Origin of the sequence: Streptomyces rapamycinicus NRRL 5491 (assembly GCF_024298965.1) — a bacterium.
GTDB lineage: Bacteria > Actinomycetota > Actinomycetes > Streptomycetales > Streptomycetaceae > Streptomyces > Streptomyces rapamycinicus.
Genome location: NZ_CP085193.1, coordinates 10400663 through 10456149 on the forward strand (window position 1 = coordinate 10400663; position 55487 = coordinate 10456149).

The following is a 55487-nucleotide window of genomic DNA, read 5'->3' on the forward strand; positions in this document are numbered from 1 at the left end:
CGGCTCGTCTGAGGCGGGTCCGCCCCAAGGCGCCGGAGGTCTCAGGCGAGATGCCGGGCGAAGAACCTCAGCGTGCTGTCCAGCTCGAAGGCCGGGCTCTCCGCGTGTGCGCCGGGGTTGGCGTGCAGTGTCTTCTCGGCCGAGGCCAGGGCGTCGAAGAGCGCCAGGCTCTGGTCACGCGGCACCCGCTCATCGTCCCACTGCACCAGGAACTCCACCGGGACGGTGATCCGGGCGGCGGCCTCGGCCGAGGCCGCCGCCCCGCCCAGGCCCAGCACCGCGGCGCGGACCCGGGGTTCGGCGGCGACGAACGGAACGCCGAGGCCGCAGCCCAGCGAGATCCCCCAGTAGCCCACCGGACCGGTGCCGACGTGATCGAGTCGCCGCACCGCGTCCAGGACCGCCTGCCATTCCGGAACGGTCCGGCGGGCCACGAGCGCCTGGAACTCGGCGATGAGCGGGGCCAGTTCCGCTCCGGCCTCCACACGCGCCTGGTTCTCGGCGGCGATCCGGCTGTACTCCTCATGCGGTGGCCGGTCACCGTGTCCGGGCACGTCGACCGCCACCGCCGTGAAACCGCACTCGGCCACGAAGCGGTGTGCAAGGGCGAGGATGTCCGGGGCCTTCTTGTGCTGACCGCCGCCGTGCCCCAGCAGGATCAGGGGACGGGCACCGGTGGCGCCTTCCGGCGTCCACAGCACGCCGGGTATCTCACCGAGGGTGAAGAGCTGTTCGCGGACACCGTCGGACGACGTTTCAGAGATGAAGCGCATTGCGTCGCAAGCCTTTCGGGATGCCTGATACGGGCACTCCCTAGGCCATGCGGGAGAAGGAGGCCCGACCTGTCACAGTGTTGATCGGTCCCACCTCCTCGGTTCGCGGCAGCGCACGGCGGCCCTGAAAATACCACGAAGGCGAGAGCGCAACGGCGCCTCGCGCCCGGCTGTCAGCGGTCCCGGACAGGGGGCTGGTTCCGCTGGTTCGGGGCGGACAGGCGGTCCGGGGCGGACAGGGCCGGGATCTCGGGGTGGTCGCGCAGGGCCGCCACGACCGCGTTCACCGCGGCGCGCTGCGTCGTGCCGCGCCGCACCGCGATGGTGATGTTGCGGTGCACCGGTGTGCTGAGCTCGCGGGTGGCGACCGCGTGGTCCGGGGTGATGGCGAGCGCGGGCAGCAGGGTGATCGACCGGCCCGACTCGACGTGTCGCAGCAGCATCAGATAGTTGCTGAACCGGCAGGCCACCCGGGGTTCGAACCCCGACTCCCGGCACAGCCGTACGGTCAGGTCAGCCATGTACGACTGCGGTCGGTCACACGCCCAGGTCTCCTCCGCGCACGCCGCGAGGTTCACCGTCGTACGGCTGGTGAGCGGGTGGTCGCGCGGCAGCACCAGCACGATCGGGTCGGTTCCCAGCGGGATGACCTCGAGGTCCGCGCCCCAGGAGAGGCCGACGTAGTCGGTGGTGGTGACGATGACGTCCGCCTCGCCCGAGCGGAGGGCCGGTCCGCCCTCGTGCGGCTCCAGCTCGATCAGTTCGAGGTGCAGCCGCGGGTGGGTGGTGGCCAGGCGGGTCGCCGCCGGGACCGCGAAGGTGTAGATCGCGCTCTGGAACGCCCCGAGCCGTACGGTGCCGATGGGCTCGTCGTTCAGGGCGTGCAGCTCGGCCTCGGCCTCCGCCATCTGGTCCAGGATCTCCCGGCCCCGGCGGGCCAGCAGCAGTCCGGCCGGGGTCAGCCGCACCCGCCGCCCGGTCCGCTCGATCAGCCGGCACCGGGTCTCGGTCTCCAGGACCGCAAGTTGCTGGGACACCGTCGACGCGCTCAGGTGCAGCGTCTCCGCGACCGCGCGGACGGTGCCCAGGGTTTCCAGCAGGCTGAGCAGCCGTAGCCGACCCGAGTTGAGCATGGGGGCGATTCTACGGGCCCATTGTCCGGTTCTGGCGAACAGAACGGTCGGATCTGTGCGATGGACGCGCGCAGTGGCGCATCCCTAACGTCGTTCGTATGGATCCCGAGACAGCCGGTGGCGCCATGGAGCGCCACCTCATCCGCTATTCCGGCCGAGCCGCGTTCACCCCCGAGGTCATCGCCCGCGCCGCGGGCACCTCGGTATTCACCGAGAGCGGCCGCGAGCTGCTCGACTTCACCTCCGGCCAGATGAGCGCGATCCTCGGCCACTCACATCCGGAGATCGTCGCCACGGTGCGCGAACAGGTCGCCCACCTCGATCATCTGCACAGCGGCATGCTCAGCCGCCCGGTCATCGACCTCACCCGGCGGCTCGCCGAGACGCTGCCCGACCCCCTCGAGAAGGCGTTGCTCCTCACGACCGGGGCGGAGGCGAACGAGGCCGCGGTGCGGATGGCGAAACTCGTCACCGGCCGCCACGAGATCGTCTCGTTCGCCCGGTCCTGGCACGGCATGACCCAGGCCGCCGCGAACGCCACCTACAGCGCCGGGCGCAAGGGCTACGGACCCGCCGCGCCGGGCAACTTCGCGCTGCCGGTACCGGACCGCTTCCACCCCGACATCGTCGACGCCGAGGGCGTACTCGACTGGCGCCGCCAGCTCGACCTGGGCTTCGACCTCATCGACGCCCAGTCGGTCGGCAGCCTCGCCGCCTGCCTGGTCGAGCCGATCCTCAGCTCCGGCGGCGTCATCGAACTCCCGCCGGGCTATCTCGCCGCCCTGGCCCGGAAGTGCCGGGAGCGGGACATGCTGCTGATCCTCGACGAGGCGCAGACCGGGCTGTGCCGCACCGGCGACTGGTACGCCTTCGAGCACGAGGGCGTCGTGCCGGACATCCTCACGCTGTCCAAGACGCTCGGCGCCGGGCTGCCGCTGGCCGCCGTGCTGACCAGCCCGGAGATCGAGCAGCAGGCGTACGACCGGGGGTTCCTGTTCTTCACCACCCATGCGAGCGACCCGCTGCCGGCCGCCGTCGGCAACACCGTCCTCGACGTCCTGGTCCGCGACCACCTCGACAAGCGTGCGCGCGAACTGGGCACGGCCCTGCGCGGTCAGCTCCATGAGCTCGCCACCCGCCACGACGTCGTCGGGGACGTCCGCGGCCGCGGGCTGCTGCTGGGGATGGAGCTGGTCGGCGACCAGGTGCTGGGCGCCGGCGGCGCCGACCGGCTGGGCGCGGCCGTCACCCGGCGCTGCTTCGAGCTCGGGCTGCACATGAACATCGTCCAGTTGCCCGGCATGGGCGGCACCTTCCGGATCGCGCCCCCGCTGACCGCGAGCGACGACGAGATCGCCCGCGGCGTCGCCATCCTCGACCAGGCGCTCACCGACGCCGTCCGCGGCCTCTGACGCCATGTCATGAGTCCGCCTGACGTCATCTCGTGAGTCCGCATGACATCTGTCATGCGGACTCATGACATGCCGCACTCCTCACGGCCCCGCCGTGCCGGAAACCTGGAAGGCATGGACACCGTCATCGAAACCGCCGACTTGCGGCGGCACTACAAGGGATTCGAGGCCGTGCGCGGCATCGATCTCACGGTCGCCCGTGGCGAGCTCTTCGCGCTCCTGGGGACCAACGGGGCCGGTAAGACCTCCACTCTCGAGGTCCTGGAGGGGCAGGCCACCCCCACCTCCGGGACCGTTCGGGTGCTGGGCGGCGACCCGTACCGCGACCGCGCCGCCGTCCGTCCCCGGATCGGGGTGATGCTCCAGGAGGGCGGCTTCCCGACCGAACTCACGGTCACCGAGACCGCGCGCATGTGGGCGGGGTGCACCAGCGGCGCCCGCCCCGTGCCCGAGGCCCTGGAGCTGACCCGGCTGACCCAGCGGCGGGCGGTGCGGGTCAAGCAGCTCTCCGGTGGCGAGCGCCGCCGCCTCGATCTCGCCCTGGCCCTGCTGGGGCGGCCCGAGGTGCTGTTCCTGGACGAGCCGACGACCGGCCTGGACGCGCAGTCCCGCCACGAGACCTGGGAGCTGATCCGGGAGCTCAAGGAGCAGGGCACGACCGTGCTGCTCACCACCCACTACCTGGAGGAGGCGGAGCAGCTGGCCGACCGGCTGGCGATCATGCACGCCGGGCGGATCGCCACCTCGGGGCGGGTCGCGGACGTGGTCGCCGAGCGGCCCTCGCGGATGAGCTTCGAGCTGCCCCTGGACTACTTCCTCGGCGATCTGCCACCGCTGGCACCGCTGGGGGTGACCAGGCAGGAGAACGCCGGGCGGACGGTCAAGCTGGAGACCGCCGATCTCCAGCGCACGGCGACGGCGCTGCTGCTGTGGGCCCGGGACAAGGACGTGGCGCTGAGCGGGTTCGACGCCCGGTCGGCCACGCTGGAGGAGGCGTTCATGGAGATCGCGAAGGGCCTGGAGAGCGAGGGCACACGATGACGACGTCAGCAGCCCGTACGGGACGCACACACGCGGCCACGCCCACCCGGGTCACCGCCATGGACCGCCTCGCCGCCCTCGGCCGCGCCGAGCTGACGCTGCTGGTACGCAGCAAGGCGTCCCTGGTCACCGCCGTGATCCTGCCGAGCATCATGGCCTTCGCGATGCGCGGCGTGGTCAAGGGGCTGGACCTCGGTGGCACCGGCCTTTCGGTGGCCACCGTCATGCTGCCCGCCGCGCTGGCGATGGCGCTGTTCTTCTCCGTCTACACGAACCTGGTCGGCGTGTATGTGCTGCGCCGCGAGACCCTCGTACTGAAGCGGCTGCGCACCGGTGAGGTGCGCGACTGGGAGATCCTCGTCGGCAACGCCCTCCCGGCGTTCCTGCTGGCGCTCGTGCAGTCCGTGCTGCTGGCGATCGGGATGACCGTGTTCCTGGACGCGGACGCGCCGGCCGCTCCACATCTGGCGGTGTTCGGCCTGCTCGTCGGCGTGGCGATGCTGGTGGCCGCGGGAGCGCTGACGGCGGCGTTCACCCGGACCGCGGAGAGCGCACAGCTGACGTTCCTGCCCTTCCTGCTGCTGACCATGGCCGCCTCCGGGGTCTACGCGCCGCGTGAGGTGATGCCGGACATGATGGCCGACATCGCCGCCTGGCTGCCGTTCTCGCCGGTGATGGACCTGCTGAGGGGCGGCTGGACGGGCGGCCTGGACGGGGTGGACCAGCTCCGGGCGGCGCTCCTCGCGCTGGCCTGGACGGGCCTGGCAGTGTTCGGTGTACGCCGGTGGTTCCGCTGGGGACCGCGAGGTTGAGGACGGCGGAGCCGAAGGTGATGGAGACGATGAGCATGAGCGTGGACGACTGGGTGGAGCGGCTCGGGAGCCCGGACGGCCCCGAGCGCTACCGCCGCTACACCGTCGCCACCGTCGTCTTCCTCGCCGCCACCGAGGCGGCGCTGTGGGTGTTCTGGATCGCGACGACGGAGGCCGGCACGCTCGGGCTGGCCCTGGTGGCGGGCGTGGGCGCGGTGCACGTCGCCGTCCAGGGGCTGCTCTCCCGCGCCGCCCTCCTCCACTACCTCGGCGCCGGACCGCGCCCGGTCCTGCTGGTCGCGCTGTACGCCGCCGTCACCGTGGTCATGGCCGCCCTGGGGTGTGCGCTGCTGGCCGCCGGACGCATCCATGACGGGAACCTGGCCGCGTACCTGGTCTGGCTGCTGATGTACTACGCCGGCCCGCCGATGCTGGCGCTGCCGCGCCGCGCCGGGGCGGCGCTGGTGGCAGCGGTGCCGGTGGCGGCGCTCGGCGCGGCGGCGGCCAGCGGGCTGTCGGGCGAGCCGCTGGCCCTCGTGATCGGCGCCACCTTGCTCATGGTTCCGTTCATGGCCACCGCGCTACGGGTCTCGGGGTGGAGCGTGCGGCTGATCGAGGAGCTGGCCAGGGCGCGGGCGACGCAGGCCCGCCTCGCCGTGGCGGAGGAGCGGCTGCGCTTCGGCCGCGATCTGCACGATGTGCTGGGCCGCAACCTCGCCGTGGTGGCGCTGAAGAGCGAGCTCGCGGTGGAGCTGGCCCGGCGGGGCCGGGAGGAGGCGGTGGCCCAGATGGAGGAGGTGCAGCGGATCGCGCAGGAGTCACAGCGGGAGATCCGCGCGGTGGTACGCGGCTACCGCACCGCCGATCTGCACGCCGAACTCGCCGGGGCCCGGTCCGTGCTCGAAGCGGCCGGGATCGACTGCCGGATCGAGAACGGCCCGGCGGCGCGGCTGCCCGCGCGGACGCAGACGGCGCTCGGCTGGGTGGTCCGCGAGGGGACGACGAACGTGCTCCGCCACGCACAGGGCGCGTCCCGCTGCGAGGTGTCGGTGCGCGCCACGGCCGCGGGCTCGGTGGCAGTGCTGATGGAGAACGACGGGGCGGACACGGACCCCCGACCGGACACCGGCAGCGGCCTGCCGGGGCTGCGCGAGCGCCTGGCCGAGGTGGACGGCACCCTGGCCACCGAACGGCGCCCGGACGGGATCTTCCGCCTGACCGCGAGGATTCCGTGGGAGGCGGGCGCATGATCAGGGTTCTGCTGGCGGACGACGAACACCTCATCCGGGGTGCGCTCGCCTCCCTCCTGGCGCTGGAGGACGACATCACCGTGGTGGCGGAGGCCGGAACGGGCGACGAGGCGCTGGCCATGGCCCGGGCACACCGCCCCGACGTGGCCGTGCTGGACATGCGGATGCCCGGACGGGACGGGGTGTCGGTGGCGGCGCGGCTGCGCGACGAGGTGCCGGAGTGCGCCTCGATGATCGTCACCAGCCACGCCGGGGCCGGGGCGCTGAAGCAGGCGCTGGCGGCGGGTGTGCGCGGCTTCGTGCCGAAGACGGTGTCCGCACGGCGACTGGCCGAGATCATCCGTACGGTGCACACGGACGGCCGCTACGTGGACCACGAACTGGCGGCGGACGCGATCGCCGCGGGAGAGTCGCCCCTCACTCCCCGCGAGGCGGAAATGCTGTCGCTGGCCGAGGACGGGGCACCGGTGGCGGAGATCGCGTCCCGCGCGGCGCTGTCGCCCGGGACGGTGCGCAACTATCTGTCCGCCGCCGCGGCCAAACTCGGCGCGGAGAACCGCCATGTGGCGGCGCGGATCGCCCGCGAACGGGGATGGCTGTAGAGGATTCGCGCCCCCTCGCCGGACAGCGGTCGGCAATCGGTCGGCGGTCGGTCGGCGGTCGGTCAGCGCGGGCGCCGGCGTCGACGGCGGCCGACGAGGAGGGCGCCACCGCCCAGGAGCAGCGCCGCCGCACCCGCGGTCACCCATGCGGCGGCCGCGTCGGCGGGCCGGGACTCCGCCCGGGCGCGGGAGCCGGAGGGGTTGGCCGCGGGCGACGGCCGGGCCGAACCGGTCGCGGTGGCGGCCTTGATGATGAGGTCGGTGACCGCCTGGGGGTGGGCGATCATGGCCACGTGGGAGGAGTTGATCTCCACGGTGTGCGAGTGGGCGCGCTTGGCCTCGAAGCGCTCCTGCCGGGGGTTGATGGTCTTGTCCTGCCGGGCGACGAGGAACCATGACGGGATCTGCCGCCACGCCGCCACCTTGGCCTTCTCCGAGAACGTGGCCGTCGCGGCGGGCCGTTGGGTCACCGCCAGCAGCTTCGCCGTACTGGCCGGCAGGTCGGCGGCGAAGACCCGGTGGAGCTTGTCCCGCTTGAGGTAGAGGTCCGTGCCCCGCACACCGCCACCGGCCCGGTAGGGCACCGCCTTGGTGGCGGTGGCGAGTTCGCTGGGGAACCGGGCGGCCAGCGACTGCCCGCTCTCCCCCTTGTCGGGCATCAGGGCGGACACGTACACCAGCGACCTCACCCGGGAGTTCCCCGCCGCGGCCGTGCTGATGACCGCGCCGCCGTAGGAGTGGCCCACCAGCACGATCGGGCCCTTGACGCTGTCCAGGACGGAGGCGATGTAGGCGGAGTCGGTGGCGAGGCCGCGCAGCGGGTTGGCGGGGGCGAAGACGGGGTAGCCGCGGCGCTCCAGCCGTTCGATGACACCGTTCCAGCTGGAGCCGTCCGCGAACGCGCCGTGGATCAGGACCACCGTGGGCTTACGGCCCGCCGCATCGTCCTCCGCCGCGGCCGGGGCCGCCACCGCCCCGCACACCACAAGGGCACACCCGGCCGCCACGGCGCGTGCCCGGAGACGTCCGTGTGCCCGGAGGCGTCCGCGTCCGGAGCCGAGAGCCGGAGACGCCGCCATGGTGTCCTCGCTTCCCTTGAGGGCTGTGGCCCCTCAACGTTCGCCGGACCCGTGGCGCGCGGCCGCGCGGCAGGGTCCGACCGGGTGAAGCAGGTGATCCACCAGGGTTGTGCCGCGCTGACAACGATTCCCACGACCTGCCCGCGTCGTCCTTGTACTGCCTTTGCCTCGAGTTCGCCGGGCATTGGCCTGGGCTTGTTTGCATGCAGGAATGGACCACATCACCTTCCTGGTGGCGGTCGTCATCGTCACGGCGCTCGCCTTCGACTTCACCAACGGATTCCATGACACGGCCAACGCGATGGCGACCTCCATCGCCACCGGCGCGCTCACCCCCAGAACCGCGGTTCTGGTGAGCGGGATCCTCAATATCGTCGGTGCCTTCCTGTCCACCGAGGTCGCCAAGACCATCTCCGGTGGCATCGTGGACGACTCCCTGGTCACCCCAGGCATGATCTTCGCGGGGCTGGTCGGGGCGATCCTCTGGAATCTGCTGACCTGGCTGGTCGGGCTGCCGTCGAGCTCGTCGCACGCCCTGTTCGGCGGGTTGATCGGGGCAGTGTGGGTCGGTGCGGGCTCGCACGGTGTGCACTTCGACAAGGTTGTCGAGAAGGTGCTGATACCGGCGGTGGCCTCGCCGGTCGTGGCCGGTATCGCCGCGCTGCTGGCCACCTACCTCGCGTACCGGTTCACCGACCGGGCCCGTGAGAAGTCCGTGACCAAGGGCTTCCGGGCCGGTCAGATCGGATCGGCCTCGCTCGTCTCGCTCGCCCACGGCACCAACGACGCGCAGAAGACCATGGGCGTCATCACGCTGACCCTGATCTCGACGGGCGCCCTCGGCCACGACGCCGGTCCGCCGCTGTGGGTGATCGCCTCCGCGGGTCTCGCCATCGGCCTCGGCACCTACCTGGGCGGCTGGCGGATCATCCGCACCATGGGCAAGGGCCTGACCGAGATCCAGTCCCCGCAGGGCTTCGCCGCCGAGACCGCCTCCACGACCGTCATCCTCACCTCCGCCCACCTCGGCTTCGCCCTGTCCACCACCCAGGTGGCCTCCGGCAGCATCCTCGGCGCGGGCCTCGGCCGACGGCTGGCGGAGGTGCGCTGGGGCGTCGCGGGCCGCATGGTGATCGCCTGGATGGTCACCCTGCCCGCCGCCGCGCTGGTCGGCGGCGTCTCCGCGAGCGTGGTCACGAACGGCGGAAACATCGGCGCGGCGGTCGTCGCGCTGATCGGCGCGGCCCTCGCCGGGGGCATCGTGCTCCTCTCCCGCCGTAACCCCGTGGACGCGAAGAACGTCAACGACGCACACGAGGTCACCATCCGCAACGAGCCGCCGGCCGAGGTCGGCACGGCCGCATAAGTCCTCGATTTCCGGAGAGTCAAAACGATGCATCTCGACTGGACCGCACTCGGCCAGGTCACCGCGGTGAGCATCGGCGTCACCGTCGCCGTGGTCACCGTCTTCGCCCTCGGCGTCCTGGGCGTCGCCCGCGTGGAGGCGGCCCGTGAGGAGAACGGCACCGGCTCGCCCCTGGGCCTCACCCAGGCCGGACTGTGCTTCGTGGCGTGCGCGGCGGTGGTGGCCTACGGGATCTATCTGATCGTGCCGCAGTTCCACTGAGAACGGAAAGGCAGGACCGCATGACAACGCCGCCCTTGCTGTCCGAGCTGGCCGACCTGACTGTCGACTACAGCGACCACGACGACCCCGTGCTCATCCGGCCGGACGGAAGCCCGGTCGACACCTGGCGGGAGAACTATCCCTACGCGCACCGCATGGAGCGCAAGGAGTACGAGTGGCACAAGCGGCTCCAGCAGATAGAACTGCTGAAGCTGCAGCGCTGGATCAAGGAGACCGGACGCCGGCTCGTCATCGTCTTCGAGGGCCGGGACGCGGCCGGGAAGGGCGGCACCATCAAGCGCTTCACCGAACACCTCAACCCGCGTGGCGCGCGGGTCGTGGCGCTGGAGAAGCCGACCGAGCGCGAACGTGGCCAGTGGTACTTCCAGCGCTATGTCGAGCAGTTCCCGGCCGCGGGAGAGATCGTGCTCTTCGACCGCAGCTGGTACAACCGGGCCGGCGTCGAGCGGGTCATGGGCTTCTGCTCGAAGGACGAGTACCGGCGCTTCACGCGCCAGGCGCCGCTCTTCGAGCGGATGCTCGTGGACGACGGCGTGGACCTGGTGAAGTTCTGGTTCTCGGTGTCCCAGAGCGAGCAGCGCACCCGCTTCACGATCCGCCAGGTGGACCCCGTACGGCAGTGGAAGCTCAGCCCGATGGACCTCGCCTCGCTGGCCCGCTGGGACGACTACACCGCCGCGAAGGTCGCGATGTTCCGCGAGACGGACACGGAGTACGCCCCCTGGACGGTGGTCAAGAGCAACGACAAGAAGCGGGCGCGCGTGGAGGCCATGCGCAGTGTGCTCGCCCGTTTCGACTACTCCGACAAGGACGAGGAGATCGTCGGCACCCCCGACCCGCGCGTGGTGGGCGCGGCGGCGGGCCTGCTGGAGGAGGGCGAGGACGACACGAACGACGCCGCCGGCGACACCACGGGCGAATCCGGCGACGGCGACGGGCGCTGACGAGCACACCGAACCCGGATGCCAGGGCCGCCCCCGGGTTGTCGCTGCCGCGCTGCTGCCGCTCTGGTGGTCGCGGCGATCCCGTCGGAGAACTCCACCTCGCTCGCCCAGCAGTACGCCCCGATCGTCAAGCTGCTGGAGGCCGCGACCGGCAAGCAAGGGCTACTGCTCCGGCGACGGCTGCGAGATCGACGACAACTGGGGCTTCGTCGCGGTGAAGCACTCCGACTACGACAGCGTCCGCGCGGTCTGCGACGCCACCAGGGACGCGCAGTGCAAGGACGGCTCGTGACGGCCCCGGCCCCGGCCCCGACCGCCGTCAACGCCGCCGCCACCGGCCCCCGGCCTGCCCCGGCGAACCGGTGATCCGGCTGGACGGTCTGACGAAGCGGTTCGGCAGCGGCGCCGACTCCCTGCTCGCCCTGGACGAGGTGTCGTTCGAGGTGCGGCCCGGCGAGGTCGTGGCCCTGCTGGGACTGTCCGTCTCCGGCAAGTCGACGCTGCTCTCCCTGCTCGACGGGCTCCAGGCACCGACCTCCGGCGACGGCACTGTCCTCGGCACCGCGCCGGCCCGGGCCGACCGGTCCGCGCTGCGCCGCCGGATCGGCTTCGTCTTCCAGCAGTTCCACCTGGTCGGCAGGCTCAGCGTCCTGGAGAACGCGTGCACCGGCGCCCTCGGGTCGCTGCGCGGGCCCCGGCCGGGGCTGCTCAGCTACCCCCGGGCGGTGCGGGACCGGTGGCCTCCCTCGACCCCGAGTCCTCGGCCCAGGTCATGCGGCTGCTGGCGCGCGTGGCGCGGGAACGGGAGCTGACCGTGCTGGTCCCGCCCGGGCGGCGTCCGGATCATCGTCGAACTCGACGGCCCGCCGCCGCTCCCTGACCGCCCGGCGCCCGTCGCCGGGGCCCCTCCACCCCGGCGACGGGCCCGCCGTTCACCACCGGCGGCGCCGGACGTACAGCCGGCGGCCCTCCGGGCCGGTCCACTCCAGCCGGACGACACCGGGCACGGCGGCGTCGGCGATGCGCGACGGGTCGGACCAGTAGCCGAAGTTCGGATTGCGGAAGAACGTGGCCCACAGGCCGCCGCCGTGGTCCTCGAAGACGTTGTTGTGGCCGGCGCCGACCCCCGCGGTCCATCGCTTGGAGTACGGCCCCTCGAAGCGGTCCGAGACGGCGATGACGGCGTCGTAGTGGTACTGGACACGGCCCGGACCGGGCGGGTCGTAGGCGTAGCGGGTGCTGCCGTCGGGATTGGCCGACGTCCGGTTCCACGCGGCCTGGAGGAGGTAGTACGCGCCCTCGTACTTGAACACGTACGCACCTTCGAGGTACGGCTCGGGGGAGTAGGGCCGCTGCCGGAACGCCGGGAGGTTACTCGTCGGGACGATGTCCTCCATGTCGTCCCGGAACCTCGCGTACAGGTTGTTGTGCAGCACGAGCCACGCGTCGTCGCCCTCGGAGAAGAGGCTGCCGTCGATGTGGTGGTACGCGCCGGGCTCGATGAAATCCGGCCCCCCGATGAGCGGTTCGCCGAAGGGCTTGTCGTGATTGCCCTCGATGAGCCGGTACGGGCCCTCGATCCCGCCCTCGCTCACCAGCAGGAACGACCCGACCTTCCGGGAGTGGTCGCCCATGCACGCGACGATGTACCAGGTGCCGCGGAAGTAGTGCAGCTCGGGGGCCCAGACATTGCCACGCTTGCCGAACCGCTCGTCGTACCAGAACTCCTGCCACGGGGCGACGACGGTGCGTCCGGGCCGGTTCTCACCGGCGAATTCGGGCGACCACACCTTGCCCCGCTCGGCGCCGGGCCGGATGCCGGTCGTGTCGACCAGCTTCCAGGGGCCCCGCAGGGAGGGGGCCACCCATACGAAGATGCCGTCGTTCCAGGGGCCGGCGGCGGTGAGCCCGGGCACGCGGGTGGTGCCCGTGGCCACGTAGACCGGACGGCCGTCCACGACGAAACAGTTGACGTAGGTGTCCCGCATCCAGACCACGCCGCGCGCCCGGTCGCGGGGGCGCGGCTCGAGCGGGAGGATGAAGGAGTTGTCCTTGCGCGGCCACAGGTCCGGGCGGGTGTCCGCGAGGCCGTAGGGGTTGGGTTCGGGCCAGTTCGACGGGTAGCGCCGCGGCGCGGCGGCCTCCGGGGGCGATGCCTGGGCGGCGGCCGCGGGCAGTCCCGCCGCCACGCCCAGGGAACCCGCGACTCCGGCCAGCAATGTGCGTCTGTGGATGGGCAACCTGTTCTCGGAGCTGGTTGGCATGGGCACAGCATGCGGACGCCCTCCGATTTTCGTCAAGAGCCAGGAAAAAAAGATGACGCGGCGTGGACCGGGTACCCGGCGTGGGGCGCCCGGAGGTTCCGGACGCTCCGGCCCGGAAAGGCGGTGGCACATGGATCTGCCCCGTGCCCGTGCGCACGGCACCGTGACCCAGCGGCTCATCGATGATCATCTGTTGTCCGGCCGGATGGAGCCGGGGGAGGAGATCGCGCTGCGGGTGGACCAGACGCTGACGCAGGACGCCACCGGCACGCTGGTGATGCAGGAGCTGGAAGCGCTGGCCCTGGACCGGGTCCGTACCGAGGCCAGCGTCCAGTACGTCGACCACAACATCCTCCAGGCCGACGAGCGCAACGCCGAGGACCACCTCTTCCTGCGCTCGGCCGCCCGCCGCTTCGGCCTGTGGTTCTCCAAACCCGGCAACGGCGTCTCCCACCCGACCCATATGCACCACTTCGGCGCCCCCGGCAAAACCCTGGCCGGTTCCGACTCACACACCTGCGCGGCCGGTTCCCTGGGCATGCTGGCGATCGGCACCGGCGGCCTGGAAGTGGCGCTCGCCATGGCCGGACGGCCGCTCCACCTCACCATGCCGAAGGTCTGGGGCATCCGGCTGACCGGGGAACTGCCTCCGTGGGTCAGCGCCAAGGACGTGATCCTGGAGCTGCTGCGCCGTCACGGAGTGCAGGGAGGCGTCCACCGTGTCCTGGAGTACCACGGCCCCGGTCTGGCCTCCCTCACCGCGATGGACCGCCATGTCATCGCGAACATGGGAGCGGAACTCGGCGCCACCACCACCGTCTTCCCCTCGGACGGGGCGGTGCGCGGCTTCCTCGACGGGGTGGGGCGCGGCGCTGACTTCGTCGAGATCACCGCGGACGAGGACGCGTCCTACGACCTCGACGAGGAGATCGACCTGTCGTCACTGGAGCCGCTCATCGCACGGCCCACCTCACCGGGAAACGTCGTGCCGGTCAGGGAGGCCGCCGGGGAGCCCATCGCCCAGGCCGTCATCGGCTCCTCCGCGAACCCCGGATTCCGCGACTTCGCCGTCCCGGCCGCCATGGTGGCGGGACGGCAGGTCCCGGCCGGGGTGAGCTTCGACATCAACCCGACATCCCGCGAGATCCTCCAGGACCTGACGCGCCGCGGTGCGACGTTCGACCTGATCGCCGCCGGTGCCCGCATCCACCAGTCGGGCTGTCTGGGCTGCATCGGCATGGGACAGGCCCCGGCCACCGGAAGCAACTCCCTGCGCACCTTCCCGCGCAACTTCCCCGGTCGCTCCGGCACCGCGGACGACGCGGTGTGGCTGTGCTCACCGGAGACCGCCACGGCCTCCGCGCTGACCGGTGCCATCGCGGATCCGCGCGACTGGGCCGAGCGCGTCTCGGCGGCGGCCCCTCCCACGCCGGAGGCGCCCGACCCGCCGTCGAACAACGACGCCATGCTGGAACCACCGCTGCCACCGGACGAGGCCGCACGCGTCCGGCTGGTACGCGGCCCCAACATCTCCGCGCTGCCGGAGCTGGATCCCCTGCCGGACAGCATTCACGGCCCCGTACTCCTCAAGGCCGGTGACGACGTCTCGACCGACGAGATCTCCCCGGCCGGGGCGAACGCCCTGCCCTACCGCTCCAACATCCCCAAGCTGGCGGGATTCACCCTCATCCGGCTGGACCCCGACTACCCGCGGCGCGCCGAGGCGGTCCGGGAGGACACCGGGCACCTCATCGTGGCCGGTGCGAACTACGGACAGGGCTCGTCCCGCGAACACGCCGCCATCGCCCCGCGCTACCTCGGCCTGCGAGCCGTCATCGCCAAGTCCTACGCCCGCATCCACTGGCAGAACCTGGTCAACTTCGGTGTGCTGCCACTCGAATTCGAGGATCCCGCGGACTACGACCGCATCGGCCCCGACGACCGGCTGCACATGTCCGGTCTGCGCGAGGCCCTCGCCCCGGGCGGCGAACCGGCCCTCCGGGTCCGCAACGCGACCCGGGACGAGGAGTACACCGTCCGCCACCGCCTCTCGCCCCGGCAGCGGGAGGCCGTGCTCGCGGGCGGTATCATCCCGGCTCTCGCACCCTGAGGTGAGTGCTATGACGCTGAGCGACGGAACGTATCGGATAGGCCCGCCGGAGGCCCGGCTGCTGATCAGGACCAGCCGTACCGGGCTCGGCCGGAGGGCGGGGCACGATCTGACGCTCGAGGCCACCCGCTGGTCCGGGGAGGTGGCGGTTGTCACCGACGCCCCTGAGCGGTCGTCGGTGAGCGTGACGGTCGAGACGGACTCGTTGGACGTACGGGAGGGGACCGGCGGGCTGAAGCCACTCACCGAGGGCGACCGGGCAGACATCAAACGGACGCTGGAGGGCAAGGGGCAACTGCACACCGCGGAGCACCCCACGATCACCTTCCGCTCCACCCGCGTCACCGGTACGCCGCAGTCGTTCGAGGTCATGGGCGACCTCACCATCAAGGGCCGGTCCCACCCGGTGACGGTGCACGGGAGCGCCGAGCCGGACGGAACGCTGCGCGGCTCGGCGTCCCTCACGCAGTCCACCTGGGGAATCAAGCCGTACACCGCGTTCCTGGGCGCGCTGAAGCTGGCCGACGAGGTCCGGGTGGAGTTCATATGCCCCGGCGTGGCGGGCCGTTGAGGGTCCGCCACGCCGGGGGTGGCGCTAGTGGCTTGGCTCGGATTGTCGACCGCGTAATTGGTTCGCCGTCCGGTGCCCGTCATTCTGCCTCCAGGCGTGATCTCGACGGTGGCCGTGAGGGCGTCCTGGAGTGTTCGCACGCCTGCGAGCATGGGCGAGGGCGCCTCCCACCCCGCGTGTCTCCCCGCTCTACCCGCCGTGGCCCGTCGCCTTGCCCGCCACGGCGGCGGCCGCGCGGACGAAGGCGGCCAGGGCTGGGGAGGTGGCGTGCTCGGGCCAGGCGAGGACGAGCGTGGTGGGCTCGGCATCATCGACTGGGACAGCGACCAGGTCGTCGCGGAGCTGGTCGCGGATGGAGGAGGGGAGGACGGCGACCATGCGGCGCAAGGCGATGAGGTGGAGAAGCTGCCCAAGGTCGTGGACCTCGGGTCCGTGTGAGCCACCCTCAGATGCGCCCGGCCAGCGCGGCAGGGGCTCCCCGGCGAGGTCGTTCAGGCAGACCCGGGTACGGCCCGCGAGGCGATGCGAACGCGGCATCACGAGAAGTTGAGTCTCGGTCAGGAGGTCCTGGGTGTCCAGGCCGGTGAGGTCGTGGTGGGGGCGGTGAAGCAGGGCGGCGTCGGCACGACCCTCCCGCAGGAGGATCTCACGCTCGCCGAAGCTGCACACCAGCTCGACCGGCAGCGCACCCGGCTCAGCCTGATAGGCGTCGAGGATCGCGGGCAGCAGGCCACCGTCGCCGCCCGGCTTGATGACCAGGACCAGACGCGGGTCGGCGCGGCCGGCCCGCCGGGTGCGGCGCGCCGCGGCCGACGCGGCGTCGAGCACCGTACGGCTCTCGCGGAGCAGGACGGCCCCCGCCTCGGTCAGTGCGACCCGGCGACTGCCACGTTCCAACAGGGCCACGCCCAGCCGTCGTTCGAGCTGCTGAATGGCGCGGGAGAGCGGCGGTTGGGTCATCCCTAGCCGGGCGGCCGCCCGACCGAAGTGCAGTTCCTCGGCGACAGCGGTGAAGTAGACGAGCTCGCGGACCTCCAGTCTTTCCATACCCACACGGTATCGCTGCGTACCTGATCGGTGTTGGAACTCCCGGCCGCCCCCGTGGTGGGCTGAACGCATGACAGAAACCACAACTTCCCTGGTCACCGGTGCCAACAAGGGCATCGGGCGCGAGGTCGTAGCCCGGCTCGCCTCGCTCGGCACGAACGTCCTGCTGGCCTCGCGCGACCCGGACCGCGGTGCGGCAGCCGCAGCCGACCTGGGCCCGCGGGTGTACCCGGTCACCCTGGACGTCACCGACCGCGCCAGCGTCCTTTCCGCCGCCCGCTGGATCGAGGAGCGCGTTGGCCGGCTGGACATCCTGGTCAACAACGCCGGCATCTCTGGCGACCTCGCCGCCCAGAGCCCTGGCAGTGTCGAACTGCCCGCTGTACGCGAGGTGTTCGAGACCAACGTGTTCGGCGTGATCAGCGTGACCACCACGATGCTGCCGCTGCTCGCCCGCTCCCCCGCCGCCCGGATCGTCAATGTCAGCAGTGGACTGGGCTCCATCGCCCGGATGACCGATCCCGAGGACTACTTCACAACCCGGCCCCCGTTGGCCGCGTACGTCCCGTCCAAGACCGCACTCAACTCGCTGACCGTGCAGTACGCCAAGGAACTGCGCAGCCGCAACATCCTGGTCAACGCCGCCGATCCGGGGCCGTGTGCGACCGACTTCACCACCGCGTTCCCCGGCCTCACCCGCACCGCGGCCGACGGCGCGGCCGTGGTCGTCCGGCTCGCCACGCTGCCCGATGACGGGCCGACCGGCGGCTTCTTCGACGAGCACGGCCCGGTTCCCTGGTGAGCTGCCTGTCAGGGAACCGAGGGACGGGGTGGTGGGGGTCAGCCCGGACGGGATGGGCGAGCCGGAGACCGCGCCGGCGCCCGACGGGCCGCAGCGCCCGGGTTACCCGCCGGACCGCCCCGGCAACAGCCGACGGAAGGGTAGCGGACCGTCAGGCAGCCTTGGCCGGGTACTCGGTCCAGGTGCGGATGGGTGAGTCGGGGGCGAAGCTGGTCTTCGGTTCGGCGCGGGCATTTCGCCAGCGCACGTAGGCGCCGATGGCGGCGTTCTGTTCGCCATGGCTGCGGTGGTCGGTGCCGTTGAGGGCGAAGTAGCGCAGGGCGGCGAACTCGGACTCGATCCAGTTCAGCCACGATCCGTAGGTCGGCAGGAAGACCAGCTCGATGTCGTTCGCCGCGGCCCACGCGCGGACGTTCGGGTGCTTGTGAGGGGAGAAGTTGTCCAGGACGACGTAGAGCTTCTCGCCGGGCCAGCGGATGCGCAGGGACTTGAGTAGGGACAGGAACTCGCACCACCGTTTGCGGGGCCGGATGCGGTAGTACATCTTGCCGGTGGCCAGGTCGAGGACGGCAAGCATGTGCATCACGCCGTCGTAGCGGTTGTAGGTGGCCCGCAGACGACGTGGTGAGCGGTGCGGGCGCCATGCCTTGCCTTTGCGGGGCATGAGGTTGAGCGGCCCGAACTCGTCCACACAGACCACCCGGCCGTCGGTCGGCGGGGAGTCGTAGAGCGCCAGGATCGGCGAGCTTGGTCAGGCTCCAGGTGGAGAACGCGGAGATCTTCCAGTCGGCGGGGGACGTCCGGGCGATCAGGCAGATGTGCTCACGCACCTGGCCGCTGATCATCCTGGGGCGACCCCCGCTCCATTTTGGGTCCAGCGCCTCGAACCCCCGCTCGTTGAAGGCGTGGATGACGTCTCGCACATAGTCGGCGCTGACCTGCATCAACGAGGTGATGTCCGGAACCGACTGCCCCTGCGCGGACATCATCACCACGATCGCCCGCCGCAGCCGCACCGCATCCTTCGCGGTCCGGCTGATCCGCTGCAGCCGACGCCCTTCCTCCATGCTTACCGGCCGGACGAACACCCCCGGACGACGTCCCACGACCACCTCCACCATCACAACGTGGAAGCAGCCTGCCGCGCAACGAACGGAAGATCAATTACCCGACCAAGGATCCGAGCCATGCCACTAGCTGCCGCTGTCGCTGTTGCTCTCGGTCCGGGACGCGTCCTGGCAGCTTTCCGCGCCCTTGCACTTCTGGAGCGCGGTGAGGGTGCGGTGCAGGGCGGCCCGTTGTTCGGCCGAGAGGGACGCCTCCCGGTTGGTCAGCTGCTCGGGGTCGGAGTCCAGATCGTAGAACTCCCGCTCTCCATCGATGTATTCGACATAGAGGGAGTCATCGGTCCGCATCGCCGCGTAGGTCGGTGGATCGCCCGCGTTCTTGGGCGCCGCGTCGGGATCGCCCTTCTTGGACGCCGCCTTATGGTGCTCGACCAGGACGGCATCGCGCCACTCGTCCTTGGTCCGGCCGTGCATCAGGTCGTTGAGGCTGCGCCCGTCCACGCCCGACGGCGAATCCACGCCCGCGAGGTCCTGGAAGGTCGGGTTGAGGTCGACGTTCTCGGCGAGCTGGGACACCTTCTTGCCCGCCGGAACATCGGGTCCGGTGACCATCAGCGGCACGTTGATATCGGTGTCGTACGCGGTCTGCTTTCCGGTGCGGAGCCGGTGTTCGCCCATGTGGAAGCCGTTGTCCGACCCGAACACGATATAGGTGTTGTCCGCCAGGCCCTTGTCCTCGAGCGTCTTCTCCAGCTGACCGATCATTTCGTCGACCGCCTGGACCGAGCGCGCTCGCTTGGCGAAATTCCGGTCGATCCCCTGCTTTTCCTTCGACGTCAGCGGTGACAATGAGCGCTGCCATTCCGGCGCGTTAACGGTCGCCTTGTCATAGGCATCGGTCTGCGGAGCCTTGAGCCCCGGGAACTTGCCCTTGTGGCGCGGCGCGGGCGTGTAGGGGCCGTGCGGTGCGAACGTGGCCACCTCCAGCATGAACGGCTTCTTCTCTTCCGCCGAGGAGCCGACGAACGAGGTGGCCTTCTTCGACAGGACGTCCGTCAGATAGTCCTGGGGAGCCTTTCCATAGGGCACGACCTTGCCGTTCTCGTTCAGCTCGTAGTTGTACTCATGGTAGCCCTCCCCGGCGACGTCCCACTCGTCCCAGCCGGCGGGCACATAGGGCTTGTCGGTGCCGTTCTTGTCGCCCGGCTGGTATCCGTTGAGGTACTTGCCCATGAATCCGGTGCGATAGCCGGCGCGTTGCATCGCGGGCCCGAAGGTCTTCTTTTCGTTGTCGTTCTTCAGAAAGGCGCGGTAGCCGCCGTCGTCGCCGTTGTTGGTGAAGACACCGGTGTTGTGCGGGAATTGACCGGTGAGAATGGATGTGCGCGACGGGCAGCACAGCGAGTCGGTGGCGAAGAAGTTACCGAAGGTCATCCCCTTCTTCTGCATCTCCTGTACATGCGGCATGTACTTCACAAGATTCCATGACAGGTCGTCGGTGAGGACGTACACGATGTTGGGCTTCTTGCCGGAAGCCGAGGCGTCGGTGTCAGAGGTGGCACCTTCGGCCGTGTTCACCCCTCTGTCACACGAGGCCAACATCGAGATGGCCAGGGCCGCACACAGGGCGGCGAGGACACGTGGACGGCGACTGCCGAACATGGCGCAACCTCCTACGAGTTGTGCGTCTACGTCGCCGCGAACCGTAGGAGGCGGCTTTGTGTGATTCTTGTGAGTCGCCTACGGCGTGGCGGCGTGCTGTTTGACGAGTTCGTAACTGCGCAGCCGCGCGGCCGGCGCGTAGACCGGTGTGACCAGCATCAGCTCCTCCGCGCCGGTCGCCTTCGCCACCTCCGCCAGCCGGCGCAGGACGGTCTCGGGCGTGCCGTACGCCTGATGGGCCCCGAACGCCTCGACCCCCGCCCGCTCCTCCGCGGTGAACGGATGCGCCGCCGCCTCTTCGGGCGAGGGGAACGGGAACTCGCTGTGGCCCTTGAGGAGCCCGGCCTTGACGACGTTCATCGGGCCCGCCAGCCACCTGGCCTCGTCCTCGGTCTCGGCGCAGATGGTTTCCACGCACACCAGCACACGGGGGCTCTCGCACCACGGGGAGGGGGAGAAGTGCGCACGGTAGTGGTCGAGCGCGGCGAGGGTGTTGTCGGGGCGGATGTGATGGGCGAACGCCATGGGCAGGCCCAGCCGCGCGGCGAGCGCCGCACCGGCGTCGCTGGAGGCCAGCAGCCACGGCTCCGGGAGTGTGCCGAGCGCGACCTCCTCGACCAGGAACCGTAGCGTCGCCGCCACATCGTCCAGGTACTCGTCGTCCGTCGTCGGACCGGCGCCACGCCGCAGCGCCCGGGCCGTGGCCTCGTCGAAGGTGCCGGGACCGCGGCCGATGCCCAGGTCGATCCGGTCGGGGTGCAGTGCGGCGAGGGTGCCGAACTGCTCCGCCAGCATGATGGGGGCGTGGTTGGGGGCCAGTACACCTCCGGAGCCCAGGCGGATGGCCGAGGTCGACGCGGCCGCGTGGGCGGTCAGGACCACGGGCGGGAACGCGCCGATGGCGGGGGAGTGGTGGTGCTCGGCGTACCAGAGTCGGCGGTAGCCGAGGGCGTCGAGACGCTGGGCGAAGGCGGTGGTGTCACGCAGTGTGTCCACGGCTCGCGTACCAGCTTGGACCATGGCGACTTCCAGCGCGGAGAGCGGCACATCGATCATGCTGTGAGCATACGGAGTGCCGGTGGTGTGCGGCGGCGGTTCCCTGACCCCGGGCGTTCGGAACCCCGGTGGTCAGGGTATTCGTTGACGGTTTGGCCTACGAAAGAGGAGCGAGACCGCATGGCTGCCACGCTGGACGACATCACCCGCACTTGGCTCCGGGAACCCCGGTTCTGGCAGGTGGCCACGTTGAACCCGGACGGTTCGCCGCAGTTGACGCCGATGTGGGCCGATCTGGAGGACGGCCTGGTGGTGATCAACACCTCGGCGGGCCGGATCAAGGAGGAGAACCTGCGGCGTGATCCGCGCGTGTCGCTGTGCTGTATGGACACCGAGGACCCGTATCACCGGGTGGAGATCCGGGGCAGCGCCGTGCGCTTCGTCGAGGGCGATCCGGCCGTACGGGTGATGGACCGTCTCGCGCGGAAGTACCTGGGCACGGAGACGTTCCCCTGGCTGGCCCCCGGCGAGGTGCGGGTGGCGGTCTACATCGAGCCGCACCATGTCCACCGCGTGGTCGGCGTGGAGAAGTTCCGGCCGGGGGTGCTGCCGGACGCGTGAGGGCGCGGTTCGGGCGCGGGGGACGGACACGGGGGAGGAGCGCGGGGTGTACGAGGAACGATGCCACGGCGATGGAAATGGCGATGACGGTGGCGGTGGCGATGACGGTGGCGGTGGCAATGACGGTGGCGGTGGCCACGTCGGCGACGCGCTCACCGCCGCCGTCCAGGGCGTGCTGCGCTGGGCCACGGACGACGTACCGCGGTTCACGGAGCTCCTGGTATGGCTCTACCGGGCCGTGGACCACCCCACGAACTCCCCCGGGGAGGCCGACGCGGAAGTGGCGGCCCTGGGCCTGGACCGGCCGGGCCTCGCCCCGCTGCGCGAGCTGCTGACCGGGCTCGGCTCGGGCGAGGGCGACCCCCGGGCGCTGGCCCAGGACGTCCATCGCGGCGCGGACGTGGCCCGGCGGGCCCTGCGGGAGCTGCCGGCGCACAGGCCCGAACGGCCCCGCATCGCCAGGCTGCACGCCGCCCTGCTGGTGTGGGCTAACCTCCTGGTGCCCGGCACGATGGATTTCGGCGAACTCGACGAGGCCATGGCGGAGCCGGGGGCGGATCCCGACGACCGTCCCAGCGGCCCGGGGTATGTCGGCCTGGAGGAGCGGCTGGCCACTCTGGTCGATGCCGTACGGGTGTCCCAGACCGGCGATCTGGCACATCTGGAGACCAGCGCCGCCCGGCTCCGGGAGATGATCGACACATTGTCCGGGGACGGCGAGAGGGCCGCGACCGTCCGCCGTTCCCTGGCCGCCGGGCTGGCCGGGCGGCTCCATGAGGTGGCGGTGCTCGGGGGCAGCCTCCAGGCCGCCGACGCCGCGCTGACCATGGCCAGGGAGCTGCGCGCCGTATACGAGGACGAGGGCGCGCTGCCGTCCCTGAACACGCTGACCTCGGTGGTGTTCGCCGCGCAGCACGAGCTGGCTCTGGCCCGCCGCAGCGGGGACTCCACCGTGCTGCCGCGCCTGGTCGAGGAGTTGACCGGTCTGTACGCGATCCTGCCGCCCGACCAGGAGAACCGCTTCGCCCTCGCCGGCGTTCTCGCCGAGGTCCATCAGGAACAGGCCGCCCGTACCCAGGATCCGGAGCAACTCCGCGCCGCGGCCCGGTATCTGAGGGAGGTGGTGGAGACCGACCCGCGGGGGCTCGCCCCCATGCTCGCACCGTACTTCCCGGCCGTACGCGCCACCGCGCTGATCCAGCTGATCATGATCGAGCCCAGCCGGGCCGCCGCCGACGAGGCCGTGGCGGAGGTCCACCGGATCGTCGAGGGACCGCAGCCCTCCCCCCGCCAGGAACTCCGGGCGCGGTACCAGCTCGGCCGGGCCCTGCTGCACACGGCCCGCCACCTCGACGACCCGGATCTGCTCGACCTGTGCATCAGCGAGCTGTCCCGGGTCCGTCAGCTGATCGCCGCGGGCGATGGCCTGCCGCACACCGCCGACGCCCTGACACAGCTGTCCGAGGCCCACTGGCTGCGCCGCGACCGCGGCGGTCCGCGCGCCACCGCGGACCGCGAGGCCGCCCTGGCCGCCCGGGGCGAGGCGCTGGTCAGGGTGTCCGCCGACGTCCTGCTCCAACTCGGCTCCGAGGACGGCCTGTCCGTGGCCCGCTTCGGATCGGCACAGGCGCTCTGGCTGGCCTACTGGACCACCGTGTGCGGCCGCCCGGGCGACGCGGTGAACGCGCTGGAACTGGGCCGGGCCCTGGTGCTGCGGGCCGCCGCCGCGTCCCGTGGCATTCCCGAACTCCTCGAAGCCCGGGGACACCCGGAGCTGGCCCGGCAGTGGCGCGCCGAGGTCGCCACGGACATGACCCAGTCCGACACCACGGCCGCGCCGCCGGGCGGGGCCGCCGGGCAGCGGATCCCGGGCACCCTGCGACGCAGGGCGCTCGAAGCGCTGGGCGCGGGCAGCGGCGCGGACGCCTGGCGGCTGCTCGGCCCCCCGGACCTGCCGGCGCTGAGGGCCGGTCTCACCGCCTCCGGCACCGACGCGCTCGTCTACCTCGTCCCCGGGCAGCGCCCCGGCATGCCCGGCTTCGCCCTGGTCGTCCGCCCCGACACCGCCACCGACGCCGATGGCGCCCAGCCCGCCGTCCTGAAGCTGCCGCTGCTGACCCCCGGCAGCCCGCCACTGGAGCGCTACCTCGACGTCACCGCCCGGCGTACCGGGGCAGCCGGCGCCACGGCCGAACCGGGCCGTCAGACGGAGTGGGACGGGCAGTGGGAAGCGGCGTTGCGCGAGCTGTGCGACTGGGCCTGGCCCGCCGCGATGGGCCCCGTCCTGGCCGCCGTGGGCCCGCTCCACCAGCCGCCCAGGATCGTGCTGGTGCCGTGCGGGCCACTCGGCGCGGTCGCCTGGCACGCGGCCCGCACCCCGTACGGGACCAACGGGCGCGAGCACCGGTACGCGTGCGAGGAAGCGGTGCTCAGCTACGCCCCTTCCGGCGCCGAGTTCCTGCGGGCCGCGCCCCGGGACCGGCTGCCCACCACCGCCGGGCAGGTCCTGGTCGCCGACCCCGAACTCAGCCTCGTATGGGCCGAGATCGAGGCGGAGGCGCTGCACACGGCCTGCTACCCGGACGGCCTCCGCTACGGCGAGTTCCCCACGGCCGACGTCAGCGACGCGCCGGGGACACCCGAGGACGTCCTCGACGCGCTGCCCGGTGGCGGCTCACCGGCGGCCGTTGTGCACATCTGCTGCCACGCCCTGGCCGGTCCGGACCCCACGCGCTCGGCACTCTGGCTCGCCGCCCCGCCGACCGGTCCCGAGGAGGCAGGACGGCTGACCGTGGCCCGCATCCTGGACGCCGCCGCTACCGAACAGCCGGGCGGGGCGGGCCCGTTGGTGGTGCTCAGCGCCTGTGAGACGGATCTGAGCACCCGCGACCACGACGAGGCCCTGACCCTGTCCACCGCCCTGGTCGCGCGTGGCGCCGCCGATGTCATCGGCTCGCGCTGGGCCGTGAACGACGCGCCGACGGCCCTGATGATGGCCGTCTTCCACGACTTCGTCACCGCACACGGCCTCGCCCCGGTGGACGCCCTGCGCGCCGCCCAGCTCTGGATGCTCAACCCGCGCCGCGAGCCCCCGCCCACCCTCCGCGGCGAACTCCGCGGCGAGGCCACCCGCACCGACCTCGACCACATCCACTTCTGGGCCGCCTTCACCCACCAGGGCAACCCGGCGGCCCGGGACACACGCTGATCCCGGCCCGAGCCCTCCGGCCGGAGGGCGCAGGGCTATCCGAGGACGAGCGGGAGCTTCGCGGCCAGGTCGCCCAGGTCGGCCCGCTCCTCGGCGGTCGGGGCCCGTCGCCCGGTGCCGACCAGCAGCGTGTCCCTGTCGGACCACGACGCGGGGAACGCCGCCCCGGCGATCCTCTCCAGCATCTCGCGCGCCCCGGCGAGGCTCTCGGCGGGAGGGTCCGCCGCGCCCGGGACGTGGGCGATCAGGTCGAGATGGTGCAGGGTCCACTCCATGACGTACGCGGAGAGGTAGTCGGCCGCGGTGAGCACCACATCGCGGGTGCCGACCCGGAGGGCCGGGTCGGCGAGCCCGGCCGCGCGCCCGGCGGCGGAGCCCACGTCGTCGAGGTGGAACTTCAGCAGCCCCGGGTCCTCGTACGCGGCGGCCAGCCGGACGATCAGCGCGTCGAGCGGGTCGTCGCCGGTCGGCGGCGTGTCGGCCACTTCCCAGTAGGTCACCGCGTCGCGCGTCGGCTCCGCGTCGCTGGGGGTCACCAGGGTGATCAGGACGTCCTGGGCGTCGATGACCAGGTGGCACACCAGGTCCCGGACGAGCCAGCCGGCACAGCCGGAAGGCCGTGCGAAGTCCTCGTCCGGGAGCTCGGCGACCGCCGTGCGCAATGCCGTCCACGAGCGTGAGAAGAGATCCACGGCCGCAAGCTAGCAGCGCGCGGCCCGCCGGGCGACCGATTTCTTCCACCACCCCCGGCGAACGCCCAACCCGAACCCGGGAGTGGGGGATTGGTGGGAGCCGATGTCGTCGGCCCCGGCCCGTCATGTGTCGTAGTGGCGGACGTCGTCGAGGTATTCGCGCGCCCGCTCCTGGACCAGCGGGGGCAGTTCACCGGCTGCCAGGTCCGCGAAGGTGGTCTTCTCCAGCACCTGCCGCAGACTCGCCCGCACCGCGCGCCACACATCGGGCAGCACGGCCGCCGCTCCGGGGTACTCCAGACCGCTGAGGCCCACGTCCCGTACGTTGGCCAGCGGGCCGTCGATGGCGCGGATCGCGTCGGCGAGGGTGATCTCCTCCGCCGGGCGCGCCAGCAGATATCCGCCTTCCGGTCCCCGCACACTGCGCACCAGATGGGCCAGGCGCAGCTCGCGCAGGATGCCGAAGAGGAAACGCAGGGGAATGTCCTGCCGGGTCGCCACCTGCTCGGCGGTCAGGGGCGAGCCCTCCGCGGCCGCCAGTTCGGCCATCGCCCGGACGGCATAGTCCGACTTGGCTGTGATCCGCACCAGCGCAAGTTATCACGCACGTCCGTTTCATGGGGCCGGGCCCCATACCACCGGCTTGGGCATCCGCCCTGGTGGCGGTCAAGGTCGGCGCGTTGTTCCGCCATGAGTTCACCAAGTTCATTGAATCGGTGAACTTTGATGGCTACGGTACCGGTTGCGTGAGCGGGGCATCGGTTCCGCTCCGCCACCGGTTCCGGGGAAGCAGGAGGTATCACATGTCATCGCCAGAGCCGTGTAGCACGTCAGGGCCGGGTACGAGGACCGTCGCCGTCGTGGGGGCGGGGGCCGCCGGCGCGCTGGTGGCGATCCAGCTCTGCGAGACGGCGGCACGCCGCCGTGTCCCGTTCCAACTCCTGCTGATCGACCCCGCCCCGGAGGCCGGTCGCGGCATCGCCTACTCCACCCTCGACCCGCGCCACCGCCTCAATGTCCCGGCGGGCAGGATGAGCTGCTACCCCGACGACCCCGGACACTTCGTACGATGGCTGTGCCACCACGGTGAACCGGGCGTGCGGAGCGGCGACTTCGCGGAGCGCTACCGCTACGGCGCCTACCTCGCCGACACCCTCGGCCGGGCCATCATGGCCGCCCAGGGCGTCGTCACCGTCCGCCGGCTGCGCACCCGGGCCACCGGCTGCCACTGGACCACCCTCCCCGGCGGCGGGGAACCGCGGGCCCGGCTGGAACTCGCCGACGGCCGTACCGTCGAGGCGCACCGCGTGGTGCTGGCCACCGGTCCGTCCCGCGCCACCTCCGCGTGGGCCCCCGAGGACCTGCGGGGCAATGACCGCTTCATCGCCGACCCCTGGGCGCCGGGCGCCCTGGACGCCGCCCTCCAGGACGGGCGGAAGGAGGATGTACTCCTCGTCGGCACCGGGCTGACCTCGGTGGACATCGCCATGACGCTCGACCGCCCCGGCCGCACGGTGCACAGCGTGTCCCGTGGCGGAAGGCTGCCGCAGGCGCACGCGGTGGACCCGCTGCCCGCCGCCACGTGCGCGACCCCACTGCACGGCCTTTCCCTGGCCGCGCTGCGGGCCGCGGTGCGTCGGCACATCGGCCGCGTCATCCGCGACCACGGCGACTGGCGGCCCGCGGTGGACGGGCTGCGCCCGGTCACGGCCGAGATCTGGGCGTCGATGTCCACCGCGGAACGGGCCGAGTTCGTGGCGCGGGACGGCTCGTTGTGGAACACCCACCGCCACCGCATGCCCCCGGCCACCGCCGAGGCGGTCGGGCGCATGCGCCGCACCCGGCGGATGCGGACCTACCAGGGGCGGCTCGGCTCCGCCACGGCCCGGCCGGACGGCTCCCTGACCGTGTCCCTCACCACCGCCGACGGCCCGCGCACGCTGCCCGTCGGCTGGGTGGTGGACTGTACGGGGCCGGGTCTGCGGCTCTCCGGTACGGCCGACCCGCTGTGGCGGAGCCTGCTCGACCAGGGCGCCGCGCTGCCCGGCCCGCTGAGCATGGGCGTCGCCACCGACCACGGACGGCTGTGTGGCGCGGACGGCGGCACCGCACGCCCCCTGTGGACCCTCGGCGCGCCCCGCCGTGGCGAGTTGTGGGAGACCACCGCCATCCCGGAGATCCGGGCACAGGCCGCCACCGTCGCCGCGGCCGTCCTCGACCCGTGGACGGCCCCCGCGGCCCCCGCCACCGGCGGCCCCGCCCGGCGCCGGACGCGTCGGCCCACGGACACCTCGGGCTTCCCCCTCAGCACCCACGCGGCCGCCGCCACCGCCTACCGCCTCGGCGTGGACCGGCTGCTGAAGGTCCGGACCGGGGCCGCGCAGGCGCTCCGCCGCTCCGTGGCGCTCGACCCCGGATTCGCCCTCGGCCACGCCGCGCTCGCGCTCATCGGCCATGAGTGCGGGGCCGATGTGGATGTCTCCCGTGCCCTGGCCGACGCCCGGCGCGCGGTGCGCGAGCGCGCCGACGACCACGAACGCTCCCTCGTGGACGTCGTCTCCCGGCGCGTCCTGCACCCGCCCGCGGACGGTGACGCCGCCCTGCTGCGCCACCTGGAGGAGTACCCGGGTGACGCGCTGGCGCTCGCCGTCGCCGTGCCCACCATCGCCTTCTCCGGTCTGCGCGACCTCGACGGCAGCACCGCGCTCCGCGTGGTCGAGCACACCGCCCCGGCGCACGGGGAAGGCTGGTTCCACACCTCCCTGCTCGCCTTCGTGCGCCAGGAGCAGGGGCGTTACGACGAGGCCGGAGTCCTGGCCGAGCGGGCCCTGGCCGACGAACCCGCCTCCGGCCACGCCATGCACGCCCTCGCCCATGTGCACTACGAGTCCGGCGACCACCGGGCGGGCCGTGAGCGACTTCAGCGATGGCTGGCCCACCGGGGCCGCGGCGGAACACACCGCGCCCACTTCTCCTGGCACGCCGCCCTGCACGAACTCGCCCTCGAGGACACCGCGGCGGTCCGCCGCCGGTGGGCCGAGCAGTTGTCGCCGGGGAAGGTGTACGGGGTACGCGCCCTGGTCGACTCCGGCTCCCTGCTGTGGCGCGCCCGGCTGGCGGGCGCGTGGCAGGGCCCGTTCCCGATCGGCGATGTGCTGGACACGGCGCCCGCCGACGTCCTGGAGCGTCCGGCCACCGCGTTCGTCGCCCTGCACTCCGCCATCGCCCTCACCGCCGCGGACGACCTGCCGGGACTGCGGCGGCTGCGGGTCCACGCCCTGCGCGCCGACGAGGTGCAGCGACGTGTCATCGCTCCGCTGTGCGCGGCGTTCGAGGACATCCTGGAAGAGCGCTGGGCCGACGCGGCACGCGGATTGGAGCGCCTGCTGCCACGGCTCCCCGGCGTGGGCGGCAGTGCCGCACAGCGCGAGGTCGTGGAGGAGGCACTGCTGTACGCGCTGGTGTCCGCGGGCCGGTGCGAGGCGGCCCGGGACCGCCTGGAGGAGCGGCTGGACCGCCGTTCCTCTCCCCACGACCGGCGGCGGCTGACGGCCCTCTCGGTCTGACCGCCCGCCGTACCGACTGTCGCGCGCCCCGGCCCGGATTTCCGGGCCGGGGCGGTGACATGTGCGGGGACGACAGTGGACCAGACCACTTCCGTCACATGTCTTGACCGTGAACGGACAGACGGTATGGTCTAGACCTAGTGCGGCGCTGAGTCACGGCCGCCCCTTGCGGCCCATGAAGCGTTCCGTGCAGCCACCCCCCACATCCCCCCACATCCCCACCTTCGGCAAGGACTTCCCGTCTGGCGTGGGGCCTCGCCGTGAAGGAGTTGGCATGAACATGAAACGAAAGTTGGCGGTTGTCGTCGGCGCGGGGATAGCCCCCATGATCGCTCTGAGTCTCCCCGCGAGCGAGGCCAGCGCGCACGGCTACATCTCCACCCCGCCGAGCCGCCAGGCCCAGTGCGCGGCCGGGACCGTGGCCTGCGGCGACATCAAGTACGAACCGCAGAGCGTCGAAGGCCCCAAGGGGCTGACGAGCTGCAGCGGCGGCAATGCGAAGTTCGGCGAACTCGACGACGACAACAAGGGCTGGGCGGTCACGCCCATCCCGTCCAAGGCCGACTTCACCTGGAAACTGACCGCGCGGCACGCGACCAACACCTGGCAGTACTTCGTGGGTGGCCAGAAGGTCGCGGAGGTCAACGACGGCGGGGCGCAGCCGGGCGAGACCGTCACCCATCAGGTGGACTTCGGCGGCCTGAAGGGCAAGCAGAAGGTTCTCGCGGTCTGGAACATCGCGGACACCGCCAACGCCTTCTACGCCTGCATCGATGTGAACATCGGCGGCTGAACGCGGGCGGGTGAACGCGGACGGTTCGAACATCCGCGGTTGAACACCGAAGGCCGGTCGCCTCTGGGGCGGCCGGCCTTCGGCGTCGCCGTGTGCGCGATGCGCGTGGCGCTCGGCTACCGGGGGCCGTAGGTAAGTCTGCGCAGCAGCTTTTCGGCGGGCCCCGGAAGCGAACGGCGCTGCAGGAGATGGGCCCCGGTCACCGTGGCGAGCCAGACCAGGACGGCGCTCAGGCAGGCGGTGAGCGTCGGGCTGCCGGTCCGCTCTCCGAGCGCGAGCGCGAAGGGGGAGAGCAGTACCACCCACGCGAGGGACTGGAACAGATAGCCGCTCAGCGACCGCTGGCCGAGCGCCGCCAGCGCCTCCGCGGGGAGCCTCCGCCGCGAGGTGGAGCGGGCCTTCGACAGGCGCAGGGCGAGGAGCCCGAAGAGCGCCACATATCCCGGGCCGCCGAACTGGCCGCTCACTTCGTACAGGCTCAGGAACGCGTCCGCGGTGGCGTCGTCGACGTGCACGAATCCGCCGCTGACCAGGCCGATCGGCACCCCGCCCGCGAAGGCCGTGCCGAGCCCGACCACAGCGGTGCGGACCAGCAGCCGCCGGTGGCGGGCCGGGTCCTCCAGGATGCCGCGCCGCGCGGCCCACGCACCCAGCCAGACGATCACGACGATCCCCAGCGCGGTCAGTGTGTGGATCGGCCACTCGCCGAGCCGGTCGGCCACGGAGGTGAGGTAGTCGGGGGCCGTGAGTGAGTCGACATCGTCCGTCGGCACGGCGGCGGACCCCGGGCCGCCGTGCGTGGCGCGGTACCCGGCCACGGCCGCCAGGGCGGCGGCGTACACCACCGTGCACCCCCACAGCCACAGCACGACGCGGTGCACACGTTCGCCCCGGCGCAGGAGCAGCAGGGTGAAGGCGATGCCGACGATGCCGTAAGCCCCCAGGAAATCACCGAAGTTGAGCAGTGCGGCATGGACGAGGCCGAAGGCGATGAGCCATGCGTTGCGCTTCAGCAGCACCGAGCGGGCCGCGCCGGGCCCGGAGCCCTCCGCGTCCTGTCTGCGGGTGAGCTGCACCAGCCCGTAGCCGAACATCACGGCGAACATCGGATAGGCGCGGGCGTGCACGAAGACGAACATGGCGAGGTTGAACGGGCGTTCCCAGCCGTGTGGCGACGCCTCGGCGCCCGGCTGGTTGCCGAAGGTGGCCACCGCGGCGTTCGCGAGCGCGATGAACAGCAGCATGGTGCCCCGCGCCAGATCGGGGGCCAGGGCCCGTTCGCTCCGGCGGACGGGGCCCCGTGCGGGGCCCGGGGCATGGGACTGCGTTATGGCTGTCACCTGGATCTCTCTCCGTCCTGACATGAGGGCCCAGCGGGCAAGGGGCATGGGCGGGCCCTCGGCATCCGGGCTTAGTATAAGTCATAATCTATATGGCAGATACTAAGTAGCGGTAGGCCATGATGTACCTGGTGAGCAACCGAGGTACGAGAAGGAGAAGCGCCATGTCGGCCGAGCAGGAGGAGGCGCCCGCCGAGCTGGCCCGGCTGTGGAGGCTCCCGGTCCCGGCCTCGGGCCTCGGCCGGCCCGCCGCGCTCGACACCGAGCGCGTGGTGCGGACGGGGGTGGAACTGGCGGACCACGACGGGCTGGCGGGCGCGACGCTGCCGAAGATCGCGAAAGAGCTGGGCGTCTCCCCGATGTCCCTCTACCGCCATGTGGGATCCAAGGACGAGCTCCTCGTCCTCATGCGGGACCTGGCGCTCGGCTCTCCGCCCGAGGTCGAGACCGCGCCGGACCGGTGGCGCGAGGGGCTACGGCAGTGGACCGTCGCCCAGCGGCTGGTCCACCACGACCGCCCCTGGCTCCCCCGCCTCCCCGTCGCGGGGCCGCCGACGGGGCCTCATGAGATCGCCTGGATGGAGGCGGGCCTGAGCGCGCTGAGCGGCACGGAGCTGGACTGGGCCGCGAAGGTCGGCAGTCTGACCCTGCTCAGCGGCTATGTGCGGCACGCCTCCCTGCTGTCCCAGGAACACGCGCAGGGCAGGAGCGAAACAGGACTGAGCCAGGAGGAGACCGAGCGGGCCTACGGCAGGACCCTGGCGCGGCTCATCACCCCGGACCGCTTTCCGCAGGTGGCGCTGTTGTTCTCGTCGGGCCTGTTCGAGGCGGCGCCCGACGGGGCGTACGACGATCCGGCGACCGACCATGACTTCGTCTTCGGCCTCGAACGCGTCCTCGACGGGATCGCCGTGGCCGTCGACCGCGCGCGGACGGGCACGGGGACGGGCTAGAACGGGACGGGGCAGGGGGCGATGACGTCACGCGAGGCCACGGAGAGGGTCAACTCGGTGCCGGGGCGGCGGTGACACGCCCCGACACCCGTCCTCTTCGGGCGATGACCGCGGTCACGGTCTTGCCCCCCGGCTCCTCGCGGACGGTCGTGGCCGTGGCCAGGCCGCTGATCATCGGCCAGCCGAACCCGCCACTCTCGCCGCGCACATCCGGAGTGCGCCGGCGCGGCGGTACCCGGCTGGCATCGCCGACGGCGATGGTGACGGCGTCAGCGTCGGCCGACACGCGCAGCGAGCAGAACCGGCCGCCCGAGTGCCGTACGGCATTGGTGACCAGCTCCGAGACGACCAGCATCACCGCGTCGGCGGCGCCCTGATCGGGCGCCGGACGCAGGCCTTCCAGAAAGGTGCTGGTGAGATGTCGTGCGTGCGCGGCGGCTTCGGGGCGGCATTCCAGGGTCTCCCGCACCGCGGACGGCGTGGCAGCCGTCCGCTGGGCCGTGGCGGTGTGCATGACGCTCACCTCGTTTCATCGGATGTGTATCGCGTGGTTGGCGGTTTCCACGCGCTTACCCGATGCGGCGCTCCCGAAAAGGGGCGTCCTCAGGATCCCTTTCCGTAGGTGCGCGGTGCCGAGGTCGAGGGCGGCAGACCGCCGTTGAAACGGGTGTCGACATAGTCGGCGAACTGATAGCGGCGCGGGGTGAGCTTCAGCTTCGCGAAGGTGTCCGCGATCTCCTGCTCCGAGGCGACGGCGGGCTTGTCGACGGCGACGTACACCCGGGTGCCGTTGGTCCGCTTCACCGAGTCCAGCGCCACCTGGTACGGCAGCCCGGTCTCCTTGCCCCACACCTCGGCCCACTCCTCGGGGTGCTTGTAGACCCAGTCCTGGGCCCGGCGCAGCCGCCCGAGATAGTCCTTGATGACCTTGACCTTCTTCTCGTCCTCGAGGGAGGAGGGGTTGGCCACCTGGAAGTTGAGGCCGTTGACCACTCCCTGGCCGGTGGTGAGGACCCGCGCGTCCGACTGGCGCAGCGCCTGGGAGGTGTACGGGTCCCAGACGGCCCAGGCGTCCACCTTGCCGCGGCTGAAGGAGGCCAGGGCATCGGCGGGCTGGAGCCGCGAAGCGGCGGAGTCCACTGCGTTGTCGGTGATGGCCGGTAGAGTGACCATATCTGCGTTGACCTGGGGAAACGGGTGAGGGGGGCGGGCTGCGCTTTGTTGCGTGCGTACAAGTTCCTGCTGCGCCCTACGGCCCGTCAGACGGTCGCGCTGGGCGAGATGCTGCGGGATCACTGCTCGCTGTACAACGGAGCCCTGCAGGAACGCCGCGATGCCTACCGGCACGCCTCCAGGACGAGTATCAAGTACGGCGATCAGTCGGCCCAGCTCAAGGAGATCCGGGCGTTCGACCCCGAGCGTCAAGGCCGCTGGTCGTTCTCCTCCCAGCAGGCCACCCTGCGCCGCCTGGACAAGGCGTTCCAAGCGTTCTTCCGCCGCGTCAAGGCCGGTCAGAAGCCGGGATACCCCAGGTTCAAGGGCGTCGGCCACTTCGACACGGTGACCTTCCCCAAGGACGGGGACGGGTGCCGCTGGGACTCCACCCCCCACGACCCACAGACTCGCATACGCTTCCAGGGCATCGGTCACGTCCGCGTCCACCAACACCGGCCCGTACGCGGCCGGGTCAAGACCATCTCGGTGAAACGGGAGGGGAACCGCTGGTACGCCGTCCTCTCCTGCGACGACGTACCAGCCGAACCCCTACCCGCCACGGGCGCAGTCGTCGGGATCGACATGGGTACCACGCACTTTTTGACCACCTCCGACGGCGCACACATCGCACGCCCCCGCTTCCTCGACCAGGCCGCCGACGAACTCGCCGAAGCGCAGCGGCACCTGGCGACGTTCCCCAAGCGCACCCGGCGGCGCACCAAGGCGCACAGGGCCGCCGTCCGCCGCGTGGCGAAGCTGTACGCGAGGATCCGGCGCCAGCGCCTGGACCACGCGCACAAGACCGCGCTCACCCTCGTGCGGGACCACGACGTGATCGCCCACGAGAAGCTGAACACGGCGGGTATGACCCGCGCCCCCCAACCCAAGCCCGACCCCGACGCGCCCGGCACCTTCCTGCCGAATGGGGCCGCGGCCAAGGCGGGCTTGAACCGCAGCATCCTCGACGCGGGTTGGGCGCAGTTCCTGACGATCCTGGCGAACAAGGCTGAGAGTGCCGGTCGCCTCGTGGTCGCGGTGGACGCGCGCAACACCTCCCGTACGTGCCCGCCCGGCCTCGGAGGCTGCGGGCATGTCGCGAAGGAGAACCGCGTCACCCAAGCGAAGTTCGCATGCACGGCGTGCGGCTTCACCGCGCACGCGGACCACGTCGGAGCGACGAACGTCCTCGACAGGGCCGGGCTGGCCCTCTGCGACGCTGCTTAGCCGGCGGTCCAGGAAGCCCGCGCGGTTACGCGTGGGTGGAGTCACTGCAGCAGCAGCCTCTCCTCCAGAGTGCGGACGATGAAATCGGCGAGCAGGCCGAGGGCGGCGTAGACGATCAGGCAGACCACGATCACATCGGTCTGGAAGAACTCCCGCGCGCGATTGAGCAGAAAGCCGATCCCGTCATCGGCGTTGATGGTCTCGCCGAAGACGAGCGCCAGCCAGGCGGTGGCGAGGGAGTAGCGCAGCCCGGTCATCGCGCCGGGGAGCGCCCCGGGCAGCACCACATGGCGGATCAGCCCCCAGCGGCCGAGCCCGAGCGAGTTCCCGGCCTCGATGAGCTGGGCGTCCACACCGCGGATGCTCGCGTAGACGTTCAGCTCGCGTCGACGAGATCCTCACCGAGCCGGGACAGCCCGGAGACCAGCGCGAGCGAGACACCGATGACACCGCCGAGCGCCAGCCCGATCAGCACCCGCTGTACGGACACCAGCATGGCGTGCGGGAGGGTGCCGTCCTCGAGCAGGCCGGAGGCGGTGTCGGCGATGGTGCCGGGGGAGGCCAGGGTGTCGGAGGGCAGCACACCGGTGGCGCTGGACACCTGCCAGAGCACCAGCAGCAGAAGGGGTCCGGTCGTACGGCGCAGCCATCGCGGCACGGTGCGGCGGCGCGCGGAGAGCGGCACGACCGGTTCGAGAACCGGGGACATGGGGGCTCCACAAGGGGGTACGCCTCGATGCCGGTACAGGGCCGTACCCGCCGTACGACACGACGATCAGCACGGTACGGCGGAACGGGACCGAGGCGAGGGGGAGGAGAGGCGAGGGAGGGGGGAGAAAGGTCAGCGGAGGCCGGGACACGCGGCGGACGCCACCCGCAGCAGGTCGATATGACCGCGCGTGGTGAGCAGGGCTGACGTAGACATGACCTCGAAGCTAGCGAGGACGTCCAGAACCGGTCAACGGTGTCTTGCCCCTCGGACCTTTGTTGCGGGAGTTTTACGCGTCGGCGTATCAGGATGGTTCCATGAGCACATTCCGTACCCACACCATCAGCGTCACCACCGGATCCACCGAGACCGTCGCCGACCTCACCGCCGACTGCGAGTCGTACCTGCGCGAGGTGGCGGACGGCGGCGACGGCCTGCTCAACGTCTTCGTCCCGCATGCCACGGCCGGGATCGCCATCCTGGAGACGGGCGCCGGCAGCGACACCGATCTGCTCTCCGCCCTACGCGACCTCCTCCCCGCCGACGACCGCTGGCGCCACCGCCACGGCAGCCCCGGCCACGGCCGCGACCACGTACTCCCCGCCTTCGTACCCCCGCACGCCACCATCCCGGTCATCGGCGGCAGGCTGGCGCTGGGCACCTGGCAGTCGGTGTGCCTGGTCGACACCAACCAGGACAACCCCGACCGCCAGGTGCGGCTGAGCTTTCTGGGCTGACGTGGGGGGTGACACGGGCTGACGTGGTCAGTCCCGCAGGCCCGCCAGTGCCGCCGCCCGGTGGCGCAGGGCGAACGCGGCGGGAGCGACGACACCACGGCGAGTGCCGCGCACGCGGCCACGGCCGCGCCGATGGCCGTCCAGGGGCCGAGGCGGCCGTGGGAAAGCACATCGGCAGCATCCTCACCAAGCTGGACCTTCCTCCGGCGGAGGAGGCACATCGCAGGGTGCTGGCGGTCCTCGGCTGCTTGCGGGCGTGACGCGGAGGACGACCGGGAGGACCGGCCCGGCTATCGCTTGCCCGTGAGGTTCTCCATCACCTCGTGGACCTCATCCGGGGTGAGCGGGCCGACGGGGAGTGGCCGGCGGACGGCCTCGGTGCGCAGCCCGTCGAGGAGGAAGGCGATATTGCGGCGCCAGGCGGCAGGGGCCGTGCGGGGGGTGGCCCGGGCCAGCGCCGGATCGACGGCCTGCATCCGGCAGAGCTGCTCGATGTAGTACGCGAACCCCTCCCAGGCGTCCTCGCACGACAGAGCCCCTTCGGCGATCTCCTCGAGGCGCTCCGCCGCCAAGTCGGTCACCACCTCGTCGATGAGCGCCTCGCGGGTGCCGAAGAGGTTGTAGAGCGTTCCGTGGCTCACCCCGGCCCGCCGGGCGATCTCCTTCAGCGGTCCGGATGCGGGCCGACGCGCAACGAAACGCGGAGCGCGGCGACGGCGCCTTCCTGCTGACCCAGGGCTACTCGGCGGCGCAGCCGATACCCCACCTCAGCGGCGTGGGCCCGGTGATGGCCGCGCCCGCAACTACCTGTACTCACTCCATGGTGAGCTCGCCGGCACCGGCGTCTACGCGGGCACCCTCACCATCGGGGCCATGATCGAGCGCAGCGATATGGCCGAGTCGGCCACCGTGGCCGGGGCCGACTCCGAATTGTTCGCGGACTTCCCGGTCGCCGACCCGGACGACCTCGCCGAGCACTACTGGGACATGTACGCCAAGCGCGACCGCGTCGAGCAGTTCCACCCGGAGCCCCCGGCCCCGCGAACCACCGCCGGGTGACCCGCGGGGGACTCGGCCTCCGCGGCTACGCCCAGCAGCCGTTGACCGTGGCGGCCAGGCCGTCGAGGGTGTCCTTGGTGGCGGCCGGGTCGGCGGAGGACTGGTTCTCGATGAAGGAGAACACCTTCCACCGGCCGTCCTCCGCCTTCGTCAGGCCGCTGAGCGCGATGGCGCCGGTCAGCGTGCCCGTCTTGGCCTTGACCTGGCCGACGGCGCACTGGGAGTCCGGGGTGTCGAAGCGGCCCCACTCGGGGCCCAGGGTGCTGCCCGCCTCGCCCGCCACCGGCAGGCCCTCGTCGATGGAGCGCAGCAGCCCGCTGTAGCGCGGGTCGGTGAGCAGGTCGAGGATGTCCGCCACGGTCCGCGCCGGGACGCGGTCCGCGCGGGAGAGTCCGCTGCCGTCGTGGATCTCGAAGTTGTCCATCGAGACCCCGTAGTGGCGGCTGAGGACGTCCCGCACCACGGCAGTGCCGTCCTCGTAGGTGGCGGGCCTGCCGGCGCCGAGCGCGGTCATGCGCAGCACCGTCTCGGCGATGTCGTTGTCGCTCTTCTTGAGCATCTTCTTGATCGTCTCGGACAGCGTGGGGGACAGGTGCTGCCCCACCGGGACGTCCGTCGCCGAGGCCGTGCCGCGGGTGACCTCGCCGTCGACCGTGACGCCCTGGTCGGCGAGTTGCTGGGCGAAGACCTTGCCCGCGTCGATGGAGGTGTCCGCGGACAGCTTGCCGTCCACCACCAGGGAGCGCACCGGCGACACCTGGTCGTCGTAGTAGGAGTCGTTCCAGCCGGTGGCGAGGGTCGGCTCGGGGAAGAGGCTGTCGTCGATGCGGACCTTCACCGAGTCCAGGCCCCCGAGCTTCACCCCGGCGGCGGCCGTCTTGGCGAGTTCGGTGAGATCGGCGGTGGTCAGCATGCGGTCGCCGCCGCCGATGAGGGTGAGCGTGCCGTCGCCGTAGACCACCTTGGTGGTGAAGCGGTGCTCGGGGCCGAGCACGGTCAGCGCCGCCGTGGCGGTGGCCAGCTTGGCGTTGGACGCGGGCATCAGCGCGGTGTCGGCGTCATGCCCCCAGATGACCTTGTCGGACGCGGAGTCCAGCACGATGCCGCTGAAGGTGTCGCCGAGATTCGGGTTCTGCGCACGGGTGTTGAGGTTCTCCGCGATCCGCTGCTCGGCGGGGTCCAGCCCGTCGGCGGCCACCGACTGGGCCGTCGTGGTGGTCTTGGTGCTCTTGTCGGCGGCGAGTGCGGACGGAGCGGACAGCAGCGCGCCCGTGACCGGGACGGCCGCGATGATGAACGCGCGGCGCACGGCGAGGCTCATGGGCTTGGCTTTGCGATGACGCCCGGTGGACGAGGTCGCGCTGGACATGGGGGGCTCCGGGGCGCGTAGAGGGACATGGGGGGTGAAACGAAGCACTCACTTTAACCGCAGCTGATCACCTTCGTCCCGTCGGTCCGTGGATATGTGGTGAAGCCGATGCGCAGATACGTCACTGCACCGACTCCTCCGGCTATTTACGAGATGTTGCGACCACCGTTGAGAACGATCGCCTCGCCGTCCGTATCCATCGGCGTCGGGCTGTGCCCTCCACTCCGGGACGGGTGGGGGAGCGCGCTCCGACGTGGCCGAGGGCAGGGCGTCCCCGGCGTACGAAGACTGCCGATGAGGGGCGAAGGATGAGGAACAAGAAGAGACACAAGCGATCCAGGGTCATCGGGCTGACCGTGGTCGGAGTGACCGCACTGGCCGTGGGTGGCGGGGCTCTCCTGATGACCGACAACGATGCTTCCGCCGCCCGTCAGCCGACCGGGCGGCAGGCGCCGGCGCGGGCGGCGATGACCGTCAAGTGTCCGGACGCCGCGACCCGGCTGGCGAGTGTGCCACAGCAGGCGCGGCCCACTGTGGACAAGGAACTGGCCACGATGGACAGCCAGGTGGCCGACGCCTACAAGCAGTTGGCCGCGCGCGGCCCCGGCGCCGACCGGGACTGGGTGCGCACCCGGGTGCTGGAGCCGCTGACCGCCCAGCGGCGTGGCGCGCTGAACCGCATCGGGAACGAGATCGGCCGGGTGGCGAGCCGCCCGTCCGGCCTGGACACGATGGCGTCCTGCACCGTGCAGGAAGCGCCCGGCTCCGCCGCCGCACCCGCCGCCGCTTCGGCGGGCGCAACCCCCGCCGCGGGAACGGCCGCCCCCGCCGCTCCGGCCGCGGGCGGCCAGGCGCAGTCCGGCCCGGTGCGGGCGGACTTCGTGGACATCCGCAAGGTGAAGCCGAACGTCAAGAACCCCCGCAACCGGGGCAACGCCTCCCGCGGCACCTTCTCATCGCGCTGCGGACGCAATGAGAACAAGCACTTCAACTCGGACAACGTGATCGTCGCCCCCGGTGTGTCCAACGGCGCCCACCACATGCACGACTACGTCGGCAACCGCGACACCGACGCCTTCTCCACCAACGACAGCCTCGCCGCCGCCGGGACCACCTGCACCAACGGCGACCGCTCCACCCACTACTGGCCGGTCCTGCGGCTCCAGGACGGAACGAAGGAGGTCGACGCCGACGCACCCGGCGGCGGCACCGAGGGCAACATCGGGCGGATCCTGCGGCCGACCACCGCGTCGATCACCTTCCGTGGCAGCGCGGTGTCCAAGGTCGTGGCGATGCCCAAGTTCCTGCGCATCATCACCGGCGACGCCAAGGCGTTCACCAACGGCACGGCCAACGCCAACGCCTCCTGGAGCTGCACCGGCTTCGAGAACCGGCAGCTGAAGGACAAGTACCCGCTCTGCCCGAAGGGCAGCAAGGTGGTCCGTACGTTCAAGTTCCAGAGCTGCTGGGACGGCAAGAACGCCGACAGCGCCAACCACCGCACCCATGTGGCGTTCGCGGACGCCAAGGGCGCGTGCGGCAAGGGGTTCAAGGCCATTCCGCAGCTGATCCAGCGGATCACCTACAAGGTCGCACCCGGCTCGCTCTTCGCGGTCGACAGCTTCCCCGAGCAGCTGCACAAGCCGGTGACCGACCACGGCGACTTCATCAACGTGATGTCCGGCTCGCTGATGAAGAAGGCCGTGAAGTGCATCAACACCGGGCGTAAGTGCGGCTGACGGCCGCTGCCCGCAAGGCCCGGTGCCCCGGCCGGACTTCAGATCCGGCCGGGGCACCGCCCATGTGTGGTTCAGCCGGTTCAGTCCTGGGGCGTGCCCTTGGGCAGCTGCCGCCACGTCACCTTGGTGTTGGCCCGGAAGGCCCAGTCGAGCATCTTCTTCGCGTCCGGGTAGCGCTTGGGCGCGTTGAGGATCACGCCCACCACGGTGCGTCCGTCACGCTTCGCGGCGAACACCAGGCACCTGCCGGGCGCGGTGCCGGTGCCCGTCTTGATGCCGATCGTGCCGCTGTACGAGCCCAGCAGCCGGTTGGTGTTGTTCCAGTAGTAGGTCCTGGTCCTGCCGTTGGCGGCCGGGGCCTTCTGGACGGTGTCGACGGACTTGACGACCGTGCCGAGGGTGGCGTTGCGCAGCGCGTGCCTGGCCAGCTTGGCCATGTCGCGCGGCGTGGTGTAGTTCTGTCCGCCCTCCGAGATGCCGTCGAAGGTGTCGTAGTGGGTCCGGGTCATCCCCAGCGCGGACGCCTTCTTGTTCATCTGCGCGATGAAGGACTTGGTGCGCTTGGCGGTGGTGTCACCCGTGCCGAACGTGTCGGCGAGCGCCATGGCCGCGTCGCAGCCGGACGGCAGCAGCAGGCCGTACACCAGCTGCCTGACGGTGAGCTTGTCCCCCTTCTGCAGGTCCGCCTTGCTGCCACCGACGCGTGCGGTGTAGTCGATGTACGACTGCTTGACGGAGACCTTCTTGTCGAGATTCAGCCCCCGGCTGTCGAGCACCACCATCGCCGTCATGAGCTTCGTGGTGCTCGCCATCGGCCGCTTGGTGTCCGCCGCCTTGGCCCACAGCTGCTTGTTGGTGCCGTTGTCCAGCAGATACGCGCCCTTGGCGCTGACCCCCGACGGGCCGCGCGCGGCCCCGGTGGCCTGAGCGGCGCTCGCCGGCACGACGACCGTCAAGGCCGCCGCCGAGGCGATGACCGCCGTCCCCCAGCGGCGGATCGCCTTACCCCCACGTCTCTCCATACGCCCTCCGTTTCTCCTATGACATGCCGGTGAATGTCCGGGCATGCGCGCATCGTCTCACTGGAGGGATGGAGACCGCGGGCCGGGGTGCCGGCCACGATCAGCCGCGAGGGCGTCAACTACCGCTGGTGACCCACTCATAGGCCCGCCGGGCGTCGAACTCCGGCTGCCCGCCCCGGAAGAGCAGCCCCGCCGAGGCGAACAGCTCCCCGTCCGGGGACGGCCCGCCCGCGTACGGAACCGCGATACACCGCATCCCGGCCCGCCGCGCCGCCTCCACCCCGGGACCGGCGTCCTCGATCACCACACACTGCCCCGGACCGACGGCCAGCAGCCGCGCCGCGGCCAGGAACACATCCGGCTCCGGCTTGCCACGGCCCACGTCCTCCGCGGACACGTAGACGGGCAGCAGCGCGTCCAGCCCGGTGGCCTTGAGCGCGGTCTCGATCGCGGAACGGGACGAGCCGGAGGCCACGACCAGCGGATGCCCGGCGGCCCTCAGCCGCTCCACGAAGGCCCGCATCTCGGGAAAGATCTCGGTCGTGGCCGCCAGCTCCAGATAGTGCCGGTTCTTGACGGCGAGCAGCTCCGCCACGGGCGCCTCGATGCCATATCGCTCGCGCAGCGTCTCCAGCGTCTCGCGGGTCCCGATCCCGATGAACTGCGTGTGCTCCTCCCAACTGAAGCCGGTGACCCCGTACCGCTCAAGGGTCCGCCTCCCCGCCTCGTAGTAGAGGGGCTCGCTGTCCACTAGCGTGCCGTCCAGGTCGAAGATCACGGCGGGCATGGTGCTCATGGGGACAGCATGCCAAGAGTTCGCTCGTGCCATCGCCGGAACCCCGTGTGTGCGCCGGGCTCGGCGAGGGTTCGTGTGACGGCGTGTTGGTCTAGACCGCTCTGTTAGCGTCGGCCCTGATCGGATACCGAACCGGAGTCGGCGGAAGGGGAGTGCGGTGGGTGTGACAGGGAGTGGGTGGCGGGCGTACATCGGGTCGTTCACCTCGGCGGGTGGCGCCGGGGTCACCGTCGCTGATGTCGATGACGAGACGGGGGCGTTGCGGATCCGGAACTCTACGGATGTGGTCGTCAACCCGTCCTATCTGGCGGTCGCGCCCGGTGGGCGGGTGCTGTACGCCGTGAGCGAGACCGATGACGGGGCGGCCGCCGCGCTGGACGTCGGGCAGGATCCGCCCTCGTTGGCCGGGGAGGCTGTGCCGGTGCTCGGTGCGGCGCCCACTCATCTGGCGCTCGCCGGTGGGCAGCTGCTGACGGCCAACTACGGGTCCGGCAGTGTCACCGCGCTGCCGGTACTGGAGGACGGCCGGCTCGGGGAGCCGGTGGCGGTGCTGCGGCACGAGGGCAGTGGGCCGCATCCGGAGCGGCAGCGGGGGCCGCATGCTCATGCCGTGGCGGCCGATCCGTCGGGCGGCTGGCTGCTCGCCGTGGACCTGGGGACCGACGCGGTGCGGGTGTACGCGCTGCCCGGGCCGCGTCCGCATCGCGAGGTCCGGCTGCGCCCGGGCAGTGGTCCGCGCCATCTGGCGTTCCATCCGCGTGGCGACCGCGTGTATGTCGTCAACGAGCTCGATCCGACGATCACGGCCTGCCGCTGGGACGCGGCGTCCGGCGATCTGGAACCGCTCGGTGAGACCCGTCTGGTGCCCGAGGGCACGGACGTCGAGACCTACCCCGCCGAGGTCGTGGTCTCCGGCGACGGCCGTTTCGTATGGGCCGCGAACCGCGGACACGACAGCATCGCGACGCTCGCCCTCGACGCGTCGGGCGACCGCATGGAGCTGGTCACCACCACGCCCTGCGGCGGCCACTGGCCGCGCGATCTGACGCTCGGCCCGTCGGGACGGCGGCTCTACGTGTCCAACGAGCGCTCGGGCGATGTCACCTGGTTCGACATCGACCCCTCGAGCGGGGTGCCGCGTCACGGGGGCTCGATTGAGGCCCCGGCGGCGTCCTGTGTGGTCTTCGGATGACGTTCGCCGGGTTCATGCGAGTGGGGGCGGTGACCTCGGTGGTCGCCGCCCCCACCTCGTCGTCCGTCGTTCCCGTCGCCCGCCGCGTCAGCGCATCGCCGGGGACGCCTGCTGCAGTGTGATGCCCAGCGCCGCCGCGTACTTCGCCAGCGCCAGCTTGCCCACGGCCGGGTAGTCGCCCAGCGCCTCGGCCGCCGAGCAGCCCGCCTCCTCGGCCGCCGCCGAGATCAGCTCGGTGGAGACCTCAGGGCCGATGAGGTACGGCGCGAGGGCGAGCCGTGCGGAGCCCGCCGAGCGCAGCTGCTCGGCGACGCGGAGCACGGCCCCGTCCTCGTCCAGCGCCGCGGCCATCACCGGCACCGCGAGGCGCGCGGAGAGCAGCATGCCGGTGATGCCACCGGCCTGGGCCGCCTCCCCGCCGCCCACCGTGGCGAGGATGATGCCGTCCGCGGCGGTCGCGACCGTGAAGAGCCGGGCGCGGTCGGCGCGGGCCAGGCCGGCCTCCGACAGGCGTACGTGCAGGGCCTCGGCGAGCAGCGGATGCGGGCCGAGGACGTCGGTGAGTTCGGCCGCCGAGCCGCTGCTCATGACGGCCTGGCGTATCCGGCGCAGCTGGCCGTTGTCCGGGCCCGCGAGCAGCGGGACCACGACGGCCGCCGGGCCGTCCGTGGGGACCGACGGGACGGGCGGGACCTCGTCGACGACCTCGCCCGCGGCCTCGGCCGCGGCGATCGCCTCCGCCGCCTCGTCGGCGAGGGCCTTGGCGGCCTCGGCCGCCTGCCGCAGACGCTCGGGGTTCTCCTGGGCGGCGCGCGTGAGCACGGTCTCGAGCTGCGGGAACTCCTCGCCGTCGCCGTCCAGGAAACCGATCTGGGCGTCGAGCCCCGGCATCTCGGAGCGGGCGATGCTCAGGAGCTCCTCGGCCAGGCGCCGGGCACCGTCATTCGGCGCACCGGGGACGGCCAGCACCAGCGGAGGCGCGCCGAGAGGTACGGCGGCGGGCTCCGGTCGGCGGTGCCGTCCGGGCTGGCGGGGACGCGGCATTCGTACAGGCAGGCCGGACGCGGGCCCTGTGGGGGAGCTCATGGCGCCGCATGTTAGTCGCTCAATGGGCTCGGCTGTTCGGGAGGGGGTGACTGGGGTCATATGTCCCACTCTGTCGACCGGTGTTGTGTGTTGATGTGCGCTCAGCGGCCACACTTGGTCGAAGAATCGGCCATGTGTCCGGAATGGCCGGTCATGGTGTTCGATATGGGGCGTCGGGTAATGGACGCCCGTATGGCACGCCTGTGCCGGGCGTTACGTGCCGGACGTCCCGTGCCGGGTGCCGTGCTTCGTGCCCGCGTCGCGTTCCGTACCGGGCGTGGGCTCAGACGACGCTGAGCAGCGCCGGATCCCGTGGCAGCCGCAGTTCGTCCGCCGCCAGCGCCGCCGCGACGCACAGCGCCCCGTCCAGCGGATCCCCGGCCGCCTCGGCGACCCGGACCCCGGGCAGCCGCGCCGCCAGCTCCGCGCGCACGGGCGTCAGCAGCGGCGCGCCCATGCGGAACAGCCCGCCGGTGAGCGCCACCTCGCTCGACTCCAGCCGGGGGCAGACCGCCTCGGCGGCCTCGGCGACATGGCGGGCGGCGGTCCGCAGGATCGCCTCCGCGATCGGGTCCTCGGCGGCGCACCGGCCCACCTCGGGGGCGAAGGAGGCCAGGACGGCGGGGCGGTCGGGGCGCGGATACAGCTTCCCCGGCAGCCCGGTCGCGGGGCCGAACACGGCTTCCAGACGGGCCAGCAGCGGCTTGGAACCGCCGGCGCGCCCGTCGTACGCGCGCATCGCCGCCTCCAGGCCCGCCCGGCCGATCCACGCACCGCCGCCACAGTCGCCCAGCAGATGGCCCCATCCGTCGGCCCGCCGCCAGCCGGTGGCGGCCCAGCGGGTGTCCCCGCCCGGCGCGATGGTGTCCGTGCTGGACGCGGCGTCCGTGCCGGGCACGCCGCCCGTGCTGGACGCGCCGCCCGCGTCGGGCACGCCGCCCGTACGGGATGCGTCATCCGCGTCGGGCACGCCGCCCAAGCCCCCCGCGACCCCCTCCGGCACCGCCCCCAGCGCGATCAGCCCCGTCCCCGCCGCGACCACCGCGCCGGGGCGCTGGCCCAACGCCCCGGCGTACGCGGTCACCGCGTCGGCCGCCAGGGCGAGTCGCCGTACGCCCAGGGCGTCGGCGAGGGCGTCCGGAAGCCTGTCGCGGAGGTCGTCCCCGAGTGTGGCCATGCCCGCCGCGCCGACGCAGACCGCACCGAGGCGCGGGGCCCCGGCTTCGCGCAGCAACTCCCGGGCGGCGGGCAGGACCCGCGCCAGCAGATCCGCCGCGTCGATGCCCCGGTCGCCGACGACGACGGGCGCGGACGAGGACCACGTCAGCGGCGGGCACCCGGTCGGTGGGTTCCCGGCGGCGGAGCCGCCGCAGGCATCCGCGCGGGCCACTCCCACCCGTACGCCCGAGCCACCCGAATCGATCCCGAGCACATGCGTCGCCGCGGCGTCGGGCACCGTGTCGGCCACCGGCTCAGCCGAATCCGCGCGAGTCCTGCTTGAGCGCCGTGTCCACGGTGAGGGCCGTGGCGATCACGAGGCTCAGCAGCGGATCGGGCAGCTGGCGGTGGATCTGGAGGACGTAGTTGTCCGCCGTCGTGAACATCGTCTTCGCCAGGCCCTCCCAGGTCTTGGTGATCCGGGCGACCTCGCTGTCCGTGTGGTCGACGATGGCGAAGTTCCAGGCCCGCCAGTTCTCCGCCTTGATGGCGCCGACCTGCTGGCCGTTGACGTGAATACCGAAGTTGATCTTGCCGAAGACGTTCTGCTGGACGATCTCACCGACCGGCTGTCCGTCCGGACGGGTCACCAGCACCTTGGACTTCACGAACTTCGCGGGCCGGGTGAGCACCAGATGCGGCTGCCCGTTGGCGTCGCGGATCTCCAGCCGGTGCGTCATGAACTGGTCGAGGCTGGAGACGAACCGCGCGACCTTCTTCAGCGTGCTCTGGCCGACCTGGACCACCGAACCGATGGTGCGCCCGTGCTGGTCGAAGACGCTGTACTCATTGGTGAGCTCGATCAGCTTGGCCTTCTGGTTCACCACCAGAATCGGTTCCGTGAACAGGGTGCCGCCGCCGCCCGCCGAGGGCCCCACATGCGCCTGCTGCTGCACCTGGTGCTGGACCTTGCCGGGGTTGTGGTTGGGCGGGGCGGCTTGCTGCGGCGGGGGCTGTCCGGGCTGGCCCGCGTGCGTATGGGCGGTCCACTGGGCACCGTCCCACCAGCGCAGCTGGTTCGGCGTGCCCTGGGGGTCGGCGTACCAGCCCGGAGGGGTGTTCGTAGGTGATGTCATGGCGGGCAGACTACCCCTCGCCCACCTGGAACGATGGGGTCAGGGAAGGCGCCAGTCCACGGGCTGCGCCCCCTGCTGCGCCAGCAGCTCATTGGCGCGGCTGAAGGGACGGGAGCCGAAGAACCCGCGGTCGGCGGACATGGGGGAGGGGTGCGCGGACTCGACCGCCGGAAGGCTGCCCAGCAGCGGCCGTACGTTACGGGCGTCGCGGCCCCACAGGATGGACACCAGGGGGCGGCCGCGCCCGGCCAGCGCCCGGATGGCCTGCTCGGTGACCTCCTCCCAGCCCTTGCCCCGGTGGGCGGCGGGGCGGCGCGGGGCCGTGGTGAGCGCCTTGTTGAGCAGCAGCACACCCTGCTGGGTCCAGGGCGTCAGATCGCCGTTGGACGGGCGCGGCAGCGCGAGGTCGGTGTGCAGCTCGCGGTAGATGTTCTCCAGGCTGCCGGGCAGCGGCCGCACCTCGGGCGCCACCGAGAAGCTGAGCCCCACCGCGTGTCCGGGCGTGGGATACGGGTCCTGACCCACGATCAGCACCTTCACCTCGTCGAAGGGCTGCTGGAAGGCGCGCAGCACATTCGGCCCGGCGGGCAGATAGGTGCGGCCTGCCGCGATCTCGGACCGCAGGAAGTCGCCCATCGCCGCGATGCGTTCCCCGACGGGCTCAAGTGCCTTGGCCCAGCCCGCTTCCACAATTTCATTCAACGGTCGTGCTGCCACACCGCGTCACTCTAGTGGCTCAGCGGGTGGCCGCGTGCCACCTCACGATCACTCTCGGCCGGTCACGGCGATCGCCCTCAGCCGACCACCGCGGCCCGGACGCACAGCACATCGGGGAGGTGGTGGGCGATCTGCCGCCAGCTCTCGCCCTCGTCGGCACTCGCGTACACCTCGCCGTTGCGATTGCCGAAGTAGACCCCGGCCGGATCGGCGTCATCGGTGCGCAGGGCGTCTCTCAGCACCACCCCGTAGTGCGGCTCGCCCGGCAGCCCGGCGCACCGCTCCTCCCAGCTGGCGCCCGCGTCCTCGGTGCGGAACACCCGGCAGCGGTAGCCCGGGGGGTAGCGGTCCGAGCCGTCGGCGGCCGGGAAGACGTACGCGACGCCGCTCCGGCGCGGATGGACGGCGACCGCGAAGCCGAAGTCCGCCGGGAGGCCCTCGCTGATCTCGGCCCAGTGCGCCCCGCCGTCGTCGCTGCGGTACACCCCGCCGTGGTTCTGCAGATAGAGCCGGTCGGGGTCGACCGGATCCCGGGCGATCTTGTGGACGCACTGCCCGAACTCGGGATACTGATCCGGCAGGAATTCCGCCTTGAGTCCGCTGTTGGACGGTGCCCAGCTCTCCCCGCCGTCCGCCGAGCGGTACACCCCGCCGGAGGACACGGCGACCATGAGCGCCCGCGGGTCCCTCGGATCGGTGATGACCGTGTGCACGGCCTGCCCGCCGAATCCCTCGCCCCACTCCGGCCGCTGCGGGTGGTCCCACAGGCTGCGGACGAACGCGAAGGTCTCCCCGCCGTCCTCGGAGCGGAACAGCGCGCCCGGCTGGGTGCCCGCGTAGACCACCTCCGGCTCGTCGGGCCCGCCCGGCTCCAGCTGCCACACCCGCTCCAGCGAGGTGTCGGTACCCTCGGGGAACTTCACCGCGGGTCTGGCGGGCTCGTGCCAGCTCGCCCCCAGGTCGTCGGAGCGGAAGACCGAGGGGCCCCAGTGCGAGCTGTCCGCACCGGCCAGCAGCCGGGGGCGGTCGCCCCGGGTGTCGATGCCGACGGAGTACACCGCCTGCATGGGGAAGTGGGGGCCGCTGAGGTCCCAGCCCCCGCTGCCGCCGGGGCGGCCGAGGAAGAGACCCTTGCGGGTGCCGACGGCGAGCAGGACATCGTTCATGACGGCTCACTCCTTGGAGTGCGGGACGGGACGGCGGAACGGATGGATGTGTCCGTCATCACAGAGTCTGCACCCACCCACTGACAACGGCCCGGAAGCGGCCTCGTCATACGAGAGGCTTCGTAATTTGACGATCGTCGTACTACGGTGGTTGCCGTACTAAGCGGCGGTCCGGCCGGACCCCACGAGGAGAAACGGAGACGTTCATGAGCGCCCTCTTCGACCCCTTCACCCTGCGGTCGCTGACCATCCCCAACCGCCTCTGGATGTCGCCCATGTGCCAGTACAGCGCGGACCCGGACAAGGGCGCCGGGGTCCCGCACGACTGGCACTTCGTCCACTACGGTGCCCGCGCCACCGGCGGCACGGGACTGATCCTGGTCGAGGCGACGGCCGTGTCCTCAGAGGGCCGCATCAGCCCCGGAGACCTCGGCATCTGGAACGACACCCAGGTCGAGGCGTTCCGTAAGATCGTCGGTTTCCTCAAGGGGCAGGGCACCGTCCCGGGCATCCAGCTCGCCCATGCCGGCCGTAAGGCGTCCACCGACGCTCCCTGGAGGGGTGGCGCGCCGCTCGGCGCCGACCAGCGGGGCTGGCAGCCGCTGGCGCCCAGCCCGGTCCCGTTCGACGAGGGCCATCCGGTGCCGGACGAACTGTCCGAGGAGCGGATCGGCGAGATCACCCGCCAGTTCGCGGACGCCGCACGGCGCGTGCTCGCGGCCGGTTTCGAGGTGGCCGAGATCCACGGCGCCCACGGGTACCTCATCCATGAGTTCCTCTCCCCGCACAGCAACCACCGCACCGACGGCTACGGCGGCTCCTTCGAGAACCGCGCCCGCTTCGCCCTGGAGGTCGTCGACGCGGTCCGCGCGGTCTGGCCCGAGGAACTGCCGCTGTTCTTCCGCGTCTCGGCCACCGACTGGCTGGAGGAGAACGGCTGGACCCCGGAGGACACCGTCCGGCTCGCCGCCCTGCTGAAGGACCACGGCGTGGACCTCCTCGACGTCTCCAGCGGTGGCAACGCCGCCGGTGTGCGCATTCCGGTGGAGCCGGGCTACCAGGTGCCGTTCGCCGCGCGGGTGCGCCGGGAGACCGGGCTGCCGGTGGCCGCGGTCGGGCTGATCACCGAGGCGGAGCAGGCCGAGAAGATCGTCACCAATGGCGAGGCGGACGCCGTCCTGCTGGGCCGCGAACTGCTCCGTGACCCCTACTTCGCCCGCCATGCGGCGGCCGAACTGGGCGGTCAGGTGCACAACCCGGACCAGTACCACCGCGCGGTCCGGTAGGTCGCGGACGTCACCGTCGTCCCGTCCGGGACCTCGAGTAGTCCGGAGCCGAAGTAGTACGGCGATCGTCAAACTACACTGGAGGTCTCGGAACGAGGCGATAGGAGCAGCCGTGCAGACGCAGACCACGCCGACCGCGCCCCAGCCCCAGGCGCCGTCGCAGGCCCAGGCGCCGGGGCGCTCGCTGGAGCATCCGCGGCGCGAGGCGATCCGCCTCGAGGATGTGCTGCACGCGCTCTCCGACCCCATGCGGATGCGGGTGGTGCGGACGCTCGCCGAGGAGAGCTGCGAGCTGTCCTGTTCGGTCTTCGACCTGCCGGTCAGCAAGTCCACCACCACCCACCACTTCCGGGTGCTGCGCGAATGCGGTGTGATCCACCAGATCTACCGGGGCACCGCCAAGATGAGCGCGCTGCGCCGCACTGACCTAGACGCGCTGTTCCCCGGACTGCTCGACAGCGTCCTCGCCGCCGCCGCCCTCCAGGAGGGGCGCCTCGGCGGCGACCGGGGCTGAAGTCCGCCCGCCCGGCAGGTGGTTGAAGAGCAGATTGAGCGCGATCGCGGTGACGCACCCGGCGCTGATCCCGCTGTCCATCACCGTCTGGAACCAGTCCGGGAACTCCTTGTAGATCCCCGGCACGCCGACCGGCAGCAGTCCCACGGCGACCGACACCGCCACCACCGTCAGGTTGTGGTTGTCCCGGAAGTCCACCCCGGCCAGGGTGCGCAGCCCGCTCGCCGCGACCGTACCGAACATCACCAGGCCCGCCCCGCCCAGCACCGGCGCCGGGATCGCCGCCACCACCGCGCCCAGCTTCGGGCCAAGACCGAGCAGCACCAGCAGTCCGCCCGCGGCCGCGACCACCCAGCGGCTGCGCACCCGGGTCATCCCCACCAGGCCGACGTTCTGCGCGAAGGCGGTGTACGGGAAGGTGTTGAAGACCCCGCCGAGCACGGTCGCGGCGCCGTCCGCGCGCAGTCCGTCCGCCAGCCGCCGCCCGTCGACCGGGCGCTCGGTCAGCTCGCCCACCGCGATGAAGTCACCCGTGGTCTCGGTCATCGTGACCAGCGCGACCACCAGCATGGACACCACGGCCGGGGTCTCGAACGTCGGAGTGCCGAAGTGGAACGGGGTGGACACGCCGACCCAGTCGGCGTCGCCCACCCCGGAGAAGTCGGTGAAGCCCAGGGGTATCGCGGCCGCCGTCCCGGCCACGATCCCCACCAGCACCGCCACCCGGCCGAGGAATCCCGGCGCGAAGCGCTGCACGGCCAGGACGAGGACCAGCACCCCGGCGGCCAGGCCCAGGTTCTTCGGCGCCCCGAAGTCCGGCGCGCCCTGGCCGCCCGCCGCCCAGTTGCCCGCGACCGGCAGCAGCGAAAGGCCGATGACCAGTATCACCGTGCCGGTCACCAGCGGCGGGAAGAACCGCAGCAACCGCCCGAAAACCGGCGCCAGCACGATCATCGCCACCCCGGCCACGATCACCGAGCCGTAGATCGCGCGCAGCCCGCCGCCCTGTGTGCCGATCAGCACCATGGGGGTGACCGCCGCGAAGGTGCAGCCCTGCATGATCGGCAGCCGGACGCCGAACCGCCACAGCCCCACGCACTGCAGGACCGTGGCGATACCGCACAGCAGCAGATCGGCGTTGATGAGATACGCCAGGTCGGCGGGCGACAGCTTCATCGCCCCGCCGACGATCAGCGGCACGGCCACCGCGCCCGCGTACATGGCCAGCACATGCTGGAGTCCGAAGGCGGCGAGCCGGCCGGGCGGCGGCACCTCGTCCACGGGATGGCGTACGGACGTCATGGCGGCTCCTCGCGCGGCGCGGGGTTGGGCGGCGGATCAGGGTGAGGCGACCGTAGAAGGCTTAAACAATCTGTTGATTTCAGGGGTGTTGCCGCCCTGTGTCAACCCTTTGGACCACGCGGACTTGGGGACACGGTCGTGGTGCGCGGCGAGGGCCCGATGCCCCGTGCCAACCTCACGGACGGCGCGGACCCGCGGAACGCCCCCGTGGAAAACGCCCGGCGCCCGGCCCGGTTCACTCCTGCCCGCGCGCCGCGCCCAGCAGCCCCGTCCAGTCCGGGATCTTCACCTTCGTACGCCCCAGCGCCTCGCCGAGCGCCGACTCGGCCGCCTCGATCCGCAGCCAGCCGGTCCACTCCACCGGCTCCACCCCGGCCTCGCGCAGCGCCCGCAGCGGATCCGCCACCACCGGGCGGGCGGCGAGCGCGTCCGCGTCGGCCAGCAGCGAGGCCACGGTCTCCTTGGCGCACGGCCGGTTGGTGCCGATCACCCCGGTCGGCCCGCGCTTGATCCAGCCCGCCACGTACTCCCCGGGCGAGGGCACGCCGCCGCGCAGCACCCGCCCCGCCGCGTTGGGGACCGTGCCGCGGTCCTCGTCGAACGGCATCCCCGGCAGCGGCACGCCCCGGTACCCCACCGACCGCAGCACCAGCGGCGCCTCGATGTCCTCGAACACCCCGGTGCCCGCCACCCCGCCGAGCCCGTCCGGCGCGGTCCGCTCGAAGCGCACCGCGCGCACCGCGCCCTCGCCCAGCAGCGCCACCGGCTTGAGGAAGAACCGCAGATGGATCCGGCGCGGGCGGCCCGTGGGCTCGCGCCGCGCCCAGTCGCGCAGCACCTCGACATTGCGCCGGTTGATCCCCGGCAGCCCCGACGGGTCCGCGTACGCCGGGTCCAGCGCCAGCTCCTCCGGGCGCACCAGCACATCGGCGCCGGTCAGCGCCCCCAGCTCGCGCAGCTCCTTGGTGGTGAACTTCGCCTGCGACGGCCCGCGCCTGCCGACCATATGGATGTCCGAGACCTGGCTCTCGGACAGCGCCCCGAGGGCCGCGTGCGGCACATCGGTGGGCCTCAGCTCCTCCGCCCCGCGGGCCAGAACGCGCGCCACGTCCACCGCCACATTCCCCACCCCGATGACGACGGCGGAGCCCGCCCCGAGCGCGAAGGAGTCGACGGTCGCGTCCGGATGGGCGCTGTACCAGGAGACGAACTCGGTCGCGGAGAAGCTGCCCGGCAGCTCCTCGCCCGGAACGCCGAGCCGCCGGTCGGTGGCCGCGCCCACGCAGTAGACCACCGCGTGGTAGAGCCCCAGCAGCCGCTCGGGCACCAGTGGGGGCGGGCCCACCTGCACATTGCCGAGGAAGCTGACCCGGGGATGCTCCAGGACCGCGCGCAGCGTGTTCTGCAGCGACTTGATCTTCTCGTGGTCGGGTGCGACACCGTAGCGCACCAGCCCGTACGGACAGGGCAGCCGGTCCAGCACATGCACCGACACCTCGGGGACGGCCTGCTGCTGGACGAGCGCTTGGGCGGCGTACACCCCGCTCGGCCCGGAACCGATGACCGCGACACGAAGCACGAGGAGCTCCTTCCGCAGGATGTCTCCAGCATCCCACCCGGCGGGGCGGCCTGTCCGGCACTACGCGCCGAATGACCGGCGCGGGTGACACCGCCCGGCCGCCGGTCCACGGGCCCGCGACCGTGCCGCGAGCCCGGCCCGAACCGGTCAGACGGTCCGCCAGGGCCCCCGGGCCGTCCGCTACGACATCTGCCGCATCCGCCGGATCTCGCTGCTCTGCTGCGCGATCACGTCGTTCGCCATCTCCTCCACCCGGACGTTGTTGCCCTGGGCCAGCACATCCGTCGCCATGGAGACCGCGCCCCGGTGATGGGTGATCATCAGCTTGAGGAAGAGCGCGTCGAAGTCGGCGCCCCTGGCGGCGCGCAGCCGCGCGAGCTGGGCCCCGGTGGCCATCCCCGGCATCTTGGCGTCATGGCCCTCGTGGCCGTCCCCGTCGCCGCCCTTAGGCTCGCCGCCAGTTGTCTTCTGCCAGGCGCGCATCGCCTCGATCTCCGGCTTCTGCCCGGCCGCGATGCGCTCCGCGAGCCGCTTGACCTCTCCCGACTCGGCCCGGTCGGGGGCGAGGCCGGTCATCACCAGGGCCTGCCGGTGGTGCTCGATCATCATGCGGACGTAGGAGCGGTCGGCCGTGTTGGGGGAGTCGTCGTCGCCGGCCTTCGCCGCCTCCTCGGCGGACAGCTTCTTCGCCGCCTCGCCCGGCTTGCCCGGCGCGATCACCGCGGGCTTTCCGTCCTTGCCCTTCCCCGCGTCGGCCGCACCGCCGCTCTCCGCGTCACAGCCGGTCAGGACGAGTGCCAGGGCGGCCGCCGCAGCGGCTGCCGCGAGGGATGCGGAGTGGAGCGTCGTACGGCGGTTCAACACCGTGGCCTCCTGGGGCGCTTGGGATCCGCAGACCGTCTTAGCACGTCAGCGGGGCTCCCGATCCGGGCGCGTTGGGAAATTCTCTTTACGAACATGTTGCCACCTGTTGTGGTGTACATGGATAGAGCGATACTTCCCCCGGTCCGTCAACCGTTCAACTCCGAGCGGAGACGGCGACAAAGGGAGGACGCAGTGAAGCCGTGGGAAAGACCTCCGCAGCGGCGCAGATACCTCGGCGCGGCCGCGGCCGCCTTCGGACTGGTGGCCACCTTGCTGGCCGCGGGCCCGGCGGCCGCGACGCCCGACCCCGGTGACGCTCCCCACAAGGAGCGGGTGACGAAGAGTCAGCAGTCGGAAGCCAAGGCCGCCATCGAGAACGGCGACATCCCCGGCGTGGACCAGATCGTCCACAGCGACAATGTCAGCCACCTCACCAACATCCCCAAGCAGGACCTCAAGGGCGTCAACTCCGACCTGGCCTTCCAGGGCAAGTACGCCTTCGCGGGCAACTACGACGGCTTTGTCATCTACGACATCAGCCGGCCGAAGAGCCCGGAGATCGTGAGCCAGGTGCTCTGCCCGGGCTCGCAGAACGACGTGTCGGTCTCAGGAGATCTGCTCTTCCTCTCCACCGACTCCTCGCGCAGCGACAACTCCTGCAACAGCACCACCCAGCCCGCGACCGAGAAGTCCTCGTGGGAGGGCATGAAGGTCTTCGACATCAGCGACAAGCGGAACCCGGAGTACGTCGCCGCCGTCGAGACCTCCTGCGGTTCGCACACCCACACCCTGGTGCCCGAGCGCAAGGACGTGTACATCTACGTCTCCTCGTACTCGCCCAGCGACACCTTCCCGGACTGCCAGCCTCCGCACGACGGGATCTCCGTCATCAAGGTGCCCCGCAAGGCGCCCGGGAAGGCCGCGGTCATCGACTTCCCCGTGCTCTTCCCGGACGGCGGAAACCCCGGCGCGCCCACCAACCCCGGCGCCTCCCAGACCACCGGCTGCCATGACCTCACCACGTTCCCCGAGCTGAAGCTGGCGGCGGGCGCGTGCATGGGCGACGGCATCCTGCTCGACATCGCCGACCCCGCGAAGCCGCGGGTCATCGACCGGGTCGAGGACAACGTGAACTTCGCCTTCTGGCACTCGGCCACCTTCAACGAGCGCGGCACCAAGGTCGTGTTCACCGATGAGCTGGGCGGTGGTGGGGCCGCCACCTGCAACACCG

51 protein-coding genes and 4 pseudogenes (2 of these 55 running past the window's edge) are annotated in these 55487 nt (G+C 71.7%); 27 read left to right on the plus strand and 28 right to left on the minus strand.

Annotated elements, in window-relative coordinates; genetic code table 11:
- On the plus strand, positions 1-12 hold the 3' portion of the coding sequence (locus tag LIV37_RS43175) for a glutamine synthetase family protein (protein WP_020873378.1). Its footprint begins 1344 nt before the window's first position; only the last 12 of its 1356 coding nucleotides appear in the window; its start codon lies beyond the left edge, outside the window; its stop codon occupies positions 10-12.
- A gap of 29 nt (positions 13-41) precedes the next feature.
- On the opposite strand, the gene LIV37_RS43180 is transcribed toward LIV37_RS43175, so the two are convergent.
- Positions 42-773 (minus strand): alpha/beta hydrolase family protein, encoded by a 732-nt coding sequence (locus tag LIV37_RS43180; protein WP_020873379.1) that lies wholly within the window; start codon positions 771-773, stop codon positions 42-44.
- 173 nt (positions 774-946) lie between these two features.
- The gene (locus LIV37_RS43185) at positions 947-1906 is read right to left on the minus strand and encodes a LysR family transcriptional regulator (RefSeq protein WP_020873380.1); all 960 of its coding nucleotides are present in this window, start codon (positions 1904-1906) and stop codon (positions 947-949) included.
- A 98-nt stretch (positions 1907-2004) separates the two neighbouring features.
- Here LIV37_RS43185 and LIV37_RS43190 point away from each other — a divergent pair, with 98 nt between their 5' ends.
- From LIV37_RS43190 to LIV37_RS43210, 5 genes are all read left to right on the plus strand, one after another.
- Positions 2005-3318 carry an aspartate aminotransferase family protein gene (locus tag LIV37_RS43190; RefSeq protein WP_020873381.1) on the plus strand — a complete coding sequence of 438 codons (1314 nt, stop codon included), beginning with the start codon at positions 2005-2007 and terminating at the stop codon, positions 3316-3318.
- A 114-nt stretch (positions 3319-3432) separates the two neighbouring features.
- Positions 3433-4359 carry an ABC transporter ATP-binding protein gene (locus LIV37_RS43195; protein WP_020873382.1) on the plus strand — a complete coding sequence of 309 codons (927 nt, stop codon included), beginning with the start codon at positions 3433-3435 and terminating at the stop codon, positions 4357-4359.
- The gene (locus LIV37_RS43200) at positions 4356-5171 is read left to right on the plus strand and encodes an ABC transporter permease (RefSeq protein ID WP_020873383.1); all 816 of its coding nucleotides are present in this window, start codon (positions 4356-4358) and stop codon (positions 5169-5171) included. Before LIV37_RS43195 ends, LIV37_RS43200 begins: the two co-directional genes overlap by 4 nt.
- A 29-nt stretch (positions 5172-5200) precedes the next feature.
- A complete protein-coding gene (locus LIV37_RS43205; RefSeq protein ID WP_121824938.1) occupies positions 5201-6421 on the plus strand; it encodes a sensor histidine kinase in 1221 nt (406 codons plus the stop codon).
- On the plus strand, positions 6418-7023 hold the full coding sequence (locus LIV37_RS43210) for a response regulator transcription factor (RefSeq protein WP_121824937.1): 606 nt from the start codon (positions 6418-6420) through the stop codon (positions 7021-7023). Before LIV37_RS43205 ends, LIV37_RS43210 begins: the two co-directional genes overlap by 4 nt.
- Positions 7024-7085: 62 nt before the next feature.
- On the opposite strand, the gene LIV37_RS43215 is transcribed toward LIV37_RS43210, so the two are convergent.
- A complete protein-coding gene (locus tag LIV37_RS43215) occupies positions 7086-7994 on the minus strand; it encodes an alpha/beta fold hydrolase (RefSeq protein WP_020873386.1) in 909 nt (302 codons plus the stop codon).
- Between the two features lie 319 nt (positions 7995-8313).
- Between LIV37_RS43215 and LIV37_RS43220 the strand changes: the two genes are divergently transcribed.
- The 4 genes from LIV37_RS43220 (at position 8314) to LIV37_RS43235 (ending at position 11506) form a co-directional block, all read left to right on the plus strand.
- Entirely contained in the window at positions 8314-9468 is a 1155-nt protein-coding gene (locus LIV37_RS43220; protein WP_020873387.1) for an inorganic phosphate transporter, read from the plus strand.
- Between the two features lie 27 nt (positions 9469-9495).
- The gene (locus LIV37_RS43225) at positions 9496-9729 is read left to right on the plus strand and encodes a hypothetical protein (RefSeq protein WP_020873388.1); all 234 of its coding nucleotides are present in this window, start codon (positions 9496-9498) and stop codon (positions 9727-9729) included.
- Between the two features lie 20 nt (positions 9730-9749).
- Positions 9750-10694, plus strand: coding sequence for a polyphosphate kinase 2 (gene ppk2 / locus LIV37_RS43230; RefSeq protein ID WP_254807151.1), 945 nt, complete (start codon positions 9750-9752; stop codon positions 10692-10694).
- A 362-nt stretch (positions 10695-11056) separates the two neighbouring features.
- Positions 11057-11506, plus strand: coding sequence for an ATP-binding cassette domain-containing protein (locus LIV37_RS43235; RefSeq protein ID WP_243146049.1), 450 nt, complete (start codon positions 11057-11059; stop codon positions 11504-11506).
- Between the two features lie 120 nt (positions 11507-11626).
- Here LIV37_RS43235 and LIV37_RS43240 read toward each other — a convergent pair whose 3' ends face one another.
- Complete coding sequence (locus tag LIV37_RS43240) at positions 11627-12958, minus strand: family 43 glycosylhydrolase (RefSeq protein ID WP_121823832.1); 1332 nt, start codon at positions 12956-12958, stop codon at positions 11627-11629.
- Between the two features lie 130 nt (positions 12959-13088).
- Here LIV37_RS43240 and LIV37_RS43245 point away from each other — a divergent pair, with 130 nt between their 5' ends.
- On the plus strand, positions 13089-15068 hold the full coding sequence (locus LIV37_RS43245; protein WP_020873391.1) for an aconitate hydratase: 1980 nt from the start codon (positions 13089-13091) through the stop codon (positions 15066-15068).
- 10 nt (positions 15069-15078) lie between these two features.
- Complete coding sequence (locus LIV37_RS43250) at positions 15079-15639, plus strand: YceI family protein (protein ID WP_020873392.1); 561 nt, start codon at positions 15079-15081, stop codon at positions 15637-15639.
- Between the two features lie 189 nt (positions 15640-15828).
- Here LIV37_RS43250 and LIV37_RS43255 read toward each other — a convergent pair whose 3' ends face one another.
- Positions 15829-16686, minus strand: coding sequence for a LysR family transcriptional regulator (locus LIV37_RS43255; RefSeq protein WP_020873393.1), 858 nt, complete (start codon positions 16684-16686; stop codon positions 15829-15831).
- 70 nt (positions 16687-16756) lie between these two features.
- On the opposite strand from LIV37_RS43255, the gene LIV37_RS43260 reads away from it, so the two are divergent.
- On the plus strand, positions 16757-17488 hold the full coding sequence (locus LIV37_RS43260; protein ID WP_020873394.1) for an SDR family oxidoreductase: 732 nt from the start codon (positions 16757-16759) through the stop codon (positions 17486-17488).
- Positions 17489-17639: 151 nt separating this feature from the next.
- Here LIV37_RS43260 and LIV37_RS43265 read toward each other — a convergent pair whose 3' ends face one another.
- The 4 genes and pseudogenes from LIV37_RS43265 to LIV37_RS43280 all read right to left on the minus strand — a co-directional run bounded on the left by LIV37_RS43265 (position 17640) and on the right by LIV37_RS43280 (position 21273).
- Positions 17640-18227, minus strand: coding sequence for an IS630 family transposase (locus tag LIV37_RS43265; RefSeq protein WP_420834394.1), 588 nt, complete (start codon positions 18225-18227; stop codon positions 17640-17642).
- Between the two features lie 10 nt (positions 18228-18237).
- Positions 18238-18609, minus strand: a pseudogene (locus tag LIV37_RS52250) (helix-turn-helix domain-containing protein); the annotation flags it as partial.
- A 72-nt stretch (positions 18610-18681) separates the two neighbouring features.
- Positions 18682-20217 carry a sulfatase family protein gene (locus LIV37_RS43275; protein WP_020873397.1) on the minus strand — a complete coding sequence of 512 codons (1536 nt, stop codon included), beginning with the start codon at positions 20215-20217 and terminating at the stop codon, positions 18682-18684.
- Between the two features lie 78 nt (positions 20218-20295).
- Complete coding sequence (locus LIV37_RS43280; RefSeq protein ID WP_121823831.1) at positions 20296-21273, minus strand: LLM class flavin-dependent oxidoreductase; 978 nt, start codon at positions 21271-21273, stop codon at positions 20296-20298.
- Positions 21274-21393: 120 nt separating this feature from the next.
- On the opposite strand from LIV37_RS43280, the gene LIV37_RS43285 reads away from it, so the two are divergent.
- Complete coding sequence (locus LIV37_RS43285; protein WP_020873399.1) at positions 21394-21834, plus strand: PPOX class F420-dependent oxidoreductase; 441 nt, start codon at positions 21394-21396, stop codon at positions 21832-21834.
- 46 nt (positions 21835-21880) lie between these two features.
- Positions 21881-25042, plus strand: coding sequence for a CHAT domain-containing protein (locus tag LIV37_RS51910; RefSeq protein ID WP_020873400.1), 3162 nt, complete (start codon positions 21881-21883; stop codon positions 25040-25042).
- Between the two features lie 35 nt (positions 25043-25077).
- On the opposite strand, the gene LIV37_RS43300 is transcribed toward LIV37_RS51910, so the two are convergent.
- Positions 25078-25734: a maleylpyruvate isomerase N-terminal domain-containing protein gene (locus LIV37_RS43300; protein ID WP_121823830.1), complete on the minus strand. Its 657-nt coding sequence runs from the start codon at positions 25732-25734 to the stop codon at positions 25078-25080.
- Between the two features lie 123 nt (positions 25735-25857).
- Complete coding sequence (locus LIV37_RS43305) at positions 25858-26322, minus strand: RrF2 family transcriptional regulator (RefSeq protein ID WP_020873402.1); 465 nt, start codon at positions 26320-26322, stop codon at positions 25858-25860.
- Positions 26323-26537: 215 nt separating this feature from the next.
- Between LIV37_RS43305 and LIV37_RS43310 the strand changes: the two genes are divergently transcribed.
- Both LIV37_RS43310 and LIV37_RS43315 read left to right on the plus strand, forming a co-directional pair.
- Positions 26538-29300, plus strand: coding sequence for an FAD/NAD(P)-binding protein (locus LIV37_RS43310; protein ID WP_121823829.1), 2763 nt, complete (start codon positions 26538-26540; stop codon positions 29298-29300).
- A gap of 274 nt (positions 29301-29574) precedes the next feature.
- The gene (locus tag LIV37_RS43315; RefSeq protein ID WP_121823828.1) at positions 29575-30093 is read left to right on the plus strand and encodes a lytic polysaccharide monooxygenase auxiliary activity family 9 protein; all 519 of its coding nucleotides are present in this window, start codon (positions 29575-29577) and stop codon (positions 30091-30093) included.
- Between the two features lie 116 nt (positions 30094-30209).
- Here the strand turns inward: LIV37_RS43315 and LIV37_RS43320 are convergent, their stop codons facing one another.
- Positions 30210-31433, minus strand: a complete 1224-nt coding sequence (locus tag LIV37_RS43320; protein ID WP_121823827.1) for a DUF418 domain-containing protein — start codon at positions 31431-31433, stop codon at positions 30210-30212.
- A gap of 164 nt (positions 31434-31597) precedes the next feature.
- Between LIV37_RS43320 and LIV37_RS43325 the strand changes: the two genes are divergently transcribed.
- Positions 31598-32386 carry a TetR/AcrR family transcriptional regulator gene (locus LIV37_RS43325; protein WP_020873406.1) on the plus strand — a complete coding sequence of 263 codons (789 nt, stop codon included), beginning with the start codon at positions 31598-31600 and terminating at the stop codon, positions 32384-32386.
- 49 nt (positions 32387-32435) lie between these two features.
- Here the strand turns inward: LIV37_RS43325 and LIV37_RS43330 are convergent, their stop codons facing one another.
- Together LIV37_RS43330 and LIV37_RS43335 are read right to left on the minus strand one after the other, a co-directional pair.
- Positions 32436-32900: an ATP-binding protein gene (locus tag LIV37_RS43330; RefSeq protein WP_020873407.1), complete on the minus strand. Its 465-nt coding sequence runs from the start codon at positions 32898-32900 to the stop codon at positions 32436-32438.
- 89 nt (positions 32901-32989) lie between these two features.
- Positions 32990-33508, minus strand: a pseudogene (locus LIV37_RS43335) (type 2 periplasmic-binding domain-containing protein); the annotation flags it as partial.
- Between the two features lie 96 nt (positions 33509-33604).
- Between LIV37_RS43335 and LIV37_RS43340 the strand changes: the two are divergent.
- On the plus strand, positions 33605-34825 hold the full coding sequence (locus tag LIV37_RS43340; protein WP_020873409.1) for an RNA-guided endonuclease InsQ/TnpB family protein: 1221 nt from the start codon (positions 33605-33607) through the stop codon (positions 34823-34825).
- A 41-nt stretch (positions 34826-34866) separates the two neighbouring features.
- On the opposite strand, the pseudogene LIV37_RS43345 reads toward LIV37_RS43340, so the two are convergent.
- Positions 34867-35534, minus strand: a pseudogene (locus tag LIV37_RS43345) (ABC transporter permease).
- 132 nt (positions 35535-35666) lie between these two features.
- Complete coding sequence (locus tag LIV37_RS52780) at positions 35667-35750, minus strand: putative leader peptide (protein ID WP_350203233.1); 84 nt, start codon at positions 35748-35750, stop codon at positions 35667-35669.
- A 101-nt stretch (positions 35751-35851) separates the two neighbouring features.
- Between LIV37_RS52780 and LIV37_RS43350 the strand changes: the two genes are divergently transcribed.
- Both LIV37_RS43350 and LIV37_RS43355 read left to right on the plus strand, forming a co-directional pair.
- Positions 35852-36271 (plus strand): YjbQ family protein, encoded by a 420-nt coding sequence (locus LIV37_RS43350; RefSeq protein ID WP_020873410.1) that lies wholly within the window; start codon positions 35852-35854, stop codon positions 36269-36271.
- 146 nt (positions 36272-36417) lie between these two features.
- A pseudogene (locus LIV37_RS43355) lies at positions 36418-36531 on the plus strand (DNA-binding response regulator); the annotation flags it as partial.
- A gap of 30 nt (positions 36532-36561) precedes the next feature.
- Here LIV37_RS43355 and LIV37_RS43360 read toward each other — a convergent pair.
- Positions 36562-36939, minus strand: coding sequence for a TetR/AcrR family transcriptional regulator (locus tag LIV37_RS43360; RefSeq protein ID WP_121823826.1), 378 nt, complete (start codon positions 36937-36939; stop codon positions 36562-36564).
- A 205-nt stretch (positions 36940-37144) separates the two neighbouring features.
- Between LIV37_RS43360 and LIV37_RS43365 the strand changes: the two genes are divergently transcribed.
- Positions 37145-37330, plus strand: coding sequence for a hypothetical protein (locus LIV37_RS43365; protein ID WP_185058118.1), 186 nt, complete (start codon positions 37145-37147; stop codon positions 37328-37330).
- Between the two features lie 25 nt (positions 37331-37355).
- On the opposite strand, the gene dacB is transcribed toward LIV37_RS43365, so the two are convergent.
- Positions 37356-38699: a D-alanyl-D-alanine carboxypeptidase/D-alanyl-D-alanine endopeptidase gene (dacB, locus tag LIV37_RS43370; RefSeq protein ID WP_020873414.1), complete on the minus strand. Its 1344-nt coding sequence runs from the start codon at positions 38697-38699 to the stop codon at positions 37356-37358.
- A gap of 308 nt (positions 38700-39007) precedes the next feature.
- On the opposite strand from dacB, the gene LIV37_RS43375 reads away from it, so the two are divergent.
- A complete protein-coding gene (locus LIV37_RS43375; protein ID WP_020873415.1) occupies positions 39008-40438 on the plus strand; it encodes a DUF1996 domain-containing protein in 1431 nt (476 codons plus the stop codon).
- Positions 40439-40518: 80 nt separating this feature from the next.
- On the opposite strand, the gene LIV37_RS43380 is transcribed toward LIV37_RS43375, so the two are convergent.
- Positions 40519-41460 (minus strand): D-alanyl-D-alanine carboxypeptidase family protein, encoded by a 942-nt coding sequence (locus tag LIV37_RS43380; RefSeq protein WP_020873416.1) that lies wholly within the window; start codon positions 41458-41460, stop codon positions 40519-40521.
- A 115-nt stretch (positions 41461-41575) separates the two neighbouring features.
- Positions 41576-42256 carry an HAD family hydrolase gene (locus LIV37_RS43385; RefSeq protein ID WP_020873417.1) on the minus strand — a complete coding sequence of 227 codons (681 nt, stop codon included), beginning with the start codon at positions 42254-42256 and terminating at the stop codon, positions 41576-41578.
- A 157-nt stretch (positions 42257-42413) separates the two neighbouring features.
- Here LIV37_RS43385 and LIV37_RS43390 point away from each other — a divergent pair, with 157 nt between their 5' ends.
- A complete protein-coding gene (locus LIV37_RS43390; RefSeq protein WP_020873418.1) occupies positions 42414-43448 on the plus strand; it encodes a lactonase family protein in 1035 nt (344 codons plus the stop codon).
- Positions 43449-43535: 87 nt separating this feature from the next.
- On the opposite strand, the gene LIV37_RS43395 is transcribed toward LIV37_RS43390, so the two are convergent.
- The 5 genes from LIV37_RS43395 to LIV37_RS43415 form a co-directional block, all read right to left on the minus strand.
- On the minus strand, positions 43536-44534 hold the full coding sequence (locus LIV37_RS43395; protein ID WP_121823825.1) for a sirohydrochlorin chelatase family protein: 999 nt from the start codon (positions 44532-44534) through the stop codon (positions 43536-43538).
- A gap of 283 nt (positions 44535-44817) precedes the next feature.
- Positions 44818-45861: an N-acetylglucosamine kinase gene (locus tag LIV37_RS43400; RefSeq protein ID WP_214664389.1), complete on the minus strand. Its 1044-nt coding sequence runs from the start codon at positions 45859-45861 to the stop codon at positions 44818-44820.
- Between the two features lie 145 nt (positions 45862-46006).
- A complete protein-coding gene (locus LIV37_RS43405) occupies positions 46007-46828 on the minus strand; it encodes an LURP-one-related family protein (protein WP_020873421.1) in 822 nt (273 codons plus the stop codon).
- Positions 46829-46867: 39 nt separating this feature from the next.
- Positions 46868-47545, minus strand: a complete 678-nt coding sequence (locus LIV37_RS43410) for a uracil-DNA glycosylase (protein ID WP_121823824.1) — start codon at positions 47543-47545, stop codon at positions 46868-46870.
- 77 nt (positions 47546-47622) lie between these two features.
- Complete coding sequence (locus LIV37_RS43415; protein WP_020873422.1) at positions 47623-48711, minus strand: WD40/YVTN/BNR-like repeat-containing protein; 1089 nt, start codon at positions 48709-48711, stop codon at positions 47623-47625.
- Positions 48712-48917: 206 nt separating this feature from the next.
- On the opposite strand from LIV37_RS43415, the gene LIV37_RS43420 reads away from it, so the two are divergent.
- A complete protein-coding gene (locus tag LIV37_RS43420) occupies positions 48918-49997 on the plus strand; it encodes an NADH:flavin oxidoreductase/NADH oxidase (RefSeq protein WP_020873423.1) in 1080 nt (359 codons plus the stop codon).
- Between the two features lie 112 nt (positions 49998-50109).
- Positions 50110-50511, plus strand: coding sequence for an ArsR/SmtB family transcription factor (locus LIV37_RS43425; protein ID WP_020873424.1), 402 nt, complete (start codon positions 50110-50112; stop codon positions 50509-50511).
- On the opposite strand, the gene LIV37_RS43430 is transcribed toward LIV37_RS43425, so the two are convergent.
- From LIV37_RS43430 to LIV37_RS43440, 3 genes are all read right to left on the minus strand, one after another.
- Positions 50425-51813, minus strand: coding sequence for a nucleobase:cation symporter-2 family protein (locus LIV37_RS43430; protein WP_020873425.1), 1389 nt, complete (start codon positions 51811-51813; stop codon positions 50425-50427). The two genes, LIV37_RS43425 and LIV37_RS43430, sit on opposite strands and share 87 nt — an antisense overlap.
- A gap of 235 nt (positions 51814-52048) precedes the next feature.
- Positions 52049-53392: an FAD-dependent oxidoreductase gene (locus tag LIV37_RS43435; RefSeq protein ID WP_020873426.1), complete on the minus strand. Its 1344-nt coding sequence runs from the start codon at positions 53390-53392 to the stop codon at positions 52049-52051.
- A 180-nt stretch (positions 53393-53572) separates the two neighbouring features.
- The gene (locus tag LIV37_RS43440) at positions 53573-54256 is read right to left on the minus strand and encodes a DUF305 domain-containing protein (RefSeq protein WP_020873427.1); all 684 of its coding nucleotides are present in this window, start codon (positions 54254-54256) and stop codon (positions 53573-53575) included.
- Positions 54257-54448: 192 nt separating this feature from the next.
- Here LIV37_RS43440 and LIV37_RS43445 point away from each other — a divergent pair, with 192 nt between their 5' ends.
- Positions 54449-55487, plus strand: partial view of an LVIVD repeat-containing protein gene (locus LIV37_RS43445; protein WP_020873428.1) — the 5' portion only. 443 nt of this gene lie beyond the right edge of the window; 1039 of the gene's 1482 nt are visible here — the first part of the coding sequence; it begins with the start codon at positions 54449-54451; the stop codon falls past the right edge of the window.

What these genes read in the sequence shown, in the direction of transcription:
- LIV37_RS43180 (WP_020873379.1), bottom strand. Translation starts at nt 773, where the DNA reads ATGCGCTTCATCTCTGAAACGTCGTCCGACGGTGTCCGCGAACAGCTC.
- LIV37_RS43185 (WP_020873380.1), bottom strand. Translation starts at nt 1,906, where the DNA reads ATGCTCAACTCGGGTCGGCTACGGCTGCTCAGCCTGCTGGAAACCCTG.
- LIV37_RS43190 (WP_020873381.1), top strand. Translation starts at nt 2,005, where the DNA reads ATGGATCCCGAGACAGCCGGTGGCGCCATGGAGCGCCACCTCATCCGC.
- LIV37_RS43195 (WP_020873382.1), top strand. Translation starts at nt 3,433, where the DNA reads ATGGACACCGTCATCGAAACCGCCGACTTGCGGCGGCACTACAAGGGA.
- LIV37_RS43200 (WP_020873383.1), top strand. Translation starts at nt 4,356, where the DNA reads ATGACGACGTCAGCAGCCCGTACGGGACGCACACACGCGGCCACGCCC.
- LIV37_RS43205 (WP_121824938.1), top strand. Translation starts at nt 5,201, where the DNA reads ATGAGCATGAGCGTGGACGACTGGGTGGAGCGGCTCGGGAGCCCGGAC.
- LIV37_RS43210 (WP_121824937.1), top strand. Translation starts at nt 6,418, where the DNA reads ATGATCAGGGTTCTGCTGGCGGACGACGAACACCTCATCCGGGGTGCG.
- LIV37_RS43220 (WP_020873387.1), top strand. Translation starts at nt 8,314, where the DNA reads ATGGACCACATCACCTTCCTGGTGGCGGTCGTCATCGTCACGGCGCTC.
- LIV37_RS43225 (WP_020873388.1), top strand. Translation starts at nt 9,496, where the DNA reads ATGCATCTCGACTGGACCGCACTCGGCCAGGTCACCGCGGTGAGCATC.
- ppk2 (WP_254807151.1), top strand. Translation starts at nt 9,750, where the DNA reads ATGACAACGCCGCCCTTGCTGTCCGAGCTGGCCGACCTGACTGTCGAC.
- LIV37_RS43240 (WP_121823832.1), bottom strand. Translation starts at nt 12,958, where the DNA reads ATGCCAACCAGCTCCGAGAACAGGTTGCCCATCCACAGACGCACATTG.
- LIV37_RS43245 (WP_020873391.1), top strand. Translation starts at nt 13,089, where the DNA reads ATGGATCTGCCCCGTGCCCGTGCGCACGGCACCGTGACCCAGCGGCTC.
- LIV37_RS43250 (WP_020873392.1), top strand. Translation starts at nt 15,079, where the DNA reads ATGACGCTGAGCGACGGAACGTATCGGATAGGCCCGCCGGAGGCCCGG.
- LIV37_RS43255 (WP_020873393.1), bottom strand. Translation starts at nt 16,686, where the DNA reads ATGGAAAGACTGGAGGTCCGCGAGCTCGTCTACTTCACCGCTGTCGCC.
- LIV37_RS43260 (WP_020873394.1), top strand. Translation starts at nt 16,757, where the DNA reads ATGACAGAAACCACAACTTCCCTGGTCACCGGTGCCAACAAGGGCATC.
- LIV37_RS43275 (WP_020873397.1), bottom strand. Translation starts at nt 20,217, where the DNA reads ATGTTCGGCAGTCGCCGTCCACGTGTCCTCGCCGCCCTGTGTGCGGCC.
- LIV37_RS43280 (WP_121823831.1), bottom strand. Translation starts at nt 21,273, where the DNA reads ATGATCGATGTGCCGCTCTCCGCGCTGGAAGTCGCCATGGTCCAAGCT.
- LIV37_RS43285 (WP_020873399.1), top strand. Translation starts at nt 21,394, where the DNA reads ATGGCTGCCACGCTGGACGACATCACCCGCACTTGGCTCCGGGAACCC.
- LIV37_RS43310 (WP_121823829.1), top strand. Translation starts at nt 26,538, where the DNA reads ATGTCATCGCCAGAGCCGTGTAGCACGTCAGGGCCGGGTACGAGGACC.
- LIV37_RS43315 (WP_121823828.1), top strand. Translation starts at nt 29,575, where the DNA reads ATGAACATGAAACGAAAGTTGGCGGTTGTCGTCGGCGCGGGGATAGCC.
- LIV37_RS43325 (WP_020873406.1), top strand. Translation starts at nt 31,598, where the DNA reads ATGTCGGCCGAGCAGGAGGAGGCGCCCGCCGAGCTGGCCCGGCTGTGG.
- LIV37_RS43330 (WP_020873407.1), bottom strand. Translation starts at nt 32,900, where the DNA reads ATGCACACCGCCACGGCCCAGCGGACGGCTGCCACGCCGTCCGCGGTG.
- LIV37_RS52780 (WP_350203233.1), bottom strand. Translation starts at nt 35,750, where the DNA reads ATGTCTACGTCAGCCCTGCTCACCACGCGCGGTCATATCGACCTGCTG.
- LIV37_RS43350 (WP_020873410.1), top strand. Translation starts at nt 35,852, where the DNA reads ATGAGCACATTCCGTACCCACACCATCAGCGTCACCACCGGATCCACC.
- LIV37_RS43365 (WP_185058118.1), top strand. Translation starts at nt 37,145, where the DNA reads ATGATCGAGCGCAGCGATATGGCCGAGTCGGCCACCGTGGCCGGGGCC.
- dacB (WP_020873414.1), bottom strand. Translation starts at nt 38,699, where the DNA reads ATGTCCAGCGCGACCTCGTCCACCGGGCGTCATCGCAAAGCCAAGCCC.
- LIV37_RS43375 (WP_020873415.1), top strand. Translation starts at nt 39,008, where the DNA reads ATGAGGAACAAGAAGAGACACAAGCGATCCAGGGTCATCGGGCTGACC.
- LIV37_RS43380 (WP_020873416.1), bottom strand. Translation starts at nt 41,460, where the DNA reads ATGGAGAGACGTGGGGGTAAGGCGATCCGCCGCTGGGGGACGGCGGTC.
- LIV37_RS43385 (WP_020873417.1), bottom strand. Translation starts at nt 42,256, where the DNA reads ATGAGCACCATGCCCGCCGTGATCTTCGACCTGGACGGCACGCTAGTG.
- LIV37_RS43395 (WP_121823825.1), bottom strand. Translation starts at nt 44,534, where the DNA reads ATGAGCTCCCCCACAGGGCCCGCGTCCGGCCTGCCTGTACGAATGCCG.
- LIV37_RS43405 (WP_020873421.1), bottom strand. Translation starts at nt 46,828, where the DNA reads ATGACATCACCTACGAACACCCCTCCGGGCTGGTACGCCGACCCCCAG.
- LIV37_RS43415 (WP_020873422.1), bottom strand. Translation starts at nt 48,711, where the DNA reads ATGAACGATGTCCTGCTCGCCGTCGGCACCCGCAAGGGTCTCTTCCTC.
- LIV37_RS43420 (WP_020873423.1), top strand. Translation starts at nt 48,918, where the DNA reads ATGAGCGCCCTCTTCGACCCCTTCACCCTGCGGTCGCTGACCATCCCC.
- LIV37_RS43430 (WP_020873425.1), bottom strand. Translation starts at nt 51,813, where the DNA reads ATGACGTCCGTACGCCATCCCGTGGACGAGGTGCCGCCGCCCGGCCGG.